Consider the following 57671-nt stretch of genomic DNA (forward strand, 5'->3'; position numbering starts at 1 on the left):
ACTCATACATCTTAACAATTTTCTTAATGAATGATAGGATTAGACTGACTATTATGAGATAGGAACTTTATAATGAAGAAAATAACCAGAAGATTCTTTTTAAAAAAATCATTTGCCTATATAGCTACTATTCTTTGCTCTCTTATAGGAGGGCGATTTTATATGAAAGATATTGAACCCTCCTGGGTTGATATAACACGTTTTTCCTATTCCCACCCACTTATTCCAGACTCCTTTCAAAATATTAGAATTGTCCAATTCAGTGATACTCATTTGGGTTTCCAATATAATTTGTCAGATTTAGAAAAAACGGTTGAAACCATTCATTCACTTAATCCCGATATTATTTGTTTTACAGGTGACCTGATGGATAATCCGAATGAATATAGAATAACTCCTAAGCTCAATCAATTATTAAGTCAGCTGGAGGCACCTCTTGGTAAATATTGCGTTTTTGGCAATCATGACCATGGCGGTTATGGTACGGAAATTTACAAAGAGACTATGGTTAGTAATGGATTTACCCTGTTAGTAAATGAATCAAACTTTATAACCCTGCAGAATGGCCGTCAAATCGTAATAAGCGGGGTAGATGATGCAATGCTCGGCAAGCCCAACCTGGATGTAAGTATACCGGTACAATCCAGTGATTTATTTACCATTCTTCTATCTCACGCTCCTGATTATGCTGATTATGCCGCCAGTTACCCAGTTCATTTACAATTAAGCGGACATAGTCATGGAGGACAAATTCAGTTTCCTCTTTTGGGTGCGATTGTGACTCCTCCTTTTGCAGAAAAATACAGGGAAGGATCCTATAAAGTTGGCCCTTTATCCTTGTATGTAAATCGTGGTTTAGGTACAACCCGAATTCCATACCGGTTATTTTCACGTCCTGAAATCACGGTCATTGATTTGCAGAAAGGCCAAGAAGGCTTAAAAAAACGATAAAGGCAAACGAGCAGACCCTACATTCTGCCCGTTTGCCTATTTTCTGGCTGTTTTATGCCATGTGTTATTTCTTCTTTTTCAGATACTTCTCTTCAGCTTCAATAGCAGGAATTGGTCTTGAAAAATAAAAACCCTGTGCTTTTTCACATTGTATATCTAACAGAAAATCTACCTGTTTATTACCTGTATAGCTTTTAATGTTACTCTTTAAAGTTGTCATAGTCAGTGCACCTAATAGTTCATTTTTTGAAATAAATTACATTTCTTTCGATTATTTTATAATACATTGTCGAATTTTCATAGAGACGAGCGGTTAATGTCCTATATTTTTCATAAGATGATAGCACAACATACAACAAACTGACGTTCCTGCCAAAGAAAAACTTACATAAAGCAATAACTTGCGGTGTTCCCGGCTCAGCATTAAATCCAAGGCTTCAATTGCAAAAGTTGAGAATGTAGTAAAAGCCCCCAAGCTTCCTATCACAGTAAACATATGCATACCGCTTCCCCGCTCTATTCCTATCCCGGCCGATATACCAATTAAACACGAACCAATTAAATTAATAACAAGAGTAGCTAGAGGAAATGAATGATTATATTTTTTTAACCAGCCAGTCATTACATATCTTAAACATGCTCCGAGAAAACCACCTAATACAATTAATATAATCAACGCGCTTCCCTCTTTATCCAACTAGACATAATAAACCCTAACCATGCCATTAAGAGACCTGCAATCATACTCAGAAAAAAATAAATAAGACTATATAGGGGATAAGTTGCTGCGAGATTGGTTATTTCCAATGAAAAGCTACTCATCGTTGTAAATCCTCCACATAAACCAGTTCCAAAAAATAATTTTAATCTTTCATTTCCCTCATTTTTAAATAGCGAATAGGTGAGATAGGCTAAAACAAAGCTTCCAAAACCATTTATGAATAAGGTGTTAAACGGAATAGGACTGCCAGATGACGGGATCAATAAACTTATCCCGTATCGAGCTAACGCACCCATTGCCCCTCCGCAACCAGTAAGTAGCAGCTTTTGCAAGGTATCACACTCACTTTCATAATTCTTTTACCTTCAATTTCTCAATAGTCTGTTTTGAAAATTAATTCGTTCAAATAAGATATGAAACGTTTTTCCTTTTATCCCATAGCAGAACACGTTATAATCAGTTATATGCTTTTACTTATTATCATGAAATATTCTTAGAAGAAAGGAACATTTATGAATCAAAATAATGGGAATCTTCCTAATCCCGCCTGTTTTACTGCCGATGACCTGGGAGAAGCGATTTATTCTGTGAATAGACATGCAAAAACTGCATCAGACCCTAAATTTCTATACAATCTAAAGAAAAAAACGATTATTAAAATGCTTGAAGAAGGAAAGGCAAAGAAAATAGGCCTTCAATATTCAGACCATCCTCATTTAAGCTTCCAACAATCAGATGTACTGATACAATGCGGAAAGTATACATTCCATATTCCGCCCTCAAAGGACGACTTTCAAACATTAACACATCTTGGTCATTTATCAAAAGAGGTAAGAAACCCCTCTTCACGTCTTTCTTTATCTAAAGCAAAAAAACTATTGATGTCTTATACAGGATGCAAGGAAAATTCAGATAATGATCGCGCTAAAGACTATAAAAAGAAATACCAAAAACCGACTTTTACGCGTCTTGGTGAATCCTATCCATATCAAAATTGGAAAAAGTAAAGCTGCTGAACAAAGGGTTCAGCAGCTTTACTTTTGTAAAAGTTTGTCTAACTGTTTGACCAGTTCAACTATTTCAGGTTTACTAATTTGTGCATCTGCTCCTACCAACTCTCCCTTATGCCTTAAATCGTCCGTAATTAATGATGAAAAAATGATAACAGGCAAATCCGACAAGGTAGGATTTTCTTTAATTCGTTTGGTTAGATGGTGACCATCCATTTGTGGCATTTCTATATCTGTAATTACCAAATGTACATCATTCAGTAAGGTTCCTGCTAGTGCCTTTCCCTCTATAAAGGTTAGCGCTTCCTTGCCATTTTCAAAGAAATCGAGTTGTTCATAACCGGCTTCTTTTAATGTCTGCATCAACAGCTTCCGCAACAGCGGTGAATCCTCAGCAATTAATAAATGCTTATTAGATCGTTCTCTAACTCCTAATTTTTGAATCTGATTAATGGTTATTCCTGATTCCGGATTGATTTCCAAAATAATTTTTTCATAATCAAGCAGTAAAAGCATTTCATTATTCATTTTAATGACACCAGTAATCTGACTATCCAATCCCTGGTACATATCAGATGGTTTTTCTATTTGGTTCCATGAAATCCTATGGATTTGGGTAACGGTATGTACATGAAAAATGACCTTCATTTTATTAAACTCAGTCACTATAAATTTATCTTTTTCAGGAGCTTGGGATGCTGGGAGATTCAGTGCACTGGCAATATCTACTACAGGGAGTATCTCTCCACGAAGTTCAATGATTCCTTCAACATGATGATGTGTTTGTGGAACACCGGTAATCCGTACTGGGTTAATAATTTCTTTAACTTTGATAACATTAATTCCAAATTTATGCTCGCCAATACCAAATTCCACGATTTCCAACTCATTTGTTCCGCTCTCTAGCAGGATTCCTTTTTGTTCATTCATTTTTAACAGCGCCTTTCCATATCTCTTACGATTAATTGCAGTAAGATAAAGCCTTCTTTCTAGTATCGGCTTAAATTAATGTTTTTTTATAAATATTTAAATTTAAATCGATAATCGTGTTTATTTTGTGAAACTTTGCTCAATGATATAGACGCTTTAACAAATGAGGACTATTATACAGATAAAAGCATAACTTAAATCAATATGCTGGAAAGAAGGGGTCCGACTTATGAAAGGTACTGCCATTTTATATGAAGATAACCATGTTATTACTTGTTTAGAGAATATTCAATTTAGCGAAGTTGAAAAATACACACATAACCAAACTGATGAATCTTACGCAACTCCTCAGCTTACTATGTGGCATCCAGAAGAAATCGATTGGGATTACGGATATTAATATAAATAAAGGACCCAGTCCTGTAAACATGACCTAAGCGGCTTTAGTTCTAAATACAATAGAGCTAAGCCGCTATTTATTTTTCATTTCTGTACAGCCTTCGGAATAACCAACCTTTCAGCATAAAGAGAATCATCATTATAACTGTGATGATGATCATAAAAAGAAGAACATACCAAAAACCATTGCGAAAACTTAAACCAGGCATTTCAGAAAAATTCATACCATATAAACCTGCAATAAATGTTAATGGCATGAAAATAGTCGTAATAATCGTCAAGGTCATCATTGTTTCATTCATTTTATTTGAACTGACCGCCATATAACTATCTCTCAGATCTGTTGAGAACTCTTTGTAGCCATCAACCAATTCTTTTAATTTCAATAAATGATCATACACATCATTAAGGTAATGATGATGTTCAGAAAGAGCACTGATTCTCTCAGAATGAATAATCCTGTACATCAAATCATTCATGGGCAAGATAATTCTTCTTAGTCGCGAAATCATCGTTCGAATTTCGTATAACTGACTCATTGGATCATTATTAAGAGAATGCTGCAGGTGATCTTCCAAGACATTTAATTGCTCCTCTATTTGATAGGCCTTTGGAAGATAAGCATCTACTACTGCATCAATAATTTTATGCAGGACATGGATAGAAGTATCCAATTGATCTGTTACTCCCCATACTTTATCTATTTCCTCTATATGATCTTCATGAACGGTTACGATTGCTTTTTCATTTACGTAAATATCAATCTCATTTCTTTCGAAGTTTTCATTTAAGGAATGAATGATAAAAAACATATAGGATTGATAAAAATCCACTTTAGGTCTCTGGTTGATTCGATCAAGACAGTCCTCTATAGTGAGAGGGTGAAAATTAAAATACGTACGGAGTATATTAGCCTCATATTCTTGCGGTGCGAGGATATCAACCCATACCAGGCTATAATCACGCTTCTGTAAGTCCTCCAAAGTCATTTCCTTTATACCATCAGTTTGATCCTTAACAAGTATTCGGTACACTATCTTCCCCCACCTAAGCAAAACGAATTACCCATAGTATTCCAAACCAAGTATGCATCATTCACCCAATCTTGCATACAACCATTTAGAGTAGGATAGTGTACACTTTCCTAAAGCAACCTTATAATAATAAAGATAAGAACTGTAATTAGGAGGTATGACCTGGAATGGAACACTTAATTAATCCTCATGTAAAAGAGATAGAAATATCCGGTATTCGGCAGTTTTATAATATGGTATCTGATATTGATGATGTCCTGTCCTTTACAATAGGATTACCTGACTTCCCAACACCCTTACATATAAAAGATAAAGCAATAAACGCCATTCAAAAAGATTGTACCACCTACACCCACAATGCCGGTTTACTCGATCTCCGGCAAGAAGTATCAAAATTTATGTATAGCCATTATTCACTTAAATATAATCCGGATGATGAAATTTTGATTACTGTAGGAGCAAGTCAGGCGATTGATATTGCCTTCAGGACTATTTTAACACCTGGAGATGAAGTCATTCTGCCTGGCCCTGTTTATCCCGGTTATGAACCATTAATTCACTTAGCAGGGGGAAAAGCAGTCCATGTTGATACAAGAAGCACCTCCTTTAAATTGACTCCACAATTAATCACAGAAAGTCTAACCGAAAAAACAAAATGTATTGTTCTTCCCTATCCGTCCAACCCAACAGGGGTATCATTAACGAGAGAGGAACTGGAGGAAATTGCTGACCTTGTTAGAGGAAAAAATATTTTTATCCTGGCTGATGAAATCTATAGTGAATTAACTTTGGACATAACTCATACATCGATTGGTTCCATTATAAGAGAGCAAACCATTACTATAAATGGTCTATCAAAGTCACATTCCATGACCGGTTGGAGAATCGGCTTTCTGATGGCACCAAAAGCAATCATTAAACATATGATAAAGGTTCATCAATATAACGTATCCTGTGCCTCCTCTGTCTCACAGATGGCTGCACTCGAGGCTATGAGGAACGGTGAACATGATCCAGCTGCTATGAGAGAGGAATATAAAAACCGTCGTGATTATGTTTTTAATAGACTTGCGGCGATGAATCTCCAGACTGTATTACCGGATGGCGCATTTTACTTTTTCATTAAAATACCAGATGCCTTTAAAAATTCACTCGATTTTGCCCTCAAGCTGGTTCAATTTGAAAAAGTAGCTGTTATACCTGGATCTGCTTTTTCAAAATATGGAGAAGGATATTTCCGATTATCATATGCTGTTTCCATGGAGCAGCTTAAAGAAGGATTAAACAGACTTGAACATTTCCTAATTCAGCAGATAAAATAACAAGAGGCATTTCGTTAAAGGCATGATACCTTTTCGAAATGCTTCTTTTTTTAATGAGACTAAGTTACTGATTGGATGCCTCAGTATAATATTTATACAAGGCTTGTGTTCCACGGTTCTCTTCTCCCATATCCGCCAATTTTTCATACATAGCTTTGGCTAAAGTTAGCCCTGGAAAGTCAAGACCTAACCGTTCGGATTCTTCTAATGCAATTTTTAGGTCTTTTAAGAAATGTTTGATATAAAATCCCGGTTCAAAATCACCTTTTAATATCCTAGGCGCTAAATTGGTTAAGGAAAAACTTCCAGCAGCACCAGTTGAAATGCTTTTCAAAACTGTTTCAGGATCCAGGCCAGATTTTTCGGCATAAACAATCGCTTCACATACACCAATCATATTCGTAGCAATGGCTATCTGATTGCATAGTTTAGTATGTTGGCCCGAGCCAGCATCGCCCTGATGGATAATATTTGTCCCCATTGCTTTAAATACAGGCATCATGCTCTCAAAATCAGATTGATCACCGCCAACCATAATGGCAAGATTAGCATTTTGTGCACCAATATCTCCTCCGGAGACAGGTGCATCAAGGACATGCAATCCTAATTCCTTACCAGCAGCATATAACTTTTGTGCTAAAGACGGAGCTGAAGTGGTCATATCAATTAAATAAGTACCCGGCTTGGCATATTTTAATAAGCCTTCCGCCCCTAGATATATCTCTTCAACGTCAGAAGGATAGCCAACCATCGTAATAATAACATCGGCTTCCTCAGCGATTGCACGAGGGGACTCCTTCCAATCTGCACCTTCCGAAAGCAAAGGCTCACATTTGGACTTTGTTCTGGAATAAACACTGACAGGGTATCCCGCCTTCATTATATTCAATGCCATACTTTTACCCATTACACCAATACCGATAAAACCAATATGTAAATTCATCATAACGCTCCCTCCTATACCTCTATAATAGCAAAAAAAATCAACTGGAAAACCAGTTGATTAAGAAAGGGGGGTCACTAAAAGCATGTTGCTGTTTTGTGTCCACCTTTAATGTACCCCTCCGTTCAAATAAATAAACCTGTATATCTATTTTTATTGAAACTATTTTTGAGCTGTAGCTTTTTTAACCATTTCAACAATCTCTGCTGATGTTTGCATTTGTATAGCTTTTTCAGCCAAGTCTTGCATTTCGGTTCTAGTAAGTGTTTTAATTTGGGAACGTGCACGCAGAACAGATGTTGCGCTCATTGAAAACTCATCCAACCCTAATCCAACAAGCAACGGAATCGCCAGTTCATCCCCAGCCATTTCTCCACACATTCCAGCCCATTTGCCTTCTTTATGTGCAGCTTCAATCACCATTTTTACTAAACGTAAAATAGCTGGATTATATGGTTGGTACAAGTAAGATACACGTTCGTTCATTCTATCTGCAGCCATTGTATATTGAATCAAGTCATTCGTACCAATGCTGAAGAAATCTACTTCCTTAGCAAATTGATCTGCGATTACCGCAGTTGAAGGGATTTCCACCATGATTCCCAATTGAATAGAATCTGATACTTCAATACCTTCTTCAATTAATTTCGCCTTTTCTTCTTCAAGAACCTTTTTGGCGGATCTGAATTCATCTAAAGTGGCAATCATCGGGAACATAATTCTTAAATTCCCATACACACTTGCCCGTAAAAGTGCTCTAAGCTGCGTTCTGAAAATCGGTAGTTCCTCAAGGCATAATCGAATAGCACGGAATCCAAGGAATGGATTCATTTCTTTCGGTAGATCTAGATATGGAAGCTCCTTATCTCCACCAATATCCAATGTGCGTACCACAACCGGCTTACCTTCCATACCTTCAAGTACAGCTTTATAGGATTCAAACTGTTCTTCTTCTCCAGGAAGATTATCTCTTCCCATATACAAGAACTCTGTTCTATATAAGCCTACAGCCTCAGCACCATTTGCTTTAACACCTTCAAGATCTTTAGGAGTGCCGATGTTCGCTGCTAATTCTATGTGATGGCCATCTGCTGTTACCGTTTTTTCGTTAACAAGCTTAGCCCATTCAAGTTTCTGCTGTGCATAAGCATCAGCAGCTTTTTTGTATTCTTCAATCAATTCAGGTGTCGGATTAATATGTACTTCACCTTTAAGCCCATCAAGTATAATCATATCGCCGTTTTGAATAGTTTCAGTTGCCTGTTTAGTCCCAACAACTGCTGGAATTTCAAGCGAGCGTGCCATAATTGCGGAGTGAGAAGTACGCCCTCCAATATCAGTTGTAAAGCCTTTAACAAATTCTCTGTTTAATTGAGCTGTATCTGAAGGAGTTAAATCCTCGGACACAACAATCACTTCTTCAGCAATCATACTTGGATTTGGTATTTGTACCCCAAGAAGATGACTGATAACCCGTTTTGTTACATCACGAATATCAGCTGCTCTTTCTTTCATATATTCATTATCCATTTGTTCAAACATAGTGATGAACATATCAGCAATTTCGCGCATAGCAAATTCAGAGTTGATTTTTTCAGACTTAACTTTCTCCTGTACAGCACCAAGCAATTCAGGGTCATTCAAAACAAGTATGTGAGCATCAAAAATGGCTGCTTTATCTTCACCTTGTTCTGTTTTGACTTTTTCACGAATTGTTTCCAATTCGGTCTGAGCCTTATTAACCGCCTCTTGAAGACGAGTTAATTCGGTATCCACTTCATTAATCGTGCTTTTTGTTACAGTTAAGTCAGGCTCCATTAAACGATAAGCTTTTGCTATGACAATTCCATTAGATGCCGCTATCCCGTTTAACATCGTTGTCATTACTTAGCCAATCCTTCTTTTGTTAATGTTTCCTCAATGGCATTTAATGCATCTTGTTCGTCATTTCCTTCAGCGATAATTGTAATATCTGAACCACTGCCGATTCCTAAAGACATAACGCCCATAATTGATTTAAGATTAACTTTCTTTTCTTTATATTCGAGGTTGATATCAGAGTTGAATTTACCTGCTGCTTGTACAAGCAATGTTGCTGGACGAGCATGAATTCCTGTTTCTGCAGTTACATGAAAAGTTTTTTGTACCATAAGTAATCGAGCTCCTTTATTAATAATTATTTTGTTTTAGCTATACGAATTCTAGCTGCTTACATCTTATGATTTTACCCAGTTTCAACCGGTCCTATGTATAAAAGGATGAACAGTCGAAATTATGTAGCTTTTCTCACAATATAGAGTAAAACCCTATAAGAGAAATGTACCTGAAAAATTAAAATTGTTCAACTGCTTTTATAAATTAAGAACCATAAATATATCTCACCTGTAAGATTGATTGAAACATAGTCTTTCAATAAATATAAGATTCATTTCTAATATATACCAGAATCCTATATACAATGAATTTATTCAGTAAAGTGTTTGCACACAGATAAGCAATTCTACAACTAAATTTCACATAGCTTGGAGAAATATCTATATATTGTATTTCCTATCGATTTTACAACAAAGGTATTTCTAATGACAAATTTGAAGAACCTTTCTATTCTGTTTTTTATTCATATTTTCAATCTTCATAAATCATTTTCCTTGTCATTCCACCATCAATAACCAGATTCTCTCCATTAATAAAATCGTTCTCTGGATCACTTAGGAATAAACATGCTTTTGCTATATCTATTGGCTTACCTACCCTACCCGAAAAATGCTGGGCGTGATCTATCTCACGTAAACCAGTGTAATCAGTCGTTTGAATCCAGCCAGGGCTAATACTGTTAACTCGAATACCTTTTTTGGCTAATGATGCGCCAAGAGCGTGCGTTAGAGCTAGGATTCCACCTTTGGATGCAGCATAAGCTTCAGAATTCGGTTCAGATTGTATGGCTCGGGTTGATGCTATATTAATGATAGAACCACCCGTTCCAGTCATCAGCTTAGCTCCTTCTCTTGCCAAAATAAATACACTTCGTAAATTGGTATTGATAATGCGATTCCAATTCTCTGTTGTCATTTCAAATAATGGAGTAAATTCACTTATGCCTGCATTATTTACTATAATATTTAACCTACCCCATTCACCTCTAATTATTTCCATTATATGAAGGCAATCATCCTCTTTGCTGAGATCGGCCTCAGCAAATAAAGCAACTTTTCCCATTGCCAATAGTTCAGCTTCAATTTTCTTTCCAGCTTCCACATCTATATCGGTTAAAACAACTTTCGCGCCTTTATTTGCATATTGTATTGCGATTTCTTTACCAATCCCATTTGCAGCACCTGTTACTAACACAACTTGATCCTGAAAATTCATTGTATCCAATCCTCTCTTTTAAATTAAATGGTTAGATTTTGTTATAGGAATCCATATTTTTTAAAATAATGATTATTTTAATAGAATTTATCCTCATTTTTCGCTAAAAACTCAACAAATTTTCAAATTTGCTTTTTTTACAGAAAGAATCTTTAAGCGTACTTTAAAGGTACCCGGGAATATAGAGGTCGCTCCTCATAGGGCAGGATTACGAGTATGGAAGACTTCGAATCATTAGTTAACCAATATAATCCATTAATACATCATATTATGAGAAAGCTTAATATTATTTGTGAAAAGGATGAATTTTACCAAATAGGATTAATTGCACTTTGGGAGGCCAGCCAAAATTTCAACCCTGAAAAAGGACAGTTCCTTTCCTATGCCTATAAGTCCATACAAGGTAAAATGCTTATACAGCTTTGCAAGTCCACTAAAATAAATGGGAGAGAATTAAAAAAATCACCTGAGTATTGGGATTTATTAAAGGTTGAAGAAGATGTTTCCTTCCTTGAATGGTACTTCCCTAAACCTTTTCTAACTTCCTTAACAAACAACCAATATATTTGGTTGGCTGAATACATTCAATTTGGTAAAACCATCACAGATATCGCATACGAATACCATACAACGTATGCAACGGTGAAATCTTGGAAACGGATGGCGCTAAAAAAACTAAAGCATTACCTTGAAATACATCCAGATGTGTTTATCAAATAAGGACAATACTGATTAAAATGTTAACAAACCCAATTACTTTATAATTGGGTTTGTTGATTTCTATTCAGCTTCTAGGCTCCTCTAAATAATGATAGGTCACACCCCCGCCTATATGAGCAGTTCCCCGAAAATGTTTAAAATCTTCCCTTTCTACAAGCACAGATCGAAACGCCATGAAATCCTGCTTTGCAACTTCAAGTTTATCTATTTCTCCATTTTTTAATTGATCAAATATGGATTGGATCTCTTCTTTATTCATTCGTAAAACCTCCTATATATACAAAACATGATACTCTCAAACCCCTACATTAAACAAGTATTCCATAGGAGCGAAAATATAAAGACTATTTATTCTTTTAACATTCCAATTAATCACAATTTATACTATAATTACAATATTATTCTGCATAAGCTAAATAGTAGGGATAATTTCTTTATAAGCGGACTTACGAATCCCGAAATTGCAAGGATATTAGTTTACTAATCAAGATCTGTTGATAACTTTAATAAACTGAAAAGGTGTGAACATGATGAAAAAGGCTGATGTAGGCAATATAATTGAATTCCGCGATGGATTGCGTGGGATTGTAGAAAAAGTAAATGAAAACTCAGTGATTGTTGATTTAACTTTAATGGAGAACTTTCATGATCTTGAATTAGAAGAAAAGACAGTCGTTAACCATAAAAATTATAAAATCATATATGAATAATTCGAGAACGGGGCTACTTGCCTCGTTCTCTTCTTGTCCCATTAATTTCCCTTACTTTAAATTTGTAAAAAACTTAGATATAATAGTGAGAATCGATTCCATCTGGAACCTTTCCACTAAACTTTTTATACTAATGAAGAGCATTACAGAAAGCAGGTTTAGTATCATGATTGTAAAAAACGAAAAAGATTTAGAAGGATTAAAAGCAGTAGGTGCAGTTGTTTCACGTGTCAGGGAAGCAATGAAATTAGCTACCGTTCCCGGTATTACAACACTGGAGCTTGATTTAATCGCAAAGAAAATATTTGAGGAAACCGGAGCTGTTTCTGCACCTAAAAATGAGTATGATTTTCCCGGGTTTACATGTATCAGTGTAAACGAAGAAGTTGCTCATGGAATACCAGGAAAACGTATAATTAACGAAGGCGATATGGTAAATATCGACGTCTCTGCAGTATTAAATGGATATTATGGGGATACAGGAATTTCGTTCCCGGTTGGCACTACAACTAGTGAAAAAGAAAAATTATGCCAATGCGCAGTTGATGCTTTTTATCAGGGAATCAGCAAAGCTAAAGCAGGCTCCAAGAAAAACCAAATTGGTAAAGCTGTCTTCAATACAGCAAAACAAAATGGATTCACTGTCATCAAAAATTTAACCGGCCATGGAATAGGTAGAAGTCTGCATGAAAAACCAGATCATATTTTAAACTATTTTGACCCATGGGATTCAGAGCTTCTTCATGAAGGTACAGTATTGGCCGTTGAACCGTTTATTTCTACAAAAGCAACCATGGTTACAGAAGCCGGTGATGGATGGACATTTATCACGAGTGACAAAAGCTTGGTTGCACAATGTGAACATACTATCATAGTGACAAAGAATGAGCCGATTATATTAACATTATAATGTGCCTACGGCATTGACCTTATAAAGAGAGGGGACTATCCCTTCTCTTTCTTTTTGTCATTTTTATAAATCTTTCTAGAAACAGCATAAATCGTAGCTGACACTTACTTTTTGACAGTTATTAACAGCAAAAAGATTAAACTAATATATCCAAAAATCGGATACAATATAGAAATCAAAGGACCATATTCAATTTGGCCAATTATTAAACTTATGGCAAAAATCCCAACATATAGCGACCAGGAAGGCAGTTCCGTTGCTTTTTTTAGTTGCCTTTCGAGTCCAAAGGCATTTCCAATTAAGGTTGAAAAAATTTCTCCAAAAATAATGAATAAATAGAGCCCATATAAAAAAGGTGCTATTTGTTTCATTACATAGGCAGTAGGAATGTTAATCTGTTCAATTCCTGGTATGGAGGATAAGGAAATATGGCAGCTTACCAAAACAACGGATAAAATAAATCCTCCTAAATTTGCACCTTTTCGAATAATATCTTCATCCTTTATTTCGGCAGCCAATGGAACCAAAACAGCCTGTGTCAAAGCAAGGTTAAATGCCGTATAGGAGAAGGGCGATAAGACCATCTTCCAGCTTACTTCATCAGGAATGGTTAGCAGATTTTGAACAGGATTCATATGGAATAATGAAGCAAACATCAGGATTAAATTAAACATAATCATTGCAGGTACCACAAAGGTGTTAATAGATAATAAACCTTTAGTCCCCCAGCTCATGACAACAATTGATAGAAATGTAGTAAAAAGCATGCCCCCTATTTTAGAAAATCCCAATTGCTCTTCAAATAGACCGCCAACTCCTGACATCATAACACCTGTAACCCCAAACAACATGCCCATAGAGATGATATTAACAAAAAAGGATATACGTTTACCAAATAACCAATCATTAAATTCCATATAATTTTTAATATTTCTATGTAATGCTACAATCATTATTTTTCTGCCAATCCGAATAAAAATAAATCCCGAAAGAAGAATCCCTAATAGGCCATAAAGTCCATATTGGGTAAAAAATTCATATATTTCCTTTCCAGTTGCAAAACCCGCTCCAATAACCGTTCCAACATAAACAGCTGCAACTTGAAAAATATTTACATATTGACGATTCACCCTTGTCCCTCCCCGCTTACTACTCACTGTATGCGGGCTGATTGTCTTTATGACAAATTATTATTCTGGTGAATACCGGTTGCTTCTTACCACCTTGTTTCATTAATGAACGAGTGACATCTTATTTCCTCCTCAGCTTTTAGACAAAAAAAATAACTGCCGGTTAACGACAGCCAGTCCATCTTATTCTTCTATTTCATTTTATTCATTAATATATAGGTATTAATGGATTATTTAGTTAACGGTACGGATTTACCAATTCTTTTCAGAAGCTCAATCACCGTTTCCTTCTCTTCGACTGTTAACCCATCCATTAAATGCTCAATTCGTTCCTGATGCTCCGGGAATATCCCTTCCAGGAACTTCTTTCCCTTTTCCGTAATTTGCGCATATGTTACTCTTCGATCATTGGGACATGCAATCCTTTTTAATAATTGCTTTTTTTCCAGCTTATCTACTACATACGTGATACTTCCACTGGCAAGCAGGATTTTATCCCCTATATGCTGCAATGGTTGATCACCTTTATGGTAGAGTAGCTCAAGGACAGCAAATTCGGTTGGATTTACACCTGAGGCTTGGATATATTTGTTGGTATAGTCACTGATAGCTCGAAAAGCCCTCGACAGAACTATAAATACTTTTAAAGATTGATTTTGTTCTTCCATATTTAATCACCCACAATTAACGGATAAAATTCACTATTATCATCCGCGTAATTATACTTCTTTCCTATTAAAAAGTAAAACTTTATAATCATCCTGATAGTAGTAATAACCTAGTATTTAACCTTTATTTATTTTTCACTTTACAATTCTTTTGCAGAACATCCTAATATTTTGAGCACTAATCCTTTATTGATGATGTATAACCTTATGCAAACGAGGAGATTATTTTTCCTAAGGTACAAAATGAATCTTCTAATGTCTTCTAATAGGTATTGCTCTATATAAATAGACATCATATAAGGAATATCCTCTGGATGCAAACAATCATTTCATCTATTCGTAGGATGAGATTCAGTCATCCAAATCGTGCTGTATTGATGGATTTTTTAAGTATGAGCTTTTCAGTTCCCAGAAAAAGTACTGCGCACTTAACCTGAAAAAATAGGATTTATAACGAATATGGAGAAGGTCTCGCCTGAGGATAGGTGACGGAAGTGTATGGTATACCTATTCCTTCCACTGTGATCATTTAGAAAAGGGGTTATTCATGCATTCATAAATATGGCCTAAAATCGCGTATACTAAAGGAGTATATAAATCGACCTGGGCTAAAATGTACTTGCCGACCAGGTAGAGATATCTTTTTCAGAACTGATTATACCTATCCTAGTATTAAATTGTTACTTTGCTTTTATCCACAAACCATATGTAAATAGTAAATGGTAAATACGTTTTATGTCATAAAATCCTAGTTTTCACCTTTACGCATTCCTTGTTTATTTAATAATTAGTTATTGAGTATTTCATCCTAATATGTTCAAGAATTAACTGGTCAAGCTGCCGACTCAGATTTAATGTACCTTCATCTAGAAGGCCATTGTTCTTAGCATGGCTAATCATTTGTTCTCTTTTATTTCTTATGGCAGTTTCCAGCCAATCTTTTTGATTCTGCAAGAAAAGCTCCTCCTTCTTATTCACTAAAAAAATAACATTAAGTGGTATTATGTCAGAATTTTAAAATAATGTAAATACAATCGCAAAAAAAGACAAAAAATAATAATTATTTCATCTTCTTATTAAAGAATCTGTCTAACACTTCCAGCAAACAAAAATAAGAAACCCTTATAAATCAGAAGAGTTTCCATTTTACCATCCTATTCTAATTTTTTCTCTCAAGTGAACTCATGATTAATAGGCAGATAGATTTGAAACAGGGTTCCTTTCTCTTCTTCACTGGCAACTTCAATCCAACCGGCGTGCTCTTCAATGATTTTGTAGGTAACCATCAAACCTAGACCCGTCCCCTTTTCTTTTGTTGTATAGAATGGTTCTCCCAATTTATCAAGAACAGTCTCAGGGATTCCGGTTCCATAATCCTGTATCGATATTAATACATGGCTATCAAAAAATAATTCTGTTGTGATATCAATAAACCCTCCTGTAGGCATAGCCTCTATAGCGTTTTTGATTAAATTTATAAAAACTTGTTTAAGTTGGTTACTCTCACAATGGATGGGTGGTATTTTAGAAAAATGTGTGTGGAATTGAATATTATGCATAGATGCCTGCGCACTTAGCAGATCCAACGTATTTTCGATTGTGTTATTTACCTGTTTAATTTGATAGGAAACTGCCTGTGGTTTTGCAAGAATTAAAAAATCTGTAATGATTGTCTCGATTCTTTGTAATTCTGAAGAAATAACCTGGAAATAGGTTGAAAATTCGCCATTCAAGCTGCCTTCCAGTAATTGAATAAAACCTTTCAAAGCTGTCATAGGATTCCTGATTTCATGAGCAATACCAGCTGCCAGCTCACCCACAACATTCAACGTATCTGATTTTTTTAATTGTTCCTCCATTCGAATCTTATCTGTTACATCTCTAAAAATGGTTAGATTCTTACCCGGTATAACATCCAGTCTGGAGGAAAAATCCAGCTGTTTATTTTGCCCATCCCTGCAAGTAAGCTCACACACAAAATGATGATGCTTATTTTTATTGATCAAGGAAATATGCCTTTGTAAATGTTTCATCTGATGTTCAGTCAGTTCGAATATTTCATGGAAGTTTTTGTTTTGGATATGATCAATAGAAGCCCCTATAATTGCAGCACCAGGTTCATTAATATCATATATTTCCCCGTCTGCTCCCCAAATCATAATTCCATCAAAGGTACCGTCAAAAATTTTCTTGAATTTATTTTCCGAGATAAGAAGTTCCTGCTCCATCACCCACTTTTCACTAATATCTTTACAAATTAAAAGAGTATAAGGACTACTGCTAATCTGACTTTTTGTTAATTCTATAATCTTCTTTTTCCCACTCGATGAACTGAAAATAAGCTCATAACTCTCTTGTTCTTCCAAGATAAAAAGCGTATTTATCTTTTCGCCCGTAATTTTCTCTATATTCGTATTAATTAATTCCACCTGCGTTTTCTCAAACAATATGCAGGCTTGCTCATTAGCCTGTACGATGATTCCTTTAGAGTCCAGCATGATTATTCCATCCACGGATTGACAAAAGACATTTTGAATTCCTTCTATTAAATAGTGATTTTGCTCTGATTCTTCAAAACAATCGTAAATAATTGTATAGTACAAACCACTGTAAAAATTAAATTGTGTAGTATATTGATATGTAATCTCTTTTGAATCAAGACAAAGCTGAAATAAATTAAAACGGGAATTTCCGGATGATAGATGCTTGATAACAGTATCAAATTTATCTTTATCGGCGGCAGTAATAAATTGATAAATACTTTTGCCTAGAATTTTCGATCTCTCAATTTTGACCAACCCACAAAAGGCTTTATTACCATCCACGATGATTCCTTCTTTAGTATGGATAACAATATAGCACTTTAAATCATTAATAATATCTACATATAAATTATCCTTTTTTACATGATCCCTTGTACTCTCTGTTTTTAATGGGATTAACACATAGATAATTTTTTTTGAATATGAATCCAAAAGTCCATTAAGTTCAAGCTCAACTGAGCAGGTGTCATCAGAATTCCTTACTGAATATATATAATTTGAAAAACCATGCTGTTTCACGTTTCTGAGTTGATCATCAACCACCTCTTTTGAAACAGAGATATAAAAGTCCCGAAGATTTCCTGGTTTACCCTCTCGCCCTAACTGATGGTATAACTTGATTGCCTGTTCATTCTGAGATATGATTTCCATTTCCAAATCAGTAACAATAATTGCTTTTGTAAATGAGTTTAAAAAATGCTCCCATGTCTCGTAATCAGTTTTCAAGGCCGTATTTTTTTCTATAATCTTTACTTCCTTATCATTCAAATCCATATCAGCCAAGGGGATCCTCCTAATACCTGTGACATAATAAGATACTTATTCTACAAAATTATGGAAAAACCTTTTTAAACAATCAGAATCAGACTAAATACCTCCTTATGGTATAGATTAAAATATAAAAAAACCTGAAGAGATATCTTATAGAATCTCTTCAGGCTTTTAAAATACTATTAAAGGGATGGATTTTCATGCTTAGCCAGCAATCGGTTCCATCTTCTATCCACTTCTTGTTCAAATTCCTCAAGCATACCTGCATTTTCTTCCTGCAGCAGATGCTTTGTTTTCCCCATATATGTTAACCATTCAGATAGTTGAATACGTTTTTTCCTCGTTTCCGGATTATAAGTAATGGTAGTTTCACCATTCTCAACTTCGTATAGAGGGAAGAAACATGAGTTTACTGCCGCTTCCATAATCTTAGCACCATAACGTTCCTCTGCCTTCCAATTCAAAGGACAGGTGATTAATATTTTGCCATAAACGGTACCTACATTCTGCGCATACCATTGTGCCTTCACCGCTTTCTTAATTAAATCCTGCGGGAAAGCTTCCGATCCTGTAAATACATATGGTATTCCAGTGGCAGCCATGATTTGAGCTGTATCCTTATGATGAAAAGCTTTTCCTTTTTGTGCTCTTCCTACACCTGTTGTACTTGTCATATGACCAAGCGGAGTAGAGTAGGACATTTGCGAGCCTGTATTCATATATCCCTCATTATCATACTCAAGCATAATGAGTTTGTGATTGCGCAGTGCAGTTCCAATAGCTGAACCCATCCCTATATCCATGCCACCATCACCGGTGATCATAACGAAGGTCGCATCATCACTGATAGAGATTTCACCACGGCGTTTTTTCTCCAAAAATGCTTCAAGTGTACCTGATAAAGTTGCCGGCCCGTTTTGGAATAAGTTGTGAATCATCGTTTGTTTGTGAGAGCTATATGGATATGCCGTTGTTACCACATAGGCACAGCCTGTTTGGAACAGAACAACAACATCCCCCTCGATTCCTTTAAAGAACAGCTCCAATGCTGGAAAAATTCCGCATCCTGGACATGCTCCATGACCGGAAGCCAAACGTTTTGGTTTGCTCATTAATGAGCGTAAAGGAGGTATACGTACCTTTAATTTTCCACTCTCCTCATCAGGAGTTACCTGAATAAGCCCTGTCTTATATAAATCTTCGTTATTCGGCTTTAAAAGTGGCTGTGGTTGGGCTTCAGGCAATCCCGGATTGACACCGTAATAATCAAATACTTTTTCAATTTGGCCATTATTTAATGTTTGCAATGCCATATCAAAAAATGCCCTTGCATCCTCCGGATAAAAATCCTTTCCTCCTAAACCAAACACACGGCTTAACACAGCAGTATGATTATCCTGATCTTCCTGTAAGGCAGATTTCACTTCATGTGTAAGGTTGGGACCATTGGCACCATAGGAATCTGCTCTCTCGCCAACCAACAGTACTTTAACATTCTTCAGAGCCTTTCTGATTTCTTCTGCCGGGAACGGACGAATTATGTTAGGACTGATCACGCCAGCTTTAATTCCTTGTTTTCTTAAATCATCGACCGTATCTTTAGCTGTCTCGGCAGCTGAATTTAACAGGAATAAGGCAACTTCCGCGTCCTCCATCTTATATAGATCCAATACTCCATATTGGCGACCTGACAGTTCAGCATATTCACAAGCTACCTGAGTAAAAACCTCTCCGGCTTTATACATCGCTTCAGACTGCTGATAGTGATTATTGATCAAATCATCCCCATTCATATGTGCACCAATCGTTACCGGGTTGTGAATATCTACGTGCGGAAAATGAGTTGGCATTTCACCAATAAATTTTTGCACAATCTCTCTATCTTTAAAGTAGTTTACTTTTCTCTTTTGATGGGATGTAAAGAATCCATCATAAGCGACTATAACAGGTAAACGTACATCGGAATGCTCCGAGATTTTCAACGCCATTATATTCATATCGTAAACAGCTTGAGGTGTTCTGGCTGTCAAAATGATCCAACCTGTATTTAAGGCAAAATATAAATCAGAATGGTCGCCCCGAATGTCGAGCGGACCACTGATTGATCTAGTAACAAGATTCATAACCATTGGAAATCTTGTACCTGATTGAACAGGTAGCTGCTCTAGCATATACATAAGTCCATTTGCGCTTGTGGCATTAAAAACCCTGGCTCCTGTCACGGCAGCACCATAACAAATACCTGCCGAACCATGTTCTCCATCAGCCGCAATTAATTGAATATCATGTTCTCCTCTGGATTTCATAATATCTAAATACTGAGCTATTTCAGTTGATGGGGTAATTGGAAAATACCCCATTAAGTGATAATTGATTTGTGCTGCAGCCATTGCGGCCATTTCATTACCTGATTCAAAGGTAGTCACTTGTTCAGCCATTGTATCCTTTACCAATTCAGTTAGTTCTACTTCTGATATCGCCATTATTTCATCCCTCCTGCTACATAAGGATTACGTTGTTTCACTGTATTTTCCTCAGCAAAACCTAAGATTTCCCGCATTTCCCGAAGGGCGCTAGTCGGACACGCTTCAATACATTTCAAGCAGCCTTTACAGTATTGATAATCAATCCCTGTTAAAAACATTTGCTTGCGTCCACGCTTATCTTCTCCCTCTTCCCAGACAAAACAAAAATCCGGACAAGCTGTATCACAGGCAGCACAATGTATACATTTTTCAGCATCCCATTCAGGTAAAAAACCCTGTCTGGAACCGGACAAGTCTTTAAGTATACTGTTACCCTGAGCAATGATCGTGCCGCCAATAACTTGGGTTTCGTATCCCAATAAAGGTAATGCTCTTTTAAAACTTTTGCCCTCTGCATCTTGAGGTACCTCAAAATGTTTAAACGTCACTTCATGATAGCCACGTTCAAACGTACGGATATTTGGCTCAACTAAATGTGGATATTTCTTTTCGAATGTTTTTCTAATTACGTCTTTCATGGACTCGGGATTGAGGAAATCACATATACGGAACAAAGCTCCAAGCATAGCTGTGTTCACTTTTGTTTTTTCTTCTACTGCAATACCAAGTGCATCGACGATTGCAAGCGTTCCATACTGAAGATTTAAGTCATTTTTTATTTCATCGAACTGACGAGTTGAATTAACAAGAACGATACCATCCGGACGTAAACCACTCACCACATCAACCATTTTATAAAGTGCTTCATGAAAAACACCAATAACATGAGGCTCTTCAATTGGACTATGATCACGTATTTCAGTTTCGGCATCGCAGAAACGAACAAAGCTCTTTACAGGAGATCCCTTTTTTTCCGAACCATAGGAGGAAAAATTGGATCCATTTAAACCATGCCCCAGAACACCTGATTCAGCCAGCATTTTTCCGGCTAGATTTGCCCCTAGTCCTCCGATTGACTCTAGGCGAATTTCATAAAAACCTTGCTCATTCTTTTTCGGAAGAATTGTCATTATTTTCCCTCCCTATTTCATAACGAAAAAGTTTGTTTAGTTTATCTTTAAATATTATTTAAATACTGATGAATACAGTTTTTTAATTGGAATTATTTATATATTGAAACCAATAGCTATTCTGCATTTAAACTATATATAACAGATATCTATATTCTTATAGTACAGATACATAGATTATAGTACGGAAATACACGATTATCACATTGTTAATAATGGTTCAAACGGATGGTTTTACCAATTCATCTCTCAATTGTTTGATTACCATTATAAAGGGGAATAATAGAAAGAATTTTTCCGGAAATAATAGGAGGCAGCTATGAGACAGAGGGAAAGTTATTTTGACAACGCAAAAGTCATATTAATGTTTTTTGTTGTCTTTGGTCATATTTTACGAACATATATTGATCAAAATGAAACGATTTATGCTTTATACACTACAATCTATACCTTCCATATGCCTGCTTTTATACTGTTATCAGGCTTTTTTGCAAAAGGCTTTAACAAAAAAGGCTATATAAAAAAGCTAAGTACTAAACTGATTCTTCCCTATTTACTTTTTCAGGTTATCTATACGATTTATTATTATTACCTATTTGATAAATCAACACTTAAGTTCGAAGCATTGGAACCCAATTGGTCCTTATGGTTTCTGTTAAGTCTATTCTTTTGGAATTTAATGCTTTTCGTCTTTACAAAATTCAAACCTTTAGTAGGGATTGGATTAGCAATAGCGCTTGCTTTACTTGTGGGATATATTGATACAATCTCTACTTATCTGAGTTTATCCCGAACATTTGTCTTCTTTCCATTTTTCCTGATTGGTTATCACAGTCAGAAGGAACATTTTCAAAAAATAACAACAGTGAAAAGTAAATTTTACGCTTTGGCATCCTTTGGTGTAATTTTTATATGGTTTTCATTTTTCCCGGAAATAGACTCCCAGTGGCTGCTCGGTTCAAAGCCTTATTCGGAAATTGAGACAGTATCGTTCCTTTCTATGTTTAAGCGCCTTGGATTTTTCATCGTTAATTCTCTTATGATCGTCAGCTTTATGGCCCTTGTACCTAGAGGTAGCTATTTCTTTACTAGATGGGGCACTCAAACCCTTTATGTATATTTATTGCATGGCTTTTTTGTCCGGACCTTTAGATTTACAAGTTTAAATGAATATTTCACTACTGCAGAACACTATATACTATTAGCAGCAATTTCATTGATTATTACAATCATCCTGTCGAGTACATTAGTCAAGTCAATTACACAGCCAATGATTGAGTTTAACACCCGTCATACTAAAATGATGTTCTATAAATTAAAAGGCTTATTACATTTTTATAAACAAAAATATGATTTATCTAAATCCATGAATCGCAGTCCTTCGGAATAATGAATATTCCGAAGGACTTTTTTGTACCGCTATATTTCCCAAAACCTTTTACCCATACACTCCATTATTCCCTTGGTCATCTCTCATTTTTAACTACTGAAAATTAAACCGTACCATCTTAGAACCCATGTAAAATATCGCCAATACTGTAAACCCATACTCAAATATGATAATATGAATTGTTAGCAAACGGTGAAAGGAAGTATGACAAATACATGAGAATTATTGGAACTACTTTAAATGCCAAATATATTCATACCAATTTAGCCCTTCGTTATTTAAAAGCGTATGCAGCACCCGAGTACAATGTAGAAATTATTGAATACACCATTAAAGATCCGGTTATGAACATCGTTACAGATTTGTATAACCAAAAGCCAGATGTAATCGGCTTTAGCTGTTATATATGGAATATGGAAGAAATTAAAAAAGTCATTACCATACTCAAAAAAATCAATCCGGACATCTATATTGTTCTTGGAGGTCCAGAGGTAACATACGATCCATTTTTCTGGCTCAAAGATATCCCAGGCGCTGATTTCATCGTAATAGGTGAAGGAGAAGCCACATTTAAAAATCTTATAGCTGAAATAGATGGCAATAAAGACTTTCACACTGTTCAGGGAATTGCGTATCTTGAAGGTGAAAAACCTATCCTGACACCTGCCGCTCCAAAGGTAGATTTAAAGTCTATTCCATCACCATTTAGATTTGAAGAAGATATCCCTAACTTGTCGAAGAGAATCACGTATATTGAAACAAGCCGCGGTTGTCCTTTTAACTGTCAATTCTGTCTCTCATCCATCGAAACCGGCGTACGTTTCTTTAATAGAGAAGATATTAAAGAAGATATCCGTTTCTTGATGAAAAATGGAGCAAAAACAATTAAATTTATGGACCGTACTTTTAATATCAGTCGTAGCTATGCTCTCGACATATTTGAATTTTTAATTAAAGAGCATGAACCAGGTTGCGTTTTTCAATTTGAGATTACAGCAGATATTATGAAGCCTGAAGTAATTGAATACTTAAACAAAGAAGCTCCTCCCGGCCTATTTCGCTTCGAGATAGGAGTCCAATCAACCAATGATTATACTAATGAACTAGTCAAAAGAAAACAGAACTTCGATAAATTAAAGCGTACAGTCACCATGATTAAGGATGGCGGGAAAGTGGATCAGCATCTTGATCTTATTGCAGGACTTCCCGAAGAAAATTATAGCTCCTTCCGAAAAACATTTGATGATGTGTTTGAAATGCGGCCAGAGGAACTTCAATTGGGCTTCTTAAAAATGCTTCGCGGCACAGGCTTGAGAACTCAGGCTAAACAATGGGATTATCAATATATGGATCAAGCCCCATACGAAATTGTCAGCAATAATGTAATGCCGTTTTCCGATATTATTAAAATTAAGCAGGTTGAGGATGTACTGGAAAAGTATTGGAATGATCACCGAATGGATCTTGGAATGGAGTATATAGTAGGCACTGTTTATAGCTCCCCTTTTGATTTCTTCCAAGAATTCGGAAGTTATTGGGAAGAAAAAAAATGGTCACGCATTGGACATCAGCCTGAGGATCTATTTAAGCGCCTCGTCGAATTTATCGGTGTAACGAATCCCGATAGCCTTAAAACACTGATTGCCTTACTAAAAGTGGATTATTTATCACAACTTACCTTTAAACCACGTAAACCATGGTGGGAATATTCCATGACAAAAAATGAGAAATCTCCAATCTATCAGGCCGTTTTGGCTAATCCTCATCTGGTTGGTGAGAAATTTAAGGCACTGAATTTAAACGAAAAAGAACTGTACAAGCATGTTCTGATTGATGAACTATCTATTGATATGAATCATTATTTAGAAACTGGCGAAATAATAACGGCTCCGACCTTGTTGATTGCATACTTCCACCCAAAGCATGGTGGGTCCAAGCTATTTTATGTCCCTTCAGCAGTATTTTCATAAGAAATAGAGCTCGACTAACGTCGAGTCTCTATTTTTTTATTCTCCCTGTTTACCACGCTTAGAATTACGGTTAGCGCCCTTCATTGGGTTCTCACCATGTGTAAATTCCGCAGAAAACTCAGTTTCCTGTAGATTTTTTTTAGGGGTTTTACTCAGTTTATTAACCGCATTCATTTCTGCCTTACGTTTCATTTTACACACTCCTTTATGCGGTTAGTATTTGTTCGGGAATCTATTTCATGCAATATTTCATACTTTATCAAAAGGGAAACCATGCCTATTCCTCCATACTTTAAACTGCATTAGATCATGTTTTTCATCCATATTAATGGTGTGGAGGAATCAAAAATCCACAGTATATGTAGTGAGGTGAATGAAATGTCCAGCAGTAATAAATTATTGGTACCAGGTGTACAGCAAATGCTTGATCAATATAAATATGAAATAGCCGCTGAATTCGGCGTTACGTTAGGGTCAGATACGGTCTCACGAGCGAACGGATCAGTAGGAGGAGAAATAACCAAACAGCTCGTTAAACATGCACAAGCGCAAATGAGTGGAAAAACTAAATAACCTTATATGGCAAAGAAAATGTCCGGTATTTTACCGGACATTTTCTGATTAGTTATGTAAATGACTGAATTTATTGATACATTCCTTTTCTTTTCTGATTCTGATTACGTTCATCTTGCTTCCCTCTTTGATGCTGCGGTTTCCGGACATCACGCTTGTCCACCTGCTCTTGCTTCCTCGCATCTCGCTTGTCCACCTGATCTTGTTTCCGACTTTTATAAGGTTGCTTATTTGGTTTATTTCGCTTATCTACTTGTTGTTTGTTTCGGTCAGTATCTCTTTTATTTTGATTGGTTTTCCTTTCTTTCTGGATGGTATCCTTTCTTACCTCTTTGTTTATAGGCTGGTCTTTAGAGGGTGGCCTCTGCTTTGAATTGTTATCCTTATGTTGTTGTTTTACAGCCTTCTCTTCTGTAGTATGTATAGCTTTAGCATCTTTTGTAACGGTGCCCGCCTTTTTAGGCACTTCAACAGATCCTTGCTTATTTTCCTGAATGACTGCAGACTTATTCGGAATTTGGGTTCGGTCACTACTGTTACTGGTTTGCTGTTTTATTTCAACTTTTTCCACACTTGAGCTTTTATGATTGCTTTTTTCTTCTGTTACTTTAATTTTATCATTTTTCTTTACTCCAGTTGAAGGCTGATTCTTGGTTTTCTTATTGGTTTGCTCTAGGTATGTACCCGTAGAAATCCCTTTATCTGTTGCTTCCTGTCTATCTTTAACAGAGGCCTTTTTCATTTCAATGTTCACGGAATTATCAATTTGCGGGATATCCTGAGTATCAGTTAATTTTTTCTGTAAGGAATATTCAAAATTTCGATTATCCTTTTCAATCATTACGGTGGAGAACAAGATATTGGAATTGGTTTTAAGATGCCCGGCACTGCGATTTAAAGTAACCATTTCACTGATAACATCGTCCATATCTCTGCCCTTCCATTCCTTAAGTCTTGCTATAATTTCTTTCCCTTCTTCGTTAATTCCCTTTACTTCAACCACTTTTAGTTCGTCTGTTATACCAAGTTCGATACTTGATTTAACATCCATACTGACATAAGCTGATACCTTTGAATTAGTTAAAAACGCAGGAAAGAAACAAACTATTAAAAAAACAGCTGCTGCTAATGCTGGAACCAGTATTTTTAATTTCCATCCATTCTTCTTGCTGAATATTGGTTTTGAGTTTGTAACATCAATCCTGACTTCTTCACCGATTTGATAGTCTTTGCGTTCTTTATTCAATTTAATGAAATCGCCTTCAGGGGTCAATACAGTAATTTCCGTTGATGATATTTGCATAATGATTCCACACTTCAATTTGAAAGAACCCCCTTCAAGTAATCCTTTAAGAACAAATAATCTCCCGTTAAAATCAAAACCATAGCTATTATATAAATGCGGTTGCGTTCAATTGTCTTTCTTGAAACCTCAACTTTTTCTTCCATCATTTTGATAGGCAGTTTTTTCTTGTCTATGACATATTGAAGCATCAAAGGCTCATCTGCTATTGTTTTAGCGATTTTTATGGCATTATTCCTTGCATCCACATGCTTTGGTGTATGTTTGACTAATTGGTCAAAGGTTATATGAAAGATTTTTAATAATTCAGTATATCGAATAATCTCATCCTTTAAATTTTCGGAGTTTAATTGTCTCTGATGGTTTTCAATTGATTTTTCTATATCTAATGGACTTTGTATGTATTCATCTTCTGAAACATGTTGGATTTCAAAAGACAGTTCATTCATTTTTTTTGATTGTGACCTTATATAATCTATAACTCTTCTTCGGATTACCGTATCTGCAAATGGCAATAAGCCATTTCCTTTATCAGGTGAAAACTTATCTATTGCATCGTTAAAAGCAATTAGACCAATACTAAATTCATCATCTGTTTCTCGGATATAACGCCGGCATACAGATGAAACAGATTTTTTAATAAAGGGTTTGTATTTTTTAAGCAAATTATTTCTTAATTCCAGATCCCCTTCTTGTATTAAGAGTACGGTTTCTGTTAAATCCTGCTTTTTTCTCAGAATCGGAAAAAGCATACCAAGCATTATGTTCACCTCATCCCTGCACAAATTATACCATATGTTGCAATGTATGGTCTTTGTGGGATGTTTTCACTCTTCATTTGTTATAAATAATGCTTGGTCGGTTTATTTATTATGCTATATCATACGTACACAAATTTCCGTATATAGGGGTTATAACCAAATTTTATCCAAGTGGTTGCAAAAATAAAAAAACCGGAACGCACATAATCATGCATCCCGGGTCTTCACTTAATCTATTAATTTATATCTTTGTAATTTTACATTTCCTGGTCAATTTGATTTTTAGCTTTCAAATCTTTACCTGATACGAGGTATCCAATAACCACAATCGATACTAAGACACCCCAGAATATGATTTTCCAAGTTGTAGACTCTGGGAAATGATGGTCAAGAATTCCAACACCTGGATGTGCTAATGTCATGACAGCCAGCTTAACCCCCACCCAGCCGACAATTAGAAAAGCAGCTGTTTCCAGAGATGGTCGCTTGTTTAATAGTACAACAAATTGTGTTGCAGCAAACCTCATAATAACTAATCCAATAAATCCTCCAAGGAACATAACAATAAATTGCCCACCATTGATACCGCCGATATTAAACGACCCTACCGCCGGTAGAGTTACAGCTAAAGCAACAGCTGCAAGCATGGAATCTACTGCAAATGCCAAGTCTGCTACCTCGACCTTTAGAACAGTCATCCAGAAACCGGATTTCTTTTTTTCCTTGACCGCTTCATCTTCAGATTTCAAGAAATAGTGTTTCACTAAATAATTAATCATAATGTAGAGCAAATATACAGCTCCAATTGCTTGTATTTGCCATAAATCTACAAGTAATGAAATCAGGAACAGGGAACCGATCCTAAAGACGAACGCACCAATTAGTCCATAAAACAAAGCTTTTTTCTGTTGTTCCTTCGGAAGATGTTTAACCATTACAGCCATTACGACTGCGTTATCGGCTGCAAGAATTCCTTCAAGTCCAATTAACACCAATAATACCCAGGCGTACTCTAAAATTATTGCCCAATCCATAAGTAAACCTCCTTTTATTTTCCAAACCAACAAAAAAGACCCATGCCAAAAAAGTAATTCTTTTTTGACAAAGGTCTTGCTAGACATTGTAAAAATGCCAACAAAGCCGATGGTAAAAACCACGTACTGACGACTTTGTTTTAGGTTTCCCTAACGCTACTCCCCTTTGAAAGGTTTGTATGAAGTTTGTATACCTATTATATTGGCTTCTGGATACAAGCGCAAGTATTAACTCATAGATAGTATTTATTTTGATAGTTTTATTAATTTCAGATATTCCTTGATTACCTTCATCATCGATTTCCTTTTGCCAAAGTAGGCTGTTAACAGTGCATGGAAATGTTCATATTTCCCTTCATAAGGATACCACTGAATCTCCGATTTTTTGAGGCCCATATCTTCCATTACTGCTTTTTCATGACAAAATATACGAAGACCCTGATCCCCATGATACCTGCCTATTCCGCTTTCTTTAACTCCGCCAAATGGAAGATTATTATTGGCAACTGTTATTAAAACATCATTAATTAACACAGCACCTGACAAAAGCTTCTTAGCTGTCAGCCGTCCTTTTTCCTTATTTGTTGTCCAAACACTTGCATTTAATCCGTATTTGGAATGATTAGCGGCTCGTATAGCTTCTTCTTCTGTTTCAACAGTCAGTATAGGCAGAACCGGACCAAATGTTTCCTCCTGCATCACAAGCATATCCTCTGAAACATTTGTTAAAACAATCGGCTTAATAAACATGGAATTTTCATTCCATTCAGAAGGCGGATCACCAGTCAGGAGAGTGGCGCCTTTTAATAGGGCATCTTCAATATGCTCTCTTACAATAGATATTTGCTGTATTGAGGTCATAGAACCGATATCTGATTCTTTTCCATTTCCTTGCTTTAATTGATTAACAATTGGAAGTAACTCCTGTAAGAATGGCTCAAGCGCCTCTCTTTGGATAATCAATCTCTCTACACTCATACAAACTTGACCGCTATTTGTAAATGCTCCCCAAACAGCCCCCTTTGCTGCACGCTTATAATCAGCATCACTAAACACAATCATTGGATCCTTTCCACCGAGCTCAAGAGTGGTTGGGATAAGATCTCGTGCTGCTATTTCCTGAATAATACGTCCCGTACCTACAGACCCTGTAAAAAAGATATAATCAGGCTTTTGCTTCGTAAGACTGGCACCAAGTTCCTTACCGCCATGGGCTACTTGAAAAACATGATCAGGAAATCCAGCTTCTTTAAACAATGTTTCAATTAACTTACCCACTGCCGGAGTAACTTCTGATGGTTTCAAAATAACCGTATTACCGCCTGCAAGCGCGGATACAACAGGAACCATAGCCAAAAGGAATGGATAATTCCATGGTGAGATAACAAGCACAGAGCCTCTTGGCATATAATGAATACTCGATTTATGACCCATTAACAAAAAAGGTGTACGAACCTTTTGTGCCTTAAATGTTTTTTTCGCATGTTTTTCAATATGACTAATAGCATCGAGGGCAGGCATGATATCAGCCACTAATGCATCTGTTTTGACTTTCCCTGTATCCTTTGAAATGAGCTCAACAATTTCATCAAGTCTATTCACAATCGTATGCCGCAACTGCTTTAGATAGCGTAAACGTTCGTCTATATCTAATTGTGACCACGAAAGAAAAGCCCCTTTGGATTTATTCATTATTTCACCAGCTTGACTAGCCGGCATCTCCTCATACTGCATAATCAGTTCTCCCGTTGCAGGAGCATATACATTTACCATTTCTTTTAAGGCTTCCAACTTTGTTCCTCCTCTAATTATGTAATCTCTATATGAAACGCCCGATTGTTCTTATTGGCTCTATAATATTCAACCATTGGCACTACACCTTCCTTAAAATCAGGACATAAAATGCCCCCTTCAGCTAAATCAGCCTGTGCCTGTACACAATCAAATTCTCCTTTCCAGGTGAAATAATCAAGTGATTCAACTTCCACACCCAGAAACTTTCTTATTGGCTTGATTGATAAAGCCATTTTCGTCAGCCCGAACGGCAAATACCCAATTGGTCGTTTTCCATTATACCCTTTCAAAAACAACTTATAAATATCTGTAACCGTATATGGATTAGGATCCGTTAAATGATATGTTTTTCCAGCACCTTTAGGGCTTAAAGTTAAATAAGCTGTTGCTTTTATTATATAGTCAACAGGAACCAAATTGATCACACAGGTTGACTTAGTTATATTAGGGATAATTGGAAGGTATCTGATTCTGTCGAGGAAATTTAATATAAAATATGGGCCGTCAAATTTAATGGTTTCTCCAGTTAGGGTATTTCCTTTTACGATACCCGGCCGAATGACTGTAACAGGAACATGATCCATAATCTTTCGAACAAGGACTTCTGCTTCATATTTGGTTTCTTCATAATAATTTTTAAATTTATCTGGTTTAATTAATTCATGCTCATACAGCTTTCCTTCACGTCTTCCAGCTACATAAGCTGTACTAAAATAGGTATACCTCAATAGGTTAGGAAGGGTCAATACATAATCATTTACATTGTGTGTTCCATCGACATTCACCAAATAGGCTATATTTTTTGGAACAGCTAAATCATAAATCGCAGCTAAGTGAAAAAAATGGGTAATTTCTCCCTTTTTGAAACCGCTTTCTTTTTTACTGATGTTTAAACCGGGTTTGGTGATGTCTCCTTCAATAAGGATAAACTGATTTTCATCTAAATTGAACTCGTTTATAATTTTTAATCTTTCACTGACAGCCTTATGCCACACAGACGGCAGTACAATAGCAATCACTTTATTAAATAACTGATCCTGTTTTTTTAGCTCTCTTATTAGTTGATTTGAAATAAAACCTGGAAACCCGGTAAAAAAATAGACATGTTTCATTGTTTCACTCTCCTAATCTTCTTTCCACTATTGTAAGAATATTTAGAAAAATATGTCAATGGTTAATTGTTATATAACAGAAAAAAGCAGGATTTAACCCTATATAGGCTAAATCCTGCTTAAATTTAGTTAACGTTCGTGCTGATCCATTGGATTATATAGTTCTATAGAAGGATTTTTTTCCTGGAACCAACGCAGTGCAAAGTCATTTTCGAATAAGAAAGCATATTGATCATAGCGATCGCGTACCAAAAGACTTCTTGAACTTGAAAGCTTTTCATCGATTTTTTCATTCGTTGTCCAACGGGCAATCTTGTCACCCATTCTTTCCATGATAACTTCTGTATTATACTCATTTTTCATACGGTGCTCAAATACCTCAAACTGTAACTGTCCGACTGCTCCAAGAATATAGGATTCAATCCCAACTGTTTTAAATAATTGAATGGCACCTTCCTGTACAAGCTGATTAATTCCCTTGTGAAAATGCTTTTGTTTTAATACATTTTTAGCGCTGACACGTACAAACATTTCAGGTGTAAATTGTGGCAGACGTTCGAAAGAAAATGCTTCTTTTCCTGAAGTTAGCGTATCACCAATCTGATAGGTTCCTGTATCATATAATCCGATAATATCTCCTGCTACTGCTTCAGCAATATTGTTTCTTTCCTCTGCAAGAAATTGTGTTGAATTATTAAGTTTCATAGGCTTGCCTGTTCGGCTTAATTGAACAGTCATCCCACGTTCAAACTTACCTGAGCAAATGCGCAAAAAGGCAATTCGGTCACGGTGCATCGGATTCATATTTGCTTGGATTTTAAATATAAATCCTGAAAAAGTATCCTGAACGGGTTCAACCGGCCCCACGGATGATGGTCTTGGCTGAGGCTTTGGCGCAAACTCTAAATACGTATCCAAAAATGTCTGAACGCCAAAATTAGTAAGGGCACTTCCAAAGAATACAGGAATTAATTCACCATTTCTGACTTTTTCACGCGAAAATTCATTTCCTGCTTCATTTAACAATAACACTTCTTCCAATGTTTGCTCATATAAAGGAGACTCAACAATAGAGTGATTTTCATCTTCTACTTCGCCTTCTTCATTCAATTTTAAGTATCTCTCTTCATCTTCAGCCTTAAACATTTCAATTCGGTTATAATAACGGTCATAAATACCGAAGAAGTCTTTACCCATCCCGATTGGCCAGTTCATTGGATAGGATTCTATTCCAAGCACTTCCTCCAACTCAGCCAATAGCTCAAGCGGCAATTTACCTTGGCGATCCATTTTATTAATAAATGTGAAAATAGGAATTCCTCTCATGCGACAAACCTTAAATAATTTCAATGTTTGTGCTTCAATCCCTTTGGCAGCATCAATAATCATAACTGCGCTATCAACAGCCATTAATGTACGGTACGTATCTTCACTGAAATCTTGGTGTCCAGGTGTGTCGAGGATATTAACACGGGTCCCATTATAGTCAAACTGCATAACACTAGAGGTTACGGAAATTCCACGCTGCTTCTCAATTTCCATCCAGTCGCTTGTCGCATATTTACCGGTTTTACGTCCTTTTACAGTTCCAGCGTCACGGATTGCGCCACCAAATAAGAGCAACTTTTCTGTTAACGTCGTTTTACCTGCGTCAGGGTGAGAAATAATTGCAAAGGTTCTTCTTGATTCTATCTGTTCTTTTAAATTTGTCATGTAAGCCATCCTTTTATATATAGTAAAACTTCATAAATCTATTCATCTTGGATCTACATCTCCAATGATACTTTGATGTTGTAAAAAGAAAATAACCACTTTAACAATTCTTATTAAAATCAAAATCCATCTTATCAAATATACCATGTAAAAAAATAATATGTGAATAGGCGAATCATAAGTTTTAATCAAACAGTCATATTTTCTCATATGTAGTGAATTACAGTCAATTAGTGTCCGTTTAAGTATTTCGCAATTCTTTGGGGCAAGGTAAGATAACATAAAAAAAACGAGCATTATTGCCCGTCCTTTAAGCTACTTTTTTCTTATTGGTTAATTTTTTTGTAATATAGCTGATCACGAAAGGTGCAGCTGCTGCAATAACTCTTTTTAAGATTTTACTTTTCAAGATAATCACCATCCTTATACTTACCTTACCCGTATTCGGTGGAAGATAATCACAAGATTTACGCAAGTTTACCTTATTTGAATAAAAGAGGCTATCAGAAAAGTGAATAATTTCACAAGCTTATTGATTAATTATAGAAGTCATAGTAGTTTATTTAGTAGACGTTTTTTCAGCATAGGAGGAATTTAACATCATGGAAGAACAAGGATTACAGTATTTAGTTGCCCTTGCAAAGAAAAAGAAAAGGCTGTTAGACCATTTTCCTCTTCATTATTTCTTAAGAGCGATGATGGCAGGAATATTTGTAGGGTTTGTAATCATTACCTGCTTTAGAACAGGAGAATATTTCAGGGTAGCCGACTCACCTTTTGCATACCTATTCCCGGCACTTTTCTTTGGTATCGCATTAATACTCATTATTTACGGTGGGGCAGAGCTATTTACCGGTAATACCGCTTATTTCACTGTCGCTTATATGCGTAATGAGGTAACTCTCAGAGATTTAGGCCGAAACTGGGGCGCTTGTTATCTTGGCAATGCTGTTGGGGCAATCTTCTTTGCCATTTTATTTTACCTTACAGGCATATTCAGCCACATTCCAAACGAGCATTTAATGCACGAAATTGTTTCTTATAAAATGCATGGATCTGTTTCAGCTTTATTCTTTAAAGGAATCCTTTGTAACTGGCTTGTTTGTTTAGCTTGTTACTTGCCTAGCCAAGTAAAAGGTGACGGAGCTAAAATGGCAATGATGATTGCAGTTGTATTTTTATTCTTCTCATCAGGCTTTGAACATAGCATTGCAAACTTATCATTATTCTCAATTGCATTAGTATCACCACATCCTGATACCATTACAATCGGAAATGCCATCTACAATTTGATTCCTGTTACTTTGGGTAATATTGTCGGTGGAGCAATATTTGTAGGAATGTTATATCAGTTCTTAAGTAAATCAAGCACAAAGCTTCAATTACAGGACAACATGAATAAAATCTCTGAAATCACTGAGAAAGAAAATACAAAATAATAAAGTGAACCAAGAAAAAGAAGACCAATTCATAAAGTTTGAATTGGTCTTCTTTTAATTTCAGCTCATGACGGCCTCTTTATGAATGTGAATCAATTGATACTCCTCATGCGACAATGTTTCCTCCAACAAATCCAATAAATGATAATGATGAGTGAAAAAGATAACTTGAGTTTTTTTCGATAATTCTTTTAAGATAGATAACGTAATTTTTGAACGTTCATTATCAAAGTGAACAAGAATATCATCGACAATAAATGGAATAGGTTCATTTTCCTCACAATATTTTTCTATGCTTGCAACTCTTAAGGATAAATACAATTGATCTTTTGTTCCATCACTCATCGCGTCTATTCCAATTTTCTCGTTATTTCTTAAACCCAGTAGTACTTCTTCATCCTTTTCATTATAATCAACAGTCAATCCTTCAAAGGAGTTCAGTGTTAATTTTGCAAACAGTTTTGATGCTTTTGTTAAAATCGGATTTTGATTTTCGGAACGGAAATATTCTATTCCCTTCTGTAATACAAATGTAGCTAATTTTTTTTGGACATATTGATCGGTCAATTCTGCGAGCTCAGCCAGGATACTTTCTCTTTCTTCTGCGGCCTGAACAGCTGCATATGAATTTCCCTTAATCTTTTCTTCATATTCTTTTCTGCATACACCAAAGATTTGGTTCTGTTCCGTTCTTTTCTCTTCCAAATCTGCAAGCTCTGCCTTTAATTCTGCCATTTCACTTTCCATAAAATCTAAATCAAGCTTGTCTATTTCATCCTTCATTTCTTGAATCGATAAGCCATTGCCAATCTCAAGTAACACCTTCTCCAGATTGATCAGTTCTGCAGACAGCTTTTGCTTTTGTCGATATTTATCTTCAATAATTTGCATTTCCTCGATGGTCTTTACACTTGCTGTCTGTAACAATTCATCAAGACGATTAAGCGCCATCTCTTTCTTATCCTTCGCTAACCGATATTCTTTTTTCCGTTTATCCAATTGTCCTTGCCATTCGAGTTGATTTTGCTTACACTTTTTCTGCTCCTGCAACTGATTCGTTAAATCATAGATAAAGGATTGGATATTTATTGGTTCAGGTAACTGTAACGTGTTAGCTACAATTCTGATATAATCTACATAATCCTGTACAAATAACATGCCAGCTTTTGCTTTGCTATTGATATCTGCCCATTCATCATACGTAGTAGTCAATTCATTGTACTTATCAAGCCTTTCCATTGTGTAATCAATCGGAGCCTGACTTTCAACTTGCAAGGGTTTAGTAGCATCCTCCCATGCTTCTCTCCAATTGACTAATTCACTTTGCTTGCTCGCCAGCTCCTGCTCGATTTGTTTAAGATCAGCAGCCTTGCTCTTCCACTCTTTTTCCAATGAATTCTTCTCATTGAAACGCTCTGTTGCTAAATGGACTACTCTATTTGCTTCTCTTATTAAGTCTGTGAGTGTCCATTCTGACACTTGAGTATCTAGATCATCGATTACTTCTGACAGGGCAAGGTATAAACGGCTTTTGATAGCCAATCGTTTTTCTGTCAGCTCATCCCAAAGTTTCTGTTTCTTTTTATATTCGCCTTGATTCTGCTTAATAACCGTGTATTTTCTTACCCATTCTTTCATTTCAGTTGGCGATAATGGCTCAATACCGAACGGCTGCCATAGCTCATTCCACTGTTGAAAAAACAGATTCATCTCATCTTTAAGGAACTGCAGCTGTGTCTCTGCAGCTGCAATTTTGGTTTCAGATCTCTTTATATCCTGCAACGACTTATTCTTCATGCCCACCTTTGCAGATTCTTTCCACATAGTATCTGAAAGTTCATCCGTTGTTTTTAAATCATGCTCAAATTTTTCTTCTACCTCTTGCTGACTGCAGTATTCCTTAATTGCTTCACGATCAATGTCTTCACCTTTAAGTTTATTCTTAATTAAGCTCCAACCATGGTCGCGAATCTGACGGGTTCTCTCTAAATCATCTTCTGTAGGAATAACAGACAAGGCTTCTAATTCAGCAATCGATTTCTCCGCTTCCAAAATAATCGTTTTTTCAACCTTAATACTGCGCTCTAAATTTGTTTTATCTTCATTAAATCTTTCAAGTTGCCCGATGTACTGATTAATAGTTTCTTCTAAAATGGAAATGTAAAAGGAATCAAACTCCTCTACCGAACCATCCCATAGTGGTAAATAGTTTAGCTCTTCCATTGATTTGTCTTTAAGATCCTTCATTTCCTCTGATAAAACATCTATGGTTTTTTCAATATTTCCTTCTATCTGGGCATGGTCAAGCACAAGTTTAAGCTTGGCAATATTCTTTACTTCTCCAAAACCTTCCCATTCCGCACGCTTTAAAGCAACAGTTTCCTTTAGACTTTCATGTCGTTTATTTATTTCTTTTATCGTTTCATGTAAAATCCCATATTGCTTATAAAGCATACGGATTTTTTCTTTGCGAGAAATGGCAATTCTAAAATCCTCAATATTGACACTATCTACCCTACTATAGCCCAGCTTAAGGAGAATATCGTTCATCCGATTGAGTGCCTGCTCAGCCTTTGCCTCATTTACATGTAAGTCTTTATTCTCTTTCTCGTATGCACCAACTTGGCTGAAAAGAGATTGAATCCTAGACTCACATGTTAAAAGTTTTTCATCGATATCCAGTTTGGCTAACTTCTCTTCAAGCGCCATTATTTCTGTATTGGATATTTTGGCATTTTCATCAGCATGTTTTAATTCATTTAATACATTTTCTCTTTGTAAATTAAAATCGTTGGGTAAATCCGGAATTTCAGTGAAGCTCTTTTGTTGCTCTATTAATCTGTCTCTTTCAATAAGAATAGGAGCAGCTTGGTTTAACTTCGATAATTTTTTTAGAGTTGCGTCTACCTGGAGGTAATGCTCTCTTAATTCATCCAGCTGTTTCTTACCATGAAGATAATCATCCTCCAGCTGCATCCATTGTCTGGCGAGCATTTGCGAATCATTAAGTCGGCGAGTTAACTCTTTTTCTTTCTTTAATAATTCGTTTATTTTTGGTTTTGAACCACCTGATTTATATAATTCTTTACTTGCCGAATCAAATTCCTGCATAATTTTCTTTACTGTATTTATCCCTGAAGCTGCAGCAAATAAGCTCTCTCCGACGCTTCCATTTGACTCAAGCAAAGCTTCTCCGCCTTCTCGCAAAGTTTCATGATTGAGTGCAAACATATTTCGGAATGTTTCCTCTGACAGCACATTTATATACGGTAATAAAACATTATCTGGTAATGCTTCTCCCGCCTCATTAAGAATGGTCTTTGACTTTCCTTTCCTTCGTATGAAGGACAGAGTATTACCCGATGAATTGGATAGGCGGGCCTTTATACGTAAATTGGAATTGGGATGTAAAAATGAATCCTTAGAATTATGCGGAATGCCATACAAGAGTTGAGTAATAGAACGCAGCATAGTACTCTTTCCAGCTTCATTATTTCCATACACTACGTGTAAAGATTGATTTGGCTGAAAGTTAACCGGGTAATCAGTAAAATGACCAAACGCAGTCAGATTTAACTCTTCAAAACGCATGCCTTATTTACCTCCTTCCATTTGTAACTCAAGGCTCACCAGTTGTTTAACTTCCTCCAGTTTTTCTTCCAGCATGGCAACTGAATCAGGAATAACCATATTCTCTCCTCTTTTTAAATCGGTCGGTAATACGTTAGTAATCGCAGAAAACTCTTTTCTTACATCTTCGAGCAATTCATCCATATCACTTTTCTCAAGCCAGTTAAAAATGGAGGTCACTGGGTTATTTTCATCAGAGAAATGATTGGACTCTAACGGTGGAGCCGTTTTATTCTTTATTTTCTCTATCCATATTTGCCCATGTCCAACGGCAAAAGCTGCAGATCTAATGTCATTTAATACTTTTTCTTTATTTTTCATAAGCTCCTGATATAAAGAAGTATTGCCACTGACGACTACTCTGGCTGCGAGCATTCTACCATCTGCAGTATCTAGGTAATTTTCCAGCTGCTCTTCGATTTTCTGGAGAAATTGATCGTAATCACCAAGGGGGGTCGCATCTATCTCAATGATCTCCCAGCGTAATACATCCAGTGATATATGATTTAATTCCTGTATCTGACCATCGCTAACTTTAATCAAGGAACATCCTTTTGGACCTGTCTCTTTGCTGTGCCGGCTTTGAATATTGCCTGGAAAGAGAATGACTGGGTTTTTCTCACATAAAAACTCCCGTTTATGAATATGCCCAAGAGCCCAATAGTCATATTCTTTCCCCTTCATGTCCTCTATGGAACAGGGGGCATAATTCTCATGTCCTTCCCGGCCTACTGCCGATGTATGCAAAATCCCAATATTGAAATATCCATCTTCCTTTTGCGGATAGCTTTTAGCAAGATTATCTGTTACAGCACGTGTTGAAAATCCTTGACCATGTAGGGCCACTCCAAGTTCATCTATAAACATACTTTTGCATTTTTTATCATCAAAAATATAAACATTATCAGGAAGTTTTATTTCTTTAGTAATGATACTTGCTGCATCATGATTCCCTTTAATCATATAAACAGGGATTTGATGCATTTTTAGCCTTGCCATTTCGTTTGCAAAAAAGAGACCTGTATTGTAATCCTTCCAATCCCCATCATATAAATCACCTGCAATAATGATGAAATGCACTTTTTCTTTAATAGCAAAATCAATCATATTTTTAAATGCATCTCTGGTAGCACTGCGCAACTTTTCGACTGGTGCTCCTTCATATCTTGATAAACCTTTTAATGGACTATCTAAATGGATATCAGCAGCATGGATAAATGTAAAGTTCACAAAGTCTCCCCCTTTCCTCATCCTCATAATCATAGAATAGCATAAAATGGTATACACTAGAGCCCTGAACCTAACACTCCCAAATATTCACAGCTATATACAACACCTACCAAAAAAAGAACAAATGTTCTTATTTTTATTATATAAAATCCATTTGTATTTGTCTCTACTATTTCTATGTAAAAATCAGGATATTCCTTGAAACCTTTGATATAGTTAATCGTAGATACATATATGATAAATAAAAGGAGAGGTAAATAAATGAATTCATATACGGAAACCAATAAATATCACATTCCAGCCGTTATCAGAACTTTCGCTTTATCATTAGCTATTTCTTTAATTGGCTTTATTGTAGGTAATTTTGTTCCTCCATCCTTGTTCTTGCCACTGATGATTATAGAATTCGGTATGCTTATTGCGGCGTTTTTTGTGAGAAGAAGGAAAATTCTCTCATATAGTTTCTTATATGCGTTTACTTTTATATCAGGCATCACCTTATATCCTGTAATCGCAAACTATTTAGTAACAATAGGACCGCAGCCCATTATCATGAGCTTGGCTGCTACAGTAGTTGTATTTGGCGGACTCTCTCTCTACGCCGCGACAACAAAGCGGGATTTAACATTTTTAAGCGGATTTCTGTTAGCCGCATTGCTCGCCATCCTGGTTATTGGGATTTTCAATATTTTTTCACCTTTATCTTCTACTGCCATGCTTGTCTATTCATTTATAGGTATACTCGTATTCAGCGGATACGTATTATATGATGTGAACCGTATGAAACAGTACGGAGTACCTGAAGATGAAATCCCATTGGCTGCACTCAATTTATATCTTGATTTTGTTAACCTGTTCCTTTTTATCCTTAGATTTATTGGTATTTTATCTTCGGATGATTAGGCAAAAAAGAACTGTGAATAACCTTCACAGTTCTTTTGTATATATATTCCAATCCATTTATAATAAGCATTTAAGAACACTTAATGTACATAATTTCTCATCCTGTGTGGCAAAGTAATTGCATAGAACTGCTTAGAGAGATGAGGGAATTAAATGAGTTCACAAACGGATACCGATAAAATTAGTTTTTGGTGTTTGGCCAGTATAGCAGCAGTGCCACTAATAATGACATTAGGTAATTCAATGCTTATCCCTGTTCTACCTATTTTAGAAAAGAGAGTTGGAATCTCCTCTTTCCAATCCAGTTTGATTATTACAAGCTATTCAATCGCCTCCATCCTTTTAATACCGATTGCAGGATATTTATCCGACCGTTTTGGGAGGAAAATGATCTTACTGCCTAGTTTAGTTTTAGCTTTTATCGGCGGGCTAGTATCAGGCTTTGCCTCTTGGAAAATGGAAAATCCATTTATGGTCATTATAATAGGACGAATCATTCAAGGAATAGGATCATCTGGTGCTTTTCCAATCATATTACCCTTAGTTGGCGATCTTTTTAAAGACGATGATAAAGCAAGCTCTGTTCTGGGAATTGTGGAAACATCCAATACCTTTGGAAAAGTTTTAAGTCCCGTACTTGGAGCTGCATTAGCCATTTCTCTATGGTTTCTTCCTTTCTTTGCTATCTCTTTTTTAAGTTTAGTCACATTTTTTATGATTCTTTTTTGTATAAAGTTGCCAAAGAAAACAGAAGAACCTCCTACACTAAAAGAATTTTTAAAGGATACCAAAAAAATATTTAAGAAGGATGGGTCATGGTTATACAGTGTATTCCTGACAGGGGCATTCGTCATGTTAATATTGTTTGCCATCCAGTTTTATTTATCTTCCATACTTGAATCCAAGTATGATATTCATCAAATTAAAAAGGGACTTGTGCTTGCTGTTCCCCTATTTTTCTTGTGTGTTGCTTCATTTATCACCGGAAAAAAAATAAAAGATAATATTAAATTAATGAAAATCCTAATTCTGGCTTCTATCATTGTTAGCGCGATTGCCATCACCTTTACAACTTATTTCGATAATATCTATATATTAATCGGAGTATTATCGATTTTTGGTGCCGGCCTTGGGACGATTTTACCGTCACTGGATGCAATTATTACTGAAAACATCGATAAAAAACAAAGAGGAACAATCACATCTTTTTACAGCTCGGCACGATTTTTTGGTGTAGCAGCAGGTCCTCCACTCATGTCTTATTTTATGAAGCATAATCAATCTTATCTTTTTTATAGCTTTGGTGCTATTTCATTGATTTTATTCTTTATTGTTCTCAAATTTATAAAGAGTGATGAAAAAGCAGCTACCTAAAAAACATGTCCCACGCCTATATAGGCAACTGGGACATGTTTTTTAATGTTATAATTATATCGGAAATTATCTTCATAAAAGGAGTGATTTGCTTTGTCACAATCAGGATGTTTAAATGTGGAAGCCTTGATGCCAGCCAAAAAGAAGTTTCTATGACAGGAACCGGTCTGTCAAAAATGTTTGATATTCAAAATAATCAATTTCTCGTAGTTTAATGCAATCATTGTGGCTATTCGGAGTTTTATAATAAAAAGTCCTCTGCTAGCAGCAATGTTTTAGACATTTTCTTTAGAGGATGATCATCCCTCCCTTCTCCTCCGTCTTACTTATGGCAGTAATCCATACCTTCCTCAAAATTAGATAACTCAATCCTCCATTTATAAGATAAAAACTCAATTAATCCTCTTAGGATAAATTTCCTGTTTTTTATTCATTACACGTTAAAAACGGTTACCTTCTTTTGTACAGGGAATGAACATAATAAGGATTTCCAAAGCCTTAATTACCAGTCAAGGAGGAATTATATGCAAAATACCAAGATGAAAGCAATAGTAATAGAAGAGTATGGCGGACAGAATGCTTTAAAAGAAAAAGTAGTTGAAAAGCCGCCTCTATTAGATAATCAGGTCTTAATCGAAGTAAAAGCTGCATCCGTCAATCCAATTGATTGGAAATTAAGAGAAGGCCATCTTGCTGATCAATATGCATTCGAATTCCCTATTATATTAGGCTTGGACGTTGCAGGAATTGTTAAAGAGGTTGGTAAACACGTCGTTGATTTTACAAATGGAGACAGGGTTTTTGCACGTCTCGATACAACTCGTTATGGAGCCTATGCTGAATACACAGCTGTTGATGAATTACTAATTGCGAAAATCCCTGATAATTTATCTTTTAAGGAGGCTGCATCCGTCCCATTGGCTGGAATGACGGCATATCAGTGTTTATTTGATGCATTGGAAATTATGGAAGGACAGAAAATTCTTATTCATGGTGGTGCAGGAGGTGTTGGTTCGTACGCAATCCAATTAGCTAAACTTAAAGGAGCCTATGTAGCCACCACAGCCAGCAAAAAAAACCATGGATTTCTAAAGGAATTAGGAGCCGATCTATGCATTGACTACCATACCGAAAATATAGAAGATAAATTGACAAAATACGATGCTGTTTTAGATACAATTGGGACATCCGTTCAAACTGCCAGCATGAAAATCCTACGTCGAGGCGGCAGATTGGTATCCATTGTAGACCCGCCAAACGAACAATTAGCCAATCGTTATGGCATTACGGAAGAATTTGTATGGTTAAACCCAAATGGTAACCAGCTAAAAGAATTGGCTAAGCTTCTTAGCGAGGGAAGATTGAAACCAGTAGTTGGTGAAACCTTCCCTTTAAATGAAAAAGGTGTTAAAAATGCACACGAATTAAGTGAATCCTCTCATGCGAGAGGAAAAATAATCTTAGTAGTTGATTAATATTTAGTTATTTCTTGGGAAATGATAAATAAAGCAGGCAGAGGAGTCACGTGTACGTACCTTTGCCTGTCTTTTTCATTGGCTCAATTGCATGTAAAAAGAGGCCGCTGTAAGTCATTAAATAACCTACGAACAGCCCCTTCCCTAATTTATGCTTGACCTAAAAGAGGTCATACCACTATTTTATAGTATCTAAACCCGTATTAGATTTAACCAAAATTTCATCGAACTTCGCTTCATCTTCCTTCTTACGAGATAATAATGTCCCTACAAATCCAGCCAGAAACCCTAGCGGAATGGATACCAGACCAGGTGTTGACAAAGGAAATAAAGGGTCACCAACCAGTATCGCCGCTCCAGCTTCCGGATTAAACACGTTAGGGCTGACTAAAACAAGTCCAACTGAAGTGATTAAACCTACTACCATTGCACTGATAGCACCAGTAGTGTTAAATTTCTTCCAGTAGATTGTATAAATAATTACAGGTAAATTTGCACTGGCAGCCACGGCAAAGGCTAATGATACAAGAAAGGCGACATTTAAATTTTGTGCTACTAAAGCCAAAAGAATCGATAAGACGGAAACACCAACAGATGCATATCTTGCCATCTTAACCTGCTCTTTTTCAGTTGCCTTTCCTTTTCTCAATATTTCATTATAAAAATCATGGGCAAACGCAGATGCCCCAGTTAATACAAGACCAGCAACAACGGCCAATATTGTCGCAAATGCAACTGCCGAGATAAAAGCAAACAATATATCCCCACCAATAGCCTTGGCTAGTAATGGTGCTGCCATATTCCCTGCTGCATTCGCGTTTACTATATCAGCATTACCCACAAAAGCTGCTGCTCCAAATCCAAGGAAAATGGTCATGACATAAAAAATCCCAATGATCCAGGTAGCATATACAACTGAGCTTCGCGCTGTTTTAGCATCCTTTACCGTAAAGAATCGTACAAGGATATGTGGCAAACCAGCGGTTCCAAGAACAAGTCCCATTGTTAGCGATAATGTATCTAGGCCATCAGTGTATTTTACCCCCGGATTCAGGAACGCCTCCTTTAATGGAGTAGCTGTACTCATCTGTTCAAACATACTTGCAATATTAAAATTAAATTTGGCAAAAACGATGAATGAAATGATAAAGGTCCCTGCCATCAGTAATACAGCTTTGACAATTTGAACCCAGCTAGTAGCATGCATGCCACCAAAAATAACGTATATGGTCATGAGAGCTCCAACAATTAAAACGGAGGTGGCATATTCTAAGCCCAGCAATAATTTAATCAGTGCTCCTGCCCCTACCAACTGAGCAATCATATAAAATATAGAAATAGACATCGTATTAAAAGCAGCTACACCACGTATTTTTTTTGCATCAAACCTTGCTGCCAGCATGTCTGCCAATGTATATTTGCCCAGATTTCTAAGTGGCTCAGCCACCAAATAAAGTACAACCAAGTAAGCGACCAAAAAACCTATACTATAAAAGAAGCCATCAAAACCTGTTAAAGCGACTGCACCGGCTATTCCCAAAAACGAAGCTGCAGACATATAATCACCCGCTATTGCTAAGCCATTTTGCCAACCGGTCAGACCACCTCCTGCTGTGTAAAACTCACTCGCATTGTTTGTTCTTTTAGAAGCCCAATAAGTAATGAGCAAAGTAACAAATACAATAGCGAGAAACATAAAAAAAGCCGTATAATTCATCTACTGTTTACCCCCTATTTTCAACACCTTATCACTTAAGCGGTCAAATCTGGTTGCTCTTTTAGAATAGATCATACATAACGTCCACGTCATAATAAACTGTGCAAATGCAAATACCCACGCCCAAGTGATATGTCCATAGAAAGAATTATTCAGCACCGATGAATAGGATGTCATTATGGGAAGTGCAAAATAAAAGATTAGGAAAAACAAGGTTAAGGGTATTATAAATTTTTTCTTTTCATTTAAAAGTTGTTGAAACTCTGGACTTTTTACAATAGCCGAATAATCCCTTTTCCCCTTTTGTTCCTCCTTGGATAACATTTTTTCTTCCATCTTAATCCCCTTTCTAATATTTAATTGAAACGCTTACAAAATATTCTAAATATTATAAACACTATTAGTATACTTCATTCAGAGCCTTTGGTAAATCAATATTTAGGCTTATTTTTATACAAGTTAAAATGAGGTTTGAATATGGGAGACCGTTTATTGAAAAAGGATTTACATACAGCAATTCCAGTCAACTAAACACTACAAAAAAGAGTTATTTAAGTAAGGATGTTGCTAATAGCATATAAAAAAGAGATAGCTTTTTGCTATCTCAGTGGTTGAAAGAAGTATTTACCTTTTATCCAGATGATTCTTTAGAATTTTATAAATGAGAATACCAGCTAAAATCCCCACCAATGAAAAAATAATCCCTTTAAGGATGTCTTGTGGTTCATTTAAGTCTTGTTTAAATTCATATTCTTCTCTTCTATCTGCTTTCACATATTGACCATCGGATTCTTGTACGACTAACGCTTCCTCTGTACTAACCTCTTTAATAGTAAAGTATTTAGTACCTTTCGGATAAGCATTAGAAAAATTACCCGATTGCGGTTCCATATCCGAATACTTTGTTACTTGTCCAATTTCATCCCCAATTTCGGTCACAGATTCTTCACTTACCTCATAGACATACCCGCCCCAAACCACAAACGGATATAACCATTTAGTTGCCATTGCTTTTGCTGGTAAAAATGAAGTAAGTAAAACAAATAAGACTGTAATCAAAAGCAGATATTGTTTTTTCAACTACATTCCCCCTTTTTCGGGATTATCACTCATTATTCAAGTTTCATTGGTAGTATTGTCGAACTAGCCTACCACAATCTTTAGTTAATTATCATCATTTTTATAATACTAGAAAATGGAAATTCTTTTTTTTCAAGAGCAACAAAAAAAGAGGCCATTGGCCTCCTTTAAAATCAATTTATATAATTCGTAGGATTTATAGCATTGGCTTTACTTTGTGTCCAAGGTCCTTTATGAAGCTCAAAGTGTAAATGCTGGCCTGTTGAACGTCCAGTATTCCCCATCAAACCGATCTGTTGACCCTTGCTGACAGTTTGTCCAGTACTTACTCTCATACTATTGTCTCTCATATGCGCATACACAGTTGTGTATTGTTGTCCATTAATATAGTGAGTGATAAATACTACATTACCATAACTGGAAGATTTGTAAGCTCTAGATACAACACCGCTTGCAGCTGCCACGATTGGAACAGTACCAGATGTTGCAATATCAACTCCGCCATGTGATTTTCCCCATCTTGGACCATATCCAGAAGTATAATACCCTGCAGATGGTTTCATGAACATGCCAGATGAGCTGCTTGAAGCTGGTGCACTGTATGTTGGTTCACTGACTTTTGGTGCACTAGATTTTTTAACAGATGAACTTCCTGTAGATGCACTAGAAGAGGATTCACTCTTTTTAGCTTCCTCTGCTCTTTGTGCTGCAAGTTCAGCCTGACGTTTTTTTTCTGCAGCCGCCTCAGCCGCTTTTTGTCTGGCAACTATAGCCTGACGTTCTTTTTCCTGCGCAATCGCTTTGCTTAAAGCTGTTTCTTGGCCAGCTAAGATAGAAGATTCTTCTTCCATACTTAATTTATGCTCTTCCAAGTGTTTCTCTTCAAGTTTAAGCTTTTTCATTAGTTTATTTTTTTCTTGCTTCTGATTTTCTTGTTTTGCCTTCAAATCTGTTAATTCTTTTTTCATAGATTCTAAACTTTGAAGCTTAGTTTCTACTTCTTGCTTTTTCTTCTCTAAATCCTTTTTATCTTTTTCTTGTTCAGCGATTAGATCATTATCAGCTTCCATTATTGTAGATACGGCATTCACCCGTTCAACAAAGTCGCCAAAGCTGCTCGCTCCCACTACAACTTCCAGATAATTCATCTTACCGCCTGTAACCTGATAGGATCTAGCACGTTCTTTTAATAATTCTGTTCTTGCTTCAATCTTCTCTTCAAGTACTACGATATCTTTTCTTAATTGTTCAATATCCTTTTTTGTGTTATCAATTTTTGTATTTATCTTGTCAATTTTTGAATTCGTTTCAGTAATCTCTGATTCCAGCTTTTTAAGTTGTGCTGTTAAATCAGTTTGCTGATCTACTACATGACCGATAGATTCGTTTGTTTGATTAATATCTTGATTTACTTTCTCTTTTTCGCCTCTAATTTGATTCTCTTTTTTCTCTAATTCTGATAAGGATGCAGCCGTAGCATATCCTCCTGATAATAATGACCCTGCACCAACTGCTAAAGCAATGTTAAACGCAATAAATGACTTCTTCAAGCAATGATCCCCTTTCAATGTCTCACATGTTAGTTTGTATCTTGCTTCTCTCTATATAAGTGACTATTAAAATAAGCGACTATTAAAAATTCATATATATAATTGCCAATCAAACCAATGATTGGTACTGCCTTATTATATCAATCTGACAATTTTTTTCTACCATTCAAACATTACATTTATATTTCGCGGAATTTCGATCTTGTAATATATTTAATAAAGTCCATTTTTCTAGTAATTTCGACATACTTTTTGCTAATAAAGCTACAATTCGCTATTAAAAATGAATCTTTTCACCCATAGAAATAAACCTGGTCTTTCAAAAGGAAAACAAAAGTTTATATTTTCTGAATTATTGGATAATAATAAAAAGCCTGTTTCTTTACAGAAACGGCTTCTAAAACAAGCTTATCTATTCAAAATAAATCAGGAAGTCTCTTTTTTCCTGCGTGGGGCTCTTTTTCTGGCTGGCTTTGTTGCTGGTTTTGTTTGGTCAATAGATGCCTGGAGTGCTGCCATAAGATCAACAACATTTGATGCTGTTTTCTTTCCAGCTGTAGGTGTGACCGTATCGGATTGTTTTTTCTGCTCAATCAATTCAAGTAAAGCTGTCCGGTATTCATCATGATATTTAGATGGATCAAATGTGGTAGTCAACTGATCGATTAATAAAATAGCTGTATCCAATTCCTTCTGTACAATTTCTTCAACAGCGGGGATATTGGGTACATCTGCAGCTTTTCTTACCTCATCAGGAAAATGAATGGTCTCCATTAGTAAAGTATTTTCTAAGATTCTGACCACAGCGAGCGACTCCTTTGCACGGATCGTAATTTTCGCCAGCCCAACTTTTCCTGATTCCTCCAACGCCTTCCTCAACAGGGAATAAGCTTTTGTACCGCCCTCATTTGGTGACATATAATAACTCTTATCAAAATAAATAGGATCGATTTCATCTATTTTGACAAAATCGATAATTTCAACTGCCTTGTCCTCTTGCTCTTTCTTCAATTTTTCCAGTTCTTCATCATCGAGCACAACATATTTTCCTTTCACGTACTCATAGGCTTTAACAATATCCTCTTGGCTCACCTCTTCTCCGCAAACTGAACATACTTTCGAATATTTGATAGGCGCATGGCATTTATTATGTAAGGTGCGCAGGGATATATCTTTATTCTCCGTTGCCGCATGAAGCTTTATTGGTATACTGACAAGACCAAAACTAATGGTTCCCTTCCAAATTGTATGCATAAATACACCTTCCTTTTTTTGTATATTATATCCAAACTAATTAATTTTAAAATGATTATTCAAGGTGATGTTATGGTTTATGTTCTTTTTTAATGAAGTCTATGATTTTTTTCATTTGGTTCGATTGATCAACTGTAAAGTAATTTTCAAACGGATTCATTCCCTTTACTAATCTATCCTTAACAGTTTTCATTGAGTAATGCTCTGTCTGCAACCCGCTCTTTACTTCATCCCAAAACAATGGCGCTGCAACAGAGGGGAAGGCTGTTTCCCTCGGTGAATACGGACAGATAATCGTCTTGTCTTTGTCATGTTGAATATAGTCTATATAGAGACGATTTGCTCTATTTTTTTTCATCCGTTCTATTGTAAAATTGTCCGGAAAACGATTAATTAGATAGAGAGCAATGAATTCGGTAAATATACGTGTTTCCGCATAACTGATTGTAGCTCCCTTCAATGGAAGATGAATTTGAATCCCCTTTCTGCCTGATAACTTCACGAAAGCCGTTAACTGAAATTGATCGAGTATTTGTTTCATTTCCAGTGCAGCTTTTACAGCCAAGCGTAAATCGCCTAGTTCAGGTGGATCAAGATCAAACACGATTTCTGCCGGATTTTGTTTTTTAATATCATTAAAGGGAATATGAAATTCAATGGCTGCCTGATTCCCGAGCCATAAAAGAGTTTCGATATTATTACATACGGTATAGTTAATATCATGGTTCATATCCGTTTTTACAAAATCAGGTGCATAGTCAGGTGTTGCTTTTTGATAGAATCCCTGAGAATCGACACCTTCTGGATATCTTTTAACTGTTAAGTGCCTGTCCTTTAAAAAGGGCAGCATAAAGTCTGCGACAGTAAGAAGGTATTCCAAATACATTTCTTTGGTCACTGATTGCTCTGTCCAGATGATTTTCCCTGGATTCGTAATGGCTACCTGTTCATATTGGGACAGTACTAATTTCGTCCATGTACAGGCTGTCCAATTCTCAGTCACCGCCAGGCTTATATAGACCGGAGAATTTAATTTATAATTTGTTACTGCCTTGTATGCCACTTGAATGCAAATACCAGGAGGGACCTTATAAATTTGGTTTTGCTGTGCTTTCCCAGTTTGATGTAAAATACCTAAAATTGCCTCGCGCTCTTCATCAGTAAATGCTTCTTTTACTTCAGCAACCTCAATGATTTTTTCTTCATGAAGAACTGCCACTGTACAGACTTTATTTTCACTATCATATTTAGTTAAAAAACATAGACCTGTATATCTCATATCTCAAGCTCCAATAAACATTCCTTTGGATTACGGTCGACAAATGATTCTAATAAAGGCTGCCTTAATGTCATAGATTCTGTCCATTCCAGATAAGAGACCTTCACTGTATAAATGGGTTGTATCCAGTGATACTGCTTTGTATTTCCCACTTTTGAGGTGAAAGGATTTTCAGTTTGTAAGGCTTTTTCCATAAATTCTTTAATCACCTTCCACTCATCCAGCTTATAGCGTCCTTTTCCTGCACGACCAATATACTTGAGTCCTCCCGAGGAGTCATACAATCCCAGTACTAAGGATTGCAGTTCACTCCCCTTTGTCACATATCCCCCAACTATAGCAATGAGGTCTTTATAAAATTTCACCTTCTGCCACCGACCGTCTTTCCCATTCAAGCTATAGGGTTTACGCAAATCCTTTGCAACGATACCCTCTAATCCCTGCTCCTTGATGGCCTCGTATAATGCCTCTCCATTCGAAAAGCTTTCTACAACCTGTACATTCTCTGTTGGCGTAATTATAGATGACAATAATCTTTGACGTTCTGCAAGTTCGTCATCAATAACCCATTTTCCATCCAGGTAAAGAATATCAAAAATCATATAGATGACAGGTCGTTCCTTTATGGAAAGATGAATCAATTCTGATCGGTTCATCCGGTCCCGCTTCATTACCTCATGAAAAGATGGCTTTCCATCTTGCATAGCGATAATTTCGCCATCCAAAATTACAGAGGATGCAGAACAATAGCTGCCTAAATCCGTAAACTCCGGATATTGCTTTGTTCTATTATTTAAATTACGATTAACCAGCTCTACTTCATCATCTATTTTGTAAACTAACATCCGCACACCATCCCATTTAACCTGGAAGATCCATTCCTCCCCTATTGGTATAACTTCAGCGGAAATCGGCTCAAAGGGTTTTATAGGGTCCATATTTTCACCTTCCATCTAATAGTGCAACAGCATTCGACATTTCATATTTATAGTATGGGAATAAAAACAAAGAATATGTCAGCGAGTGAATGAATTCCGCCGGAATCGTTGTCATTATTTTATGAGGCAGTAGTATCATTAGAGGATTATAAAACCTCCAACGAACTAAGTAACTTGGCTTCAAAAATTTTGGAGGCATCTGAAGAGACAAAACATATGATCCATTACGGTGTTTAAAAGAAATCCTTGCTAAAGATACAAAAAAGATAGCCATTGCCTTGGCTACCTTTTGAGTGCTATCTATTAAATGATTAATACTATAATTACAGGATGTTTTATCAAATGCCCCTATCTTACTTACTAGATGTTAACTAAGATACAAAAAACTCACTTACAGTAATGATTCAGTTCCATCGACATATATTTCGGTACCGGAAACATGACTTGACTCGTCAGATGCAAGGAAGTAAACCAAATTTGCTACCTGTTCAGCTGATCCTGGTCCATCTGCCAATGGCTGCATTCCTTCAGGATATTCGATAGGTATTTCGATTTCCTTTAAACTTTCAGACTTAGTTGTGCTGCTATCTATATTTGTTTCAATTGCACCAGGACAAATGGCATTAACTCGGATTTTATATCTGGCCAACTCTAAGGCCGCCATTTTCATAAATCCAATTTGACCGGCCTTCGAAGTACTATAGGCTGCCATACCAAAGCCAGCGAACCGTCTATTTCCATTGATTGAGCTTGTGATTATGATGCTGCCACCTTGCTCTTTCATATGAGGAATGCAATATTTAACAAACAAGAATGTGCTTCTAAGGTTCGTTTCAATCACTTCATTCCAGTCCGAAATTTCAAATTCTTCAATAGAAGACAAGGTCCCGTTTATACCAGCGTTACTGAACAGAATATCAAGCCTTTCCCACTTATTCATGACCTGTGAAATTCCTTCACGAATTTGAGCTTCATCACGGATATCAACCTCATAAACACAGGCTTCTCCTCCTGCATTTGTGATTTCTTCCTTTATTTTCTCTGCATTATCAATATTTATGTCCATAATACAGACACGAATGCCATTGTCCGCAAACTTCTTAGCTGTGGCTGCGCCAATCCCAGAACCTCCACCAGTTACGATTGCAACTTTACCCTTTGATTTTTCAGATAACGCCATACGTTTCATCTCCCATGCACATTTCTATTTATCTACTTATTTATCCAATAAGTACAATATTGAAACGTATGCCTGAACAGTTTATACATATATTCATAGAACATTTCCTATATTCCACCAATTTTTAAAAAATTATTTCCAAACCCTCTTATAAACCGTACTACTAACAGATATAATTAACATATCAAGCATGCGGTGCTGCCGAAAGGAGAAACAACAGGTTTATGTTTTCACTCAACCAATTTATAAAAAGCAGAGGGTTCGTCCGTTTTCTTACCATCTTATTTTTGATAGGGATTTTCTATGCCCTTAGAGGTATGATGAATTTAGTTCTATTCACTTTTATTTTTATTTTCTTAATGGGCGGTTTGGAGAGAATCATTTCATCGTCCATATCCAAAATCAGTCCAATACGAGTCAAGCCACAAATAATAATTATCCTGCTCTACACAATCATAATTTCCTCTTTGGTTATGATTATTTATAAATACATACCTGTCATTACCATGCAAATAACCGACCTTGTAAAAGTAATTATAGATTTTTACAAGCACCCGCCTGATAACACAGCAATTGATGTTGTGATCAGTGCAATGCAGAAGTTTGTATCACCTTCTGAAATTGAGGAAAATGCAATGGCGCTGTACAGTTATGCTGCAAATATCGGTAAATTAAGCCTGCAGTTATTTTTAGCTTTGCTGCTAAGTTTATTCTTTCTTTTGGAAAAGGAAAAAATCAAACGATTTACCGGTTCATTCAAGAAAAGCAAACTGGGAGTTTTATTCACTGAATTAGAGTATTTAGGTAATATATTTGTAAATTCATTTGGTAAGGTTATCGAAGTTCAATTTTTAATTGCATTTGTTAATGCTATATTATCGATTATTATTCTTTATTTCTTAGGGTTTCCACAGCTATTGGGACTCGCATTTATGATTTTCCTACTGGGACTTATTCCTGTTGCGGGCGTTATTATTTCCTTAATTCCTCTTTGTACAATTGCCTATAGTATAGGTGGAGGAATGCATGTACTGTATGTAGTTATTCTAATAGCAGCCATACATGCTTTGGAAAGTTATGTACTAAATCCTAAATTCATGTCGGCCAAAACTCATTTACCTACGTTTTTCACATTCCTGGTATTGGTGTTCGGTGAACATTTCCTTGGAATATGGGGCTTGATTTTAGGTATTCCTATTTTTATCTTCTTATTAAATATGCTTGATGTTCCAGATGCTGAAGTGACTGAACCTAAGAATATATAATGGATCGTAAAATAGGCATGAGTTTCGGAATCTTTCGAACTCATGCCTATTGTTATTCTTAAATATAATTCAACCGTACGTCTTACAGAGCACGGCTGCAGTCCACCCTTTTATATTCGTTGTCTGTACAAGGTTGATAGCTCTTTCGTAAAACCATCAATATCAGAAAAATCATTTTCAAGTGATTGAGCCAGCTGCCCCTTTTCAATGAATAACACCCGGTCGGCAAGTTCTGCGGCAACATCCATCATATGAGTAGAGAAAATCGTAATCGTGCCTGCTTCTTTAAGCTTTTTAATCATTTCTATAAATTCATTAATCCAGTAAGGATCGAGCCCATTGGTCGGCTCGTCCATAATTAAAAGTCTTGGTTCAGCTAAAATCGATTGGCCGAATAACAACCTTTGTCTCATTCCTTTAGAAAGATTTTTTACGAGCTCTTTCCGCTTGTCGGTTAATCCCAAACGATCAATCACCTCTCTCACTCGTTCATTGGAAATCTCTCGGATAGCTGCATAAAAAGACATAAACTCTCCCACATTCATGTCGCCCTGAGCATAAAATTCATCAGGCATATAACCGATCAATGATACATATTCTTTATTTTGTGCAGTCATATTGACCCCATCCAACAGAACGGTTCCGGCTGAGGGGGAAGAGATACTGGCCAAAATATTCAGGATAGTACTTTTTCCAGCACCATTCCCTCCGCATAAAGAAACACATTGCCCTTCCTTCACTGCCAACGAAAATGGCTGCAACGCTGTATTGGTTTTATAGTGTTTTGAGATATCAGTCACTTCTAACCCTGTCATTGTGCTCTTCTCCTTTTTAAATACCAAATTGCAATAAAGCCTAACGCAGCAATAAATACAAACGCATATAAGAATAGTACACCCCATACAATTCCTTCATTAAATAGCGGAACCAATCCATCATAGGCTTGGCCGAAGATAGAACCGCCGTCCAATCTAATCACCAAGAAAAAGCGTAAGAATTCTGCTGGATTTATGATCATCGCAATTTTCATAAGCACTCCTATCATTGAATAAGGTAAAGCACCTAAAATAGCAATTAACGCAGTCGGCCATATCATAATAAGAAGAAACCAGACTGCAACAGATAGAGTAAGTGCCTGCCATTTCGTGCTTACAAATGATCCTATAAAAAGGCCAAGTGTCAGGAAAAACAAGATTAACAGCATACTAAATAGAAAAAGCACAAGCATCCAAGTTAACGAAATATCAATCCCAGTCAGCAACCCAATTACCATACTCAACCAATACGCCAGTGAAAAACACACTGCCTGGGCAGTAAACTGGCCTCCAAGTTTACCAAAGAAGTAGGAGACGATATCTAATGGATACGTACATAATAATCTCCATTGGCCATTTTCCATTTCATTAGCTATTGAAAAAGAGCCAAAAATCAACATAAATAATGGCAATATATATAACATAATATTAACGACTGTTCCCGTAATATTTGTATATCCTGAGATTGCTCCATTTGTCCGCTCCAATGCCAATAAAAGAGAAATGACAACAATCCATAGAATGGCGATTGAATAATACGAACGGCCCCGTGATGTCATTCTCCATTCAGAGCTCCATATGTTCCACATTCTTCTTACCTCCCGTGACGACATCTAAATAAAAGGCAACCATGCCGGCTGCCTTGTTTTTTTCACCTGTTAACTATGGCTATGACTGTCCGTTTCCTTATGATTCATCTCTTTATGCTGTTTCCAATCATGTTTTTGTAAATCTTCATAGGATAATAAACTTCCCCCTGATTCTTCAGCAAATTCTTCAGCACTTGATTGGTCTTCAAAAGAAATTACATTGTATGACATTGGCGTCTTGATTTCTTCTCCATATACGAAATAGGATTTTTCAACTTCTATCCATTCTTTAGAATGATAATCACGTACAAAGGTCTTCTCAATTTCCTTATTCTCGTTTTCATCTGTCCAATTAAACATGCAACCGATATCATCAAAAACAAATGTTTTACCATCAGTTAAGATAATTTCTGTTGCATGCTGATTATCCGCAACCGACATATTACAGTTTGCGCATGTGTCAGTCTTCGAATCAATTTCCACTGGCTCAGTCGATTCATTACCGCAAGCAGACATAAGCATAACTGCAATTCCGATTAACGCAATTTTCCATAATGATTGTTTCATCGTTGTTTCCTCCCTTTTATGAATAGAAATAAACTGCCTATATACAATAATCCGCTGACTATCCATACTGGCAGATCAGCTTGATTGTTTTGATTGTTTGATTGGATAGGGTCCATTAAGGGACCTGAGTCCGTTAATAGCTCTTCATCGGTACTTTTCAGCATTTTTTGCAGAATTGTCATGCCCGGTGCCTGAAAAAAGAGTTGATACTCAGGAACTTCCTCTGTCAAAGCCAGAAAATAAGGATCGGCTCGGTAGATTAAATTACTTATACCATCTCCGTCTGAATCTATTTTCGCTGATGCGTCCCAGTAGTTCCCATCCAATTGATTCCCTTCACTTTCAATAGCCTGAGCGTCATTTACATTACCCAGAAAATCATTTTGATAGATTCGATTATTCTCTGATTCTTTAAACTGAATACCTACAAAATTTGATTGCAGCCTGTTATCCTTAACGGTATTCACATTGGCCTTTTCAATAAATATGCCAATCCGGTTATTGTGAATCTCATTTGTTTCAACCGTAACATTCCTAGAGTCATATAGTAACAAACCCTGAGAATTCACATTTTCATTATTTTCGGTGAATGTATTCTTACGTACCATTGCATCTTCAGCCCCCATAATCATGGCGCCGGTAAAGTTATTGAATGATTCATTTTCTTCAATCAAACAGGAATTGGAATACATTAAATGCACCCCATAATGGGCATCCCAAATTTTATTATTTTTAAATGTATTATGGTGGCTGTATTCTACATAAAATCCATCCTGAACATTCCGTATTGAATTTTTACCGAACGTGTTGTAATTTGACTCCCACAGATTAATAGCATGGCCTTCAGATGTCCCTGTAAATGAACTTTCTAGCACACTTACATGATTCGCCTTATCCAGTTTAATACCAGTCCCAGCTGACTTGATTGTGAGATTGTTAAGTTTATGATAATTTCCAGCCAGCACAATTGCAGATTCCTCAATTGGTAGGCGTGTTGCCTCTATTTCAATATTTGATATTTGTACACCCTCACCAGAAATGTTTATAAAGGATCCCTCTCCTGTATAACTCAGCACTGTATTTTCTGTTCCTTTAATGGTCATTGGCTTATTAATGGAAACCGGATCTTCATAGGTACCGCTTTTAACAATCAATGTTCCTCCAATGGGCGTTTGGTCAATTTGCTGCTGCAGAGTTGATTCTGCGAAACTACTCGGTTCATATATAATCAATAACGCTACAAACACTAAAAAGATGCGTAACCTTTTCATCATTAACCCACCTTTTTCTATCAATCGTTTGCTCCACTTTAAGCAGTTGATGGTATGATCATATTCATTATAATTTATATAATTATTTTACTTGAAAAATAATTATATTTTCCAGCATAAAGGTATCAAGCCCATCATCATATTGTATTAGGAGCTATTTTATGGAGAATTTTATATGTTTCAGCATAGAAGTTTAATAGGTTAAATTTACAGGCAACTATTATTGCAGAAGATTATTCTTGTGCAGGGGAAGTAACCAGGGAGATATTAGAGGGATAGGAAGAGTTCTTGCGAAGCAATGACCGAATAGGGTAAGTAAACTAACCGAAAATCTTAATAGACATTTGAATGCCAGATATGAATGGATTGGAATATAAAATAAAAGCCCACTACCATCTGTCAACATTATTATCACCACTGTGTCCTAACGACATTGTATATTTAGGTGAAGCGTTTACAAACGTTAACCTAAATCTTTGAAACAAATGGATAAAGGAACTGAATGAACAGCCACACATAATTTCAATGTACAGTTCCATTATCATTTAGCAATGTTTCTTTAACCTCAACAGCCCTTTTATAATAAATAGATTTCGGCATATTCTTTATTAAATCACA

At 36.2% G+C, this 57671-nt stretch carries 53 protein-coding genes, 1 pseudogene and 1 riboswitch (1 of these 55 running past the window's edge); of the genes and pseudogenes, 16 read left to right on the forward strand and 38 right to left on the reverse strand.

Going from position 1 to position 57671, the window contains the following annotated elements; translation table 11 throughout:
• Positions 1-162 precede the first annotated feature (162 nt).
• A complete protein-coding gene (locus tag FHY45_RS07805) occupies positions 163-951 on the forward strand; it encodes a metallophosphoesterase (RefSeq protein ID WP_306821535.1) in 789 nt (262 codons plus the stop codon).
• A gap of 64 nt (positions 952-1015) precedes the next feature.
• Here the strand turns inward: FHY45_RS07805 and FHY45_RS20485 are convergent, their stop codons facing one another.
• The 3 genes from FHY45_RS20485 to FHY45_RS07815 form a co-directional block, all read right to left on the reverse strand.
• On the reverse strand, positions 1016-1171 hold the full coding sequence (locus tag FHY45_RS20485) for a hypothetical protein (protein ID WP_175354217.1): 156 nt from the start codon (positions 1169-1171) through the stop codon (positions 1016-1018).
• Positions 1172-1264: 93 nt separating this feature from the next.
• Positions 1265-1627: a fluoride efflux transporter FluC gene (locus FHY45_RS07810; RefSeq protein ID WP_077247944.1), complete on the reverse strand. Its 363-nt coding sequence runs from the start codon at positions 1625-1627 to the stop codon at positions 1265-1267.
• Entirely contained in the window at positions 1624-2004 is a 381-nt protein-coding gene (locus FHY45_RS07815) for a fluoride efflux transporter FluC (protein ID WP_139891320.1), read from the reverse strand. The genes FHY45_RS07810 and FHY45_RS07815 overlap by 4 nt, the downstream gene beginning before the upstream one ends.
• A 180-nt stretch (positions 2005-2184) precedes the next feature.
• Here FHY45_RS07815 and FHY45_RS07820 point away from each other — a divergent pair, with 180 nt between their 5' ends.
• Positions 2185-2679, forward strand: a complete 495-nt coding sequence (locus FHY45_RS07820; RefSeq protein ID WP_066100915.1) for a YkyB family protein — start codon at positions 2185-2187, stop codon at positions 2677-2679.
• Between the two features lie 27 nt (positions 2680-2706).
• Here FHY45_RS07820 and FHY45_RS07825 read toward each other — a convergent pair whose 3' ends face one another.
• A complete protein-coding gene (locus FHY45_RS07825) occupies positions 2707-3612 on the reverse strand; it encodes a chemotaxis protein (protein ID WP_066100918.1) in 906 nt (301 codons plus the stop codon).
• A 229-nt stretch (positions 3613-3841) separates the two neighbouring features.
• Here FHY45_RS07825 and FHY45_RS20490 point away from each other — a divergent pair, with 229 nt between their 5' ends.
• Positions 3842-4012: a hypothetical protein gene (locus tag FHY45_RS20490; RefSeq protein WP_175354218.1), complete on the forward strand. Its 171-nt coding sequence runs from the start codon at positions 3842-3844 to the stop codon at positions 4010-4012.
• A 76-nt stretch (positions 4013-4088) separates the two neighbouring features.
• On the opposite strand, the gene corA is transcribed toward FHY45_RS20490, so the two are convergent.
• Positions 4089-5045 (reverse strand): magnesium/cobalt transporter CorA, encoded by a 957-nt coding sequence (corA, locus tag FHY45_RS07830; RefSeq protein ID WP_077247945.1) that lies wholly within the window; start codon positions 5043-5045, stop codon positions 4089-4091.
• Positions 5046-5212: 167 nt separating this feature from the next.
• Here corA and FHY45_RS07835 point away from each other — a divergent pair, with 167 nt between their 5' ends.
• The gene (locus FHY45_RS07835) at positions 5213-6367 is read left to right on the forward strand and encodes an aminotransferase A (protein WP_139891321.1); all 1155 of its coding nucleotides are present in this window, start codon (positions 5213-5215) and stop codon (positions 6365-6367) included.
• A 64-nt stretch (positions 6368-6431) separates the two neighbouring features.
• On the opposite strand, the gene FHY45_RS07840 is transcribed toward FHY45_RS07835, so the two are convergent.
• The 4 genes from FHY45_RS07840 to FHY45_RS07855 all read right to left on the reverse strand — a co-directional run bounded on the left by FHY45_RS07840 (position 6432) and on the right by FHY45_RS07855 (position 10679).
• The gene (locus FHY45_RS07840; protein WP_373925465.1) at positions 6432-7310 is read right to left on the reverse strand and encodes an NAD(P)-dependent oxidoreductase; all 879 of its coding nucleotides are present in this window, start codon (positions 7308-7310) and stop codon (positions 6432-6434) included.
• Positions 7311-7472: 162 nt separating this feature from the next.
• Positions 7473-9194 (reverse strand): phosphoenolpyruvate--protein phosphotransferase, encoded by a 1722-nt coding sequence (gene ptsP, locus FHY45_RS07845; RefSeq protein ID WP_066100929.1) that lies wholly within the window; start codon positions 9192-9194, stop codon positions 7473-7475.
• Entirely contained in the window at positions 9194-9460 is a 267-nt protein-coding gene (locus FHY45_RS07850) for a phosphocarrier protein HPr (RefSeq protein ID WP_066100932.1), read from the reverse strand. The genes ptsP and FHY45_RS07850 overlap by 1 nt, the downstream gene beginning before the upstream one ends.
• 475 nt (positions 9461-9935) lie before the next feature.
• Positions 9936-10679, reverse strand: coding sequence for an SDR family oxidoreductase (locus FHY45_RS07855; protein ID WP_066100935.1), 744 nt, complete (start codon positions 10677-10679; stop codon positions 9936-9938).
• Between the two features lie 216 nt (positions 10680-10895).
• Between FHY45_RS07855 and FHY45_RS07860 the strand changes: the two genes are divergently transcribed.
• Positions 10896-11399 carry a sigma-70 family RNA polymerase sigma factor gene (locus FHY45_RS07860; protein ID WP_066100938.1) on the forward strand — a complete coding sequence of 168 codons (504 nt, stop codon included), beginning with the start codon at positions 10896-10898 and terminating at the stop codon, positions 11397-11399.
• Positions 11400-11463: 64 nt separating this feature from the next.
• On the opposite strand, the gene FHY45_RS07865 is transcribed toward FHY45_RS07860, so the two are convergent.
• A complete protein-coding gene (locus FHY45_RS07865) occupies positions 11464-11658 on the reverse strand; it encodes a hypothetical protein (RefSeq protein ID WP_066100941.1) in 195 nt (64 codons plus the stop codon).
• 271 nt (positions 11659-11929) lie between these two features.
• Between FHY45_RS07865 and FHY45_RS07870 the strand changes: the two genes are divergently transcribed.
• Both FHY45_RS07870 and map read left to right on the forward strand, forming a co-directional pair.
• The gene (locus tag FHY45_RS07870) at positions 11930-12109 is read left to right on the forward strand and encodes a YkvS family protein (protein WP_066100944.1); all 180 of its coding nucleotides are present in this window, start codon (positions 11930-11932) and stop codon (positions 12107-12109) included.
• 166 nt (positions 12110-12275) lie between these two features.
• Entirely contained in the window at positions 12276-13019 is a 744-nt protein-coding gene (gene map / locus FHY45_RS07875; RefSeq protein WP_066100948.1) for a type I methionyl aminopeptidase, read from the forward strand.
• Between the two features lie 104 nt (positions 13020-13123).
• Here map and FHY45_RS07880 read toward each other — a convergent pair whose 3' ends face one another.
• From FHY45_RS07880 to FHY45_RS07905, 6 genes are all read right to left on the reverse strand, one after another.
• Positions 13124-14149, reverse strand: a complete 1026-nt coding sequence (locus FHY45_RS07880) for a YkvI family membrane protein (protein WP_066100949.1) — start codon at positions 14147-14149, stop codon at positions 13124-13126.
• A 230-nt stretch (positions 14150-14379) separates the two neighbouring features.
• The gene (locus FHY45_RS07885; RefSeq protein WP_066100952.1) at positions 14380-14817 is read right to left on the reverse strand and encodes a MarR family winged helix-turn-helix transcriptional regulator; all 438 of its coding nucleotides are present in this window, start codon (positions 14815-14817) and stop codon (positions 14380-14382) included.
• Between the two features lie 780 nt (positions 14818-15597).
• Positions 15598-15771, reverse strand: a complete 174-nt coding sequence (locus FHY45_RS07890) for an aspartyl-phosphate phosphatase Spo0E family protein (protein ID WP_077247946.1) — start codon at positions 15769-15771, stop codon at positions 15598-15600.
• Between the two features lie 218 nt (positions 15772-15989).
• Positions 15990-18134 (reverse strand): PAS domain S-box protein, encoded by a 2145-nt coding sequence (locus tag FHY45_RS07895; protein ID WP_225983712.1) that lies wholly within the window; start codon positions 18132-18134, stop codon positions 15990-15992.
• Positions 18135-18313: 179 nt separating this feature from the next.
• A complete protein-coding gene (locus FHY45_RS07900) occupies positions 18314-20614 on the reverse strand; it encodes a thiamine pyrophosphate-dependent enzyme (protein WP_066100958.1) in 2301 nt (766 codons plus the stop codon).
• Positions 20614-21627, reverse strand: coding sequence for a 2-oxoacid:acceptor oxidoreductase family protein (locus FHY45_RS07905; RefSeq protein ID WP_066100961.1), 1014 nt, complete (start codon positions 21625-21627; stop codon positions 20614-20616). Before FHY45_RS07905 ends, FHY45_RS07900 begins: the two co-directional genes overlap by 1 nt.
• A gap of 319 nt (positions 21628-21946) precedes the next feature.
• Here FHY45_RS07905 and FHY45_RS07910 point away from each other — a divergent pair, with 319 nt between their 5' ends.
• Complete coding sequence (locus FHY45_RS07910) at positions 21947-23017, forward strand: acyltransferase family protein (RefSeq protein WP_139891322.1); 1071 nt, start codon at positions 21947-21949, stop codon at positions 23015-23017.
• Positions 23018-23232: 215 nt separating this feature from the next.
• Positions 23233-24987: a B12-binding domain-containing radical SAM protein gene (locus tag FHY45_RS07915; RefSeq protein WP_066100969.1), complete on the forward strand. Its 1755-nt coding sequence runs from the start codon at positions 23233-23235 to the stop codon at positions 24985-24987.
• A 36-nt stretch (positions 24988-25023) separates the two neighbouring features.
• On the opposite strand, the gene FHY45_RS20495 is transcribed toward FHY45_RS07915, so the two are convergent.
• On the reverse strand, positions 25024-25179 hold the full coding sequence (locus FHY45_RS20495) for a hypothetical protein (protein WP_175354219.1): 156 nt from the start codon (positions 25177-25179) through the stop codon (positions 25024-25026).
• 186 nt (positions 25180-25365) lie between these two features.
• Here FHY45_RS20495 and FHY45_RS07920 point away from each other — a divergent pair, with 186 nt between their 5' ends.
• Entirely contained in the window at positions 25366-25560 is a 195-nt protein-coding gene (locus tag FHY45_RS07920; RefSeq protein ID WP_066100972.1) for an alpha/beta-type small acid-soluble spore protein, read from the forward strand.
• A 70-nt stretch (positions 25561-25630) separates the two neighbouring features.
• On the opposite strand, the gene FHY45_RS07925 is transcribed toward FHY45_RS07920, so the two are convergent.
• From FHY45_RS07925 to FHY45_RS07950, 6 genes are all read right to left on the reverse strand, one after another.
• Positions 25631-26881: an anti-sigma factor domain-containing protein gene (locus FHY45_RS07925; RefSeq protein WP_139891323.1), complete on the reverse strand. Its 1251-nt coding sequence runs from the start codon at positions 26879-26881 to the stop codon at positions 25631-25633.
• Positions 26878-27633 (reverse strand): RNA polymerase sigma factor SigI, encoded by a 756-nt coding sequence (sigI, locus tag FHY45_RS07930; RefSeq protein WP_225983669.1) that lies wholly within the window; start codon positions 27631-27633, stop codon positions 26878-26880. Before sigI ends, FHY45_RS07925 begins: the two co-directional genes overlap by 4 nt.
• Positions 27634-27881: 248 nt before the next feature.
• Positions 27882-28658 carry a TerC family protein gene (locus tag FHY45_RS07935; RefSeq protein WP_066100981.1) on the reverse strand — a complete coding sequence of 259 codons (777 nt, stop codon included), beginning with the start codon at positions 28656-28658 and terminating at the stop codon, positions 27882-27884.
• A gap of 81 nt (positions 28659-28739) precedes the next feature.
• Positions 28740-28835: riboswitch (yybP-ykoY riboswitch) on the reverse strand.
• 69 nt (positions 28836-28904) lie between these two features.
• On the reverse strand, positions 28905-30449 hold the full coding sequence (locus FHY45_RS07940; RefSeq protein ID WP_257468954.1) for an aldehyde dehydrogenase family protein: 1545 nt from the start codon (positions 30447-30449) through the stop codon (positions 28905-28907).
• A 17-nt stretch (positions 30450-30466) separates the two neighbouring features.
• Positions 30467-31564, reverse strand: a complete 1098-nt coding sequence (locus tag FHY45_RS07945; RefSeq protein WP_139891324.1) for an SDR family oxidoreductase — start codon at positions 31562-31564, stop codon at positions 30467-30469.
• A gap of 129 nt (positions 31565-31693) precedes the next feature.
• Positions 31694-33277: a peptide chain release factor 3 gene (locus tag FHY45_RS07950; protein WP_066100986.1), complete on the reverse strand. Its 1584-nt coding sequence runs from the start codon at positions 33275-33277 to the stop codon at positions 31694-31696.
• Between the two features lie 602 nt (positions 33278-33879).
• Between FHY45_RS07950 and FHY45_RS07955 the strand changes: the two genes are divergently transcribed.
• Positions 33880-34716, forward strand: a complete 837-nt coding sequence (locus tag FHY45_RS07955) for a formate/nitrite transporter family protein (RefSeq protein WP_066100989.1) — start codon at positions 33880-33882, stop codon at positions 34714-34716.
• Positions 34717-34776: 60 nt separating this feature from the next.
• Here FHY45_RS07955 and FHY45_RS07960 read toward each other — a convergent pair whose 3' ends face one another.
• Together FHY45_RS07960 and FHY45_RS07965 are read right to left on the reverse strand one after the other, a co-directional pair.
• Positions 34777-38307, reverse strand: coding sequence for a YhaN family protein (locus tag FHY45_RS07960; RefSeq protein WP_139891325.1), 3531 nt, complete (start codon positions 38305-38307; stop codon positions 34777-34779).
• 3 nt (positions 38308-38310) lie between these two features.
• Positions 38311-39576 (reverse strand): metallophosphoesterase family protein, encoded by a 1266-nt coding sequence (locus FHY45_RS07965; protein ID WP_066100993.1) that lies wholly within the window; start codon positions 39574-39576, stop codon positions 38311-38313.
• A gap of 261 nt (positions 39577-39837) precedes the next feature.
• On the opposite strand from FHY45_RS07965, the gene FHY45_RS07970 reads away from it, so the two are divergent.
• From FHY45_RS07970 to FHY45_RS07985, 4 genes and pseudogenes are all read left to right on the forward strand, one after another.
• Positions 39838-40479 carry a Bax inhibitor-1/YccA family protein gene (locus FHY45_RS07970; protein WP_066100995.1) on the forward strand — a complete coding sequence of 214 codons (642 nt, stop codon included), beginning with the start codon at positions 39838-39840 and terminating at the stop codon, positions 40477-40479.
• Between the two features lie 153 nt (positions 40480-40632).
• Entirely contained in the window at positions 40633-41853 is a 1221-nt protein-coding gene (locus tag FHY45_RS07975; protein ID WP_066100997.1) for an MFS transporter, read from the forward strand.
• A 93-nt stretch (positions 41854-41946) separates the two neighbouring features.
• Positions 41947-42152: pseudogene (locus FHY45_RS07980) on the forward strand (zinc ribbon domain-containing protein).
• Between the two features lie 225 nt (positions 42153-42377).
• Positions 42378-43328 (forward strand): NADP-dependent oxidoreductase, encoded by a 951-nt coding sequence (locus FHY45_RS07985; protein ID WP_306821536.1) that lies wholly within the window; start codon positions 42378-42380, stop codon positions 43326-43328.
• Positions 43329-43506: 178 nt separating this feature from the next.
• Here the strand turns inward: FHY45_RS07985 and FHY45_RS07990 are convergent, their stop codons facing one another.
• The 8 genes from FHY45_RS07990 to FHY45_RS08025 all read right to left on the reverse strand — a co-directional run bounded on the left by FHY45_RS07990 (position 43507) and on the right by FHY45_RS08025 (position 52326).
• Entirely contained in the window at positions 43507-45045 is a 1539-nt protein-coding gene (locus FHY45_RS07990; RefSeq protein WP_139891326.1) for a solute symporter family protein, read from the reverse strand.
• Positions 45046-45381, reverse strand: a complete 336-nt coding sequence (locus tag FHY45_RS07995) for a DUF485 domain-containing protein (protein ID WP_066101009.1) — start codon at positions 45379-45381, stop codon at positions 45046-45048.
• 288 nt (positions 45382-45669) lie between these two features.
• Positions 45670-46125 carry a hypothetical protein gene (locus FHY45_RS08000; RefSeq protein WP_139891327.1) on the reverse strand — a complete coding sequence of 152 codons (456 nt, stop codon included), beginning with the start codon at positions 46123-46125 and terminating at the stop codon, positions 45670-45672.
• A 173-nt stretch (positions 46126-46298) separates the two neighbouring features.
• Positions 46299-47675 carry a murein hydrolase activator EnvC family protein gene (locus tag FHY45_RS21120; protein ID WP_139891328.1) on the reverse strand — a complete coding sequence of 459 codons (1377 nt, stop codon included), beginning with the start codon at positions 47673-47675 and terminating at the stop codon, positions 46299-46301.
• A 426-nt stretch (positions 47676-48101) separates the two neighbouring features.
• Complete coding sequence (ku, locus tag FHY45_RS08010) at positions 48102-48929, reverse strand: non-homologous end joining protein Ku (protein WP_066101014.1); 828 nt, start codon at positions 48927-48929, stop codon at positions 48102-48104.
• 70 nt (positions 48930-48999) lie between these two features.
• Complete coding sequence (ligD, locus tag FHY45_RS08015) at positions 49000-50208, reverse strand: non-homologous end-joining DNA ligase (RefSeq protein WP_139891329.1); 1209 nt, start codon at positions 50206-50208, stop codon at positions 49000-49002.
• Complete coding sequence (locus tag FHY45_RS08020; protein WP_066101018.1) at positions 50205-51146, reverse strand: ATP-dependent DNA ligase; 942 nt, start codon at positions 51144-51146, stop codon at positions 50205-50207. The genes ligD and FHY45_RS08020 overlap by 4 nt, the downstream gene beginning before the upstream one ends.
• Positions 51147-51537: 391 nt before the next feature.
• Positions 51538-52326: an SDR family oxidoreductase gene (locus FHY45_RS08025; RefSeq protein WP_139891330.1), complete on the reverse strand. Its 789-nt coding sequence runs from the start codon at positions 52324-52326 to the stop codon at positions 51538-51540.
• Positions 52327-52550: 224 nt separating this feature from the next.
• Here FHY45_RS08025 and FHY45_RS08030 point away from each other — a divergent pair, with 224 nt between their 5' ends.
• Positions 52551-53591 carry an AI-2E family transporter gene (locus tag FHY45_RS08030; protein ID WP_139891331.1) on the forward strand — a complete coding sequence of 347 codons (1041 nt, stop codon included), beginning with the start codon at positions 52551-52553 and terminating at the stop codon, positions 53589-53591.
• Between the two features lie 110 nt (positions 53592-53701).
• On the opposite strand, the gene FHY45_RS08035 is transcribed toward FHY45_RS08030, so the two are convergent.
• The 5 genes from FHY45_RS08035 to FHY45_RS08055 all read right to left on the reverse strand — a co-directional run.
• Complete coding sequence (locus FHY45_RS08035) at positions 53702-54406, reverse strand: ABC transporter ATP-binding protein (protein WP_066101037.1); 705 nt, start codon at positions 54404-54406, stop codon at positions 53702-53704.
• Positions 54403-55215 carry an ABC transporter permease gene (locus FHY45_RS08040; protein ID WP_066101040.1) on the reverse strand — a complete coding sequence of 271 codons (813 nt, stop codon included), beginning with the start codon at positions 55213-55215 and terminating at the stop codon, positions 54403-54405. Before FHY45_RS08040 ends, FHY45_RS08035 begins: the two co-directional genes overlap by 4 nt.
• Positions 55216-55284: 69 nt before the next feature.
• Positions 55285-55782, reverse strand: a complete 498-nt coding sequence (locus tag FHY45_RS08045) for a nitrous oxide reductase accessory protein NosL (RefSeq protein WP_139891332.1) — start codon at positions 55780-55782, stop codon at positions 55285-55287.
• The gene (locus tag FHY45_RS08050; RefSeq protein ID WP_180349915.1) at positions 55779-57053 is read right to left on the reverse strand and encodes a right-handed parallel beta-helix repeat-containing protein; all 1275 of its coding nucleotides are present in this window, start codon (positions 57051-57053) and stop codon (positions 55779-55781) included. Before FHY45_RS08050 ends, FHY45_RS08045 begins: the two co-directional genes overlap by 4 nt.
• Before the next feature lie 522 nt (positions 57054-57575).
• A protein-coding gene (locus FHY45_RS08055; RefSeq protein ID WP_139891334.1) for a helix-turn-helix domain-containing protein crosses the window boundary here: on the reverse strand, positions 57576-57671 show its final stretch. The gene runs 1110 nt beyond the window's last position; 96 of the gene's 1206 nt are visible here — the last part of the coding sequence; its start codon lies off the right edge, out of view — the gene reads right to left on this strand; its stop codon occupies positions 57576-57578.

The organism is Bacillus sp. D386, from assembly GCF_006346415.1.

Excerpts from the sequence above, each read along its gene's own strand:
- FHY45_RS07805 (WP_306821535.1), top strand. The coding sequence starts at position 163 with ATGAAAGATATTGAACCCTCCTGGGTTGATATAACACGTTTTTCCTAT.
- FHY45_RS20485 (WP_175354217.1), bottom strand. The coding sequence starts at position 1,171 with ATGACAACTTTAAAGAGTAACATTAAAAGCTATACAGGTAATAAACAG.
- FHY45_RS07820 (WP_066100915.1), top strand. The coding sequence starts at position 2,185 with ATGAATCAAAATAATGGGAATCTTCCTAATCCCGCCTGTTTTACTGCC.
- FHY45_RS07825 (WP_066100918.1), bottom strand. The coding sequence starts at position 3,612 with ATGAATGAACAAAAAGGAATCCTGCTAGAGAGCGGAACAAATGAGTTG.
- FHY45_RS20490 (WP_175354218.1), top strand. The coding sequence starts at position 3,842 with ATGAAAGGTACTGCCATTTTATATGAAGATAACCATGTTATTACTTGT.
- FHY45_RS07835 (WP_139891321.1), top strand. The coding sequence starts at position 5,213 with ATGGAACACTTAATTAATCCTCATGTAAAAGAGATAGAAATATCCGGT.
- FHY45_RS07840 (WP_373925465.1), bottom strand. The coding sequence starts at position 7,310 with ATGAATTTACATATTGGTTTTATCGGTATTGGTGTAATGGGTAAAAGT.
- ptsP (WP_066100929.1), bottom strand. The coding sequence starts at position 9,194 with ATGACAACGATGTTAAACGGGATAGCGGCATCTAATGGAATTGTCATA.
- FHY45_RS07850 (WP_066100932.1), bottom strand. The coding sequence starts at position 9,460 with ATGGTACAAAAAACTTTTCATGTAACTGCAGAAACAGGAATTCATGCT.
- FHY45_RS07855 (WP_066100935.1), bottom strand. The coding sequence starts at position 10,679 with ATGAATTTTCAGGATCAAGTTGTGTTAGTAACAGGTGCTGCAAATGGG.
- FHY45_RS07860 (WP_066100938.1), top strand. The coding sequence starts at position 10,896 with ATGGAAGACTTCGAATCATTAGTTAACCAATATAATCCATTAATACAT.
- FHY45_RS07865 (WP_066100941.1), bottom strand. The coding sequence starts at position 11,658 with ATGAATAAAGAAGAGATCCAATCCATATTTGATCAATTAAAAAATGGA.
- FHY45_RS07870 (WP_066100944.1), top strand. The coding sequence starts at position 11,930 with ATGAAAAAGGCTGATGTAGGCAATATAATTGAATTCCGCGATGGATTG.
- map (WP_066100948.1), top strand. The coding sequence starts at position 12,276 with ATGATTGTAAAAAACGAAAAAGATTTAGAAGGATTAAAAGCAGTAGGT.
- FHY45_RS07885 (WP_066100952.1), bottom strand. The coding sequence starts at position 14,817 with ATGGAAGAACAAAATCAATCTTTAAAAGTATTTATAGTTCTGTCGAGG.
- FHY45_RS07895 (WP_225983712.1), bottom strand. The coding sequence starts at position 18,134 with ATGGATTTGAATGATAAGGAAGTAAAGATTATAGAAAAAAATACGGCC.
- FHY45_RS07900 (WP_066100958.1), bottom strand. The coding sequence starts at position 20,614 with ATGGCGATATCAGAAGTAGAACTAACTGAATTGGTAAAGGATACAATG.
- FHY45_RS07905 (WP_066100961.1), bottom strand. The coding sequence starts at position 21,627 with ATGACAATTCTTCCGAAAAAGAATGAGCAAGGTTTTTATGAAATTCGC.
- FHY45_RS07910 (WP_139891322.1), top strand. The coding sequence starts at position 21,947 with ATGAGACAGAGGGAAAGTTATTTTGACAACGCAAAAGTCATATTAATG.
- FHY45_RS07915 (WP_066100969.1), top strand. The coding sequence starts at position 23,233 with ATGAGAATTATTGGAACTACTTTAAATGCCAAATATATTCATACCAAT.
- FHY45_RS20495 (WP_175354219.1), bottom strand. The coding sequence starts at position 25,179 with ATGAAACGTAAGGCAGAAATGAATGCGGTTAATAAACTGAGTAAAACC.
- FHY45_RS07920 (WP_066100972.1), top strand. The coding sequence starts at position 25,366 with ATGTCCAGCAGTAATAAATTATTGGTACCAGGTGTACAGCAAATGCTT.
- FHY45_RS07935 (WP_066100981.1), bottom strand. The coding sequence starts at position 28,658 with ATGGATTGGGCAATAATTTTAGAGTACGCCTGGGTATTATTGGTGTTA.
- FHY45_RS07945 (WP_139891324.1), bottom strand. The coding sequence starts at position 31,564 with ATGAAACATGTCTATTTTTTTACCGGGTTTCCAGGTTTTATTTCAAAT.
- FHY45_RS07950 (WP_066100986.1), bottom strand. The coding sequence starts at position 33,277 with ATGACAAATTTAAAAGAACAGATAGAATCAAGAAGAACCTTTGCAATT.
- FHY45_RS07955 (WP_066100989.1), top strand. The coding sequence starts at position 33,880 with ATGGAAGAACAAGGATTACAGTATTTAGTTGCCCTTGCAAAGAAAAAG.
- FHY45_RS07960 (WP_139891325.1), bottom strand. The coding sequence starts at position 38,307 with ATGCGTTTTGAAGAGTTAAATCTGACTGCGTTTGGTCATTTTACTGAT.
- FHY45_RS07970 (WP_066100995.1), top strand. The coding sequence starts at position 39,838 with ATGAATTCATATACGGAAACCAATAAATATCACATTCCAGCCGTTATC.
- FHY45_RS07975 (WP_066100997.1), top strand. The coding sequence starts at position 40,633 with ATGAGTTCACAAACGGATACCGATAAAATTAGTTTTTGGTGTTTGGCC.
- FHY45_RS07985 (WP_306821536.1), top strand. The coding sequence starts at position 42,378 with ATGCAAAATACCAAGATGAAAGCAATAGTAATAGAAGAGTATGGCGGA.
- FHY45_RS07990 (WP_139891326.1), bottom strand. The coding sequence starts at position 45,045 with ATGAATTATACGGCTTTTTTTATGTTTCTCGCTATTGTATTTGTTACT.
- FHY45_RS07995 (WP_066101009.1), bottom strand. The coding sequence starts at position 45,381 with ATGGAAGAAAAAATGTTATCCAAGGAGGAACAAAAGGGGAAAAGGGAT.
- ku (WP_066101014.1), bottom strand. The coding sequence starts at position 48,929 with ATGCATACAATTTGGAAGGGAACCATTAGTTTTGGTCTTGTCAGTATA.
- ligD (WP_139891329.1), bottom strand. The coding sequence starts at position 50,208 with ATGAGATATACAGGTCTATGTTTTTTAACTAAATATGATAGTGAAAAT.
- FHY45_RS08020 (WP_066101018.1), bottom strand. The coding sequence starts at position 51,146 with ATGGACCCTATAAAACCCTTTGAGCCGATTTCCGCTGAAGTTATACCA.
- FHY45_RS08025 (WP_139891330.1), bottom strand. The coding sequence starts at position 52,326 with ATGGCGTTATCTGAAAAATCAAAGGGTAAAGTTGCAATCGTAACTGGT.
- FHY45_RS08030 (WP_139891331.1), top strand. The coding sequence starts at position 52,551 with ATGTTTTCACTCAACCAATTTATAAAAAGCAGAGGGTTCGTCCGTTTT.
- FHY45_RS08035 (WP_066101037.1), bottom strand. The coding sequence starts at position 54,406 with ATGACAGGGTTAGAAGTGACTGATATCTCAAAACACTATAAAACCAAT.
- FHY45_RS08040 (WP_066101040.1), bottom strand. The coding sequence starts at position 55,215 with ATGTGGAACATATGGAGCTCTGAATGGAGAATGACATCACGGGGCCGT.
- FHY45_RS08045 (WP_139891332.1), bottom strand. The coding sequence starts at position 55,782 with ATGAAACAATCATTATGGAAAATTGCGTTAATCGGAATTGCAGTTATG.
- FHY45_RS08050 (WP_180349915.1), bottom strand. The coding sequence starts at position 57,053 with ATGAAAAGGTTACGCATCTTTTTAGTGTTTGTAGCGTTATTGATTATA.